A 51,179-nucleotide genomic window follows, 5' to 3' on the forward strand; every position below is an offset into this window, starting at 1 on the left:
CACGGCCTGCACCATCGCCCCGGCCTCCGGGGCGAGCCTGCTCCGGGCGGCCTCGGCCTCCCGCACCAGCACATCCCGCACCCCGTCACTGTCCAGGCCGGTGGTGTCCACCCGCTGGACGCACTCACGCGCCTGCACAGTGCCGCGCTCGGCGACCTCCAATGACCACACGTCACTGCCCGTACGTACGAGTCGGGCACGCAGCGCATCGTGGTGGTCCAGAACGGTCTGGAGCGCCGACGCGAGCCGGTCCTCGCCCAGCCCCGCAGGCAACCGCACCAGCATCGACTGGTGCGAGCCGTCGATCGGCCCGGGGCGTTCGCGGAGCCAGTGCATGATCGGTGTGAGCGGGATGTCGCCGATGCCCGCGTCCGGGTCTTCCACCACCGCGGTGTCGGCGGGCATCGCCACGCTGGCCAGGCCCGCGACAGTCTTGCGCTGGAACACATCACGCGGAGTGAACACCAGACCGGCCTTGCGGGCCCGGCTGACCAGCTGGATGGCCATGATGCTGTCGCCGCCCAGGTCGAAGAAACTGTCGTCGGCGCCGACGGCGGGCAGTCCGAGGACATCGGCGGCCAGCCCGGCGAGCAGCTTCTCTTCCGGGGTGTCCGCTGCCCGCCCGTTCACGGGCGCGTTCACGGGCGCGGGCAGCGCCTTGTGGTCGAGCTTTCCGTTGGGCGTGAGCGGCAGCGCGTCCAACGTCACGAAAGCGGCCGGAACCATGTGCTCCGGCAGGGTCGCCAGCAGCAGCTCACGCAGCCGCGCGCCCTCCGGCCGGGTCTCGGCGGCGGGCACCACGTAGCCGACCAGGCGCTTGTCGCCCGGCCGGTCCTCGCGGACGAGCACCGCGGACTGCGCGACACCCTCGCACGCGGCGAGTGCGGCCTCGATCTCGCCCAGCTCGATGCGGAAGCCCCTGATCTTGACCTGGTGGTCCGAACGGCCCAGGTACTCGAGGTTGCCGTCGTGCTGCCAGCGGGCGAGGTCGCCGGTGCGGTACATCCGCTCGCCCGGAGCCCCGTACGGGTTGGCGACGAAGCGTTCGGCGGTCAGGCCCGGACGGCCCAGGTAGCCGCGTGCCAGACCCGCGCCCGACACGTACATCTCCCCGGACACTCCGGGCGGGGTGGGGCGTAGCGCCTGGTCCAGGACGTGTACGCGCAGATCGGGGATGGCCTCGCCGATCACGCTGCCGCGGCCCGCGGCGGCGGTGGCCCGGTCCAGGGCGATGTGGCTGACGTGGACCGTGGTCTCGGTGATGCCGTACATGTTCACGAGGACCGGTGCGTCGGCCCGGTGCCGGGCGTACCACTCCTCCAGGCGCCACAGGTCAAGTGCCTCACCGCCGAAGACCACCGAGCGCAGCGCCAGGTCCGATCCCAGCCCCGGGTTGTCCTGGCCGGCGCGCATCAGCTGGTAGAAGGCGGACGGGGTCTGGTTGAGCACGGTCACCCGCTCGTCCACGAGCAGCCGCAGGAAGTCCTCCGGGGAGCGGCTGACGGTGTGCGGGACGACGACCAGGCGTCCGCCGTGCAGCAGCGGACCCCAGATCTCCCAGACGGAGAAGTCGAAGGCGTAGGAGTGGAACATCGTCCACACGTCGTCCGCGCCGAAGCCGAACCAGTGGTCGGTCGCGCCGAACAGACGCACCACGTTCTGGTGGGGGATCACCACGCCCTTGGGGCGCCCGGTCGAGCCCGAGGTGTAGATGACGTAAGCGGGGGCCAGGGGCGACAGAGGCGCGAGGCGGTCGGTGTCCGTCAGGTCGGTGCCGGACAGGCCGTCCAGCGTGTCCCTGACCTCCGGCGCGTCTAGGACCAGCAGCGCGGTGTCAGCGCCCTGCCCTGCGAGCACGTCGGCCAAGGGGCCGGTGGCCGTCTCGGCGGTGGTCAGCAGCAGGGACGGCCGGGCATCCGTGATCATGTAGGCGAGGCGGTCGGCCGGGTACGCCGGGTCCAGCGGCACGTACGCCCCGCCCGCCTTGAGCACGGCGAGCAGCGCGACGGCCATCTCCACCGAGCGGGGCAGGGCCAGCGCGACCAGCCGCTCGGGGCCGACGCCCTGCGCGACCATCAGCCGGGCCAGCCGGTTGGCCGCTTCGTTCAGCTGCGTGTACGTCAGCCGGGTGTCCTCGCAGACGACGGCGACCGCGTCCGGCGTACGGGCCGCCTGCGCCTCGAACAGCTCGCTCAGGGTGGCGGCCGGCACGTGCGGCGCCGGGGCCTGGGCCGGTGCCGCGGCGATCTGCTCGCGCTCGGCCGGGGTGAGCACGTCCACGCGGCCGAGCGGCTGGTCGGGCGCGGCCTGCGCCAGGTTCTCCAGGAAGTGCAGGAAACGCCGCTGGGCGGCGGCCAGTTCGTCGGGGGTGTAGAGGTCCGGGTTGGCGTCCACGTCGATCTGCAGGCCGCTGCCGTCGCCTCGGTCGTAGACGATGAAGGACATGTCGTCGGCCGGGCCGATGGACAGGTTGTGCGGTGTGCCGCGGTGGCCGCCGAAGCGCAGGTCGTAGGTGAACATCATGATGTTCACCTGCGGTCCGACCAGTCGCTCGTCCTCGCCGACCGCCTTCAGGTCGCGCCGCAGGTCCTCGTACCGGTACCGCTGGTGGCGCATGGCGCCGCGCATCTCTGCGGACGCGTGTCGCAGCAGCTCGGCGACGGTCATGTCGGCACGCGGGGCCAGCCGGAGCGGCAGCACGTTGGACACCATGCCGGGGGTGGTGCGCGCCTCGCGGCCCAGCCGGGTGGACACCGGCAGGCCGAGGGTGACCTCCGGCGCGCCGGTGAGCCGCTGGAGGTACGCGGCGACGGCCGCGAGCACGACCGGCGGCCAGGGGGAGCCCGCCTCGCGCGCGATGTCCCGCAGCCGCTCGACCGCCGACGCCTCCAGGTACTCGGTACGCCGCACCAGGGCGCGGGCCGTTGCCGGGTGCTGTGTGGACAGGCTCACCGGGGCGGAACGCTGGGCAAGGCGCTCCAGCCAGTAGTCGCGGTCGGTCTCGAACCGCTCCGACTCCCGGTACGCGGCATCGGCATCGACCAGGTCGCGCAGCGGCCGGAACGGGCTCGGCTCCGGCTCGGTGCCCTCGACCAGTGCGGTGTAGACGGCGGCGACGCGCTGGGCGATCAGCGCGACCGTGAAGCCGTCGACCAGCAGGTGGTGGTAGCGGTGCAGCCAGAACCAGCGGTCGGGAGCGGCCTTGAAGAGCGCGAACAGGAACAGCGGGCCCTGCGTCGGGTCGAGCGGGCGGGCGAAGTCGGCCCGCATCCACTCCTCGGCGGCTGCCTGCGGATCGGGGCGATCACTCACATCGACGTGGCACAGCTCCCACTGCGGCGCAGCCTCGATGACCTGGCGCGGCCCCGTCTCGTCCGCCACGAAGCGCGCCCGCAGGTTCTCGGCCTCCGCGACGACCTGCCGGAGTGCGGCTTCGAACAGGGAGCCGTCCACGGGGCCGTGGATCTCCAGGTACTCCCCGGTGTTGTAGACGGTGCTCTCCGGGTCGATCTGCTGAGCGAACCAAATTCCCGACTGAGCCGCGGTCAAGGGAAGCTGGAAGTCCTGGCTATGAGACATCAAGAATCACTCTCGATTGCGGTCGCTATATCTGGTTCATGACGAAGCTCTTCAGGCGCGTGCATGCCTTTGGCCGGTTGCCCGGCTCGATTGGCCCGGAGGCTCGGAGGCTCGGAGGCCCGGAGACAAAGGAATCCGGTAGCCGGGACCATGCATGGGGCGGCATGCCACCTGCGGGGAGCGGGGCGCTTCGGGCCTCGGCCCGGCGAAGAAGAAAGAGTGAGGGCGGCGCCTGGTCCGCTAGTCCGCTAGTCCGCCATCGCCTCGGCGAGGCTCTTCGGACGCATGTCCGTCCAGTTCTCATTGATGTAATCGGCACAGGCCTGCCTGCTGTCCTGGCCGTGCACGGCGCGCCAACCGTCAGGGATTTCAGCGAACGCGGGCCACAGCGAGTGCTGGTTCTCGTCGTTGACCAGGACGAAATATCTCGCGCTGTCATCCTCGAAGGGATTGGTCGCCACTTTCGGCCTTCCTTTCACTACCTGATATCCACATACCGGGCCCCGCAGAGCATCCCGAAAACCGTCGGTAGCTGGTTGAATCGGAGCGTGCGGCGGTGCGACCGTGATGATTGATAAGAGAGATCACTGACAGAAGTCAGCCGTCCGGCTGCTGAACGGATAATTCCGCTCCGCCCAGGCCCCCCTGAAGCGATGCTTTCCGTCAACGACCTGTCGGCCTCATCCTGGTAGGTACCCTAGGGAGCGCCAACCGCCGCGGACAGATCGAAGGCAACAAGTTGCCATCCGGCGATAGGTGCCATGGGAAAGTGCTGGATACGACTGCAGCAAATCTCCCCATCGATCGTGGACGCCTGTAGAACCGTATGTTCCGGAATTAGGCAGCGCTCTTCCCGCCCCTCCCCCTTCCTCCCTCGAAGAGTGCGTCGAGAGCGCCCGGTGCCGCGTGAAGACGGGCCCGATCGAGTACCCCACGGCGAGGGCCGCGCCCAGCCGACCCCTGCCTCCCGGCCGACGAGCCGCACCGGGCGCACCGGGCGCACCGGGCGCACCGGGCGCACCGGCATCCAGCCGCGGCCGCCCGTTGACGGTCAACTCCACTGAGAAACCGGCCCGGTCATACGCGCTGCGACTACGGAGCACCAGCGAGACCCGCAAGAGCAATCCCATTTCCATCACGAGGAGTTGCCCGACGAACGGGCGGATCGCTCAGGAAACGAGAGGACGGCACCGAACTGCCGACCCTCGCCGCAGCCGGATACCGCAATCCGTCCACCGCCCCCCAGGCACGGTCCTCAACCGCCGTCGAGCCTTCGGCGCGACGCTACAAACGATCCGCCCCGCGCACCTCACCCATGTCACCATCATGACAACACCGACCGCCCCCCTGCATGCTCCTGCCAGACCAAACAGAGGCAATACTGCCCCCCGCCCCGGCACGAGCGACCGCCCACCCCGTCCGACCGGAGAGCCGGCCGAGACCACCTGCCGGACGTCAATGGCGTGCTGTTCGACGCGTCCGGGACCCTGCTGCGGATTGAATCGGCGCAGAGCTGGCTTCACGGTGCGCTCGATGACCGCGGCATCGAGGCGCCCGACGAGGAAGTGCGCCTGTACGGCGAGCGGCTCGACGCAGCAGGGGCCGTACCCGGTGGCACGCCGCCCCGGGCGGTGCCGGAGCGGTTGGCTGCGGTGTGGCAGGAGCGCGACGGCAGCGAAGAGGCGCCGCGTACACCGGTCTGGCACGGCCCGGAAGGACAGCGGCGAACCTGGCGGGAGACGGTGCGGTGGGCAAACGCCGCCCCACCGAGCTGGTCCAGGCCGCGGCCGTCGGTATCGCTGCCTACTATGCGGCGAAGATCCCCACCCCGCGCACCCGCGAGATGCCGCTGGTCGTCCAGATCGACGGCACGGGAGTGGTGATGCGGCCCGAAGCCACCCGCCGGGCCGCGGCCAAGACCGCAGCGGCTGGACGGCGCGGACGACTGGCCCCCGGGGAGAAACTCCACCGCATCATCCACCCGCCCGGCGGCCGCAGCGAGCTCCGCACGCCACGGCCGGGCCCGACAGCACAGCGGAAATGGTGCACGCCTCGCTGGTCCGCCCGCCCCAGCAGGTGATCGCCGACGCCTTCGCCCAGGCCGAAGCCCGCGACCCGGGCCACCTGCGCGACTGGACCGTGCTCGTCGACGGAGCTACCCGACTTCGTGCACGTCGCCGAGTACTGCTGGACGGCCGCGCGGCCGCCGAGATGGCCGCCCAGGCAGCAGCCGAACGCCTCCCCGCCGCCCGAGCGGCTCGCTCCCGGCGCACCCGCCGTATCCGCTGAACGCAAAAGGCCCAGCTCAGACGCGGTCTGAGCTGGGCCAGGGCTGAGCCCCCTGTCGGATTCGAACCGACGACCTACGCATTACAAGTGCGTTGCTCTGGCCATCTGAGCTAAGGAGGCGCCGCGCACCGGCGAAGGCCGTGCGCAGAGGCTGCTCCACTGTACACAGAGCGCTATTCCCAGGGCCACGGGGTAATCCACGAGGTAGCCCGCAGCGTGATCCACGGGGTGAGGGGCCGGGCACTGGTGTGCGGCTTGCTACTGACATTCGGCGGGCGGCCAGGTAACGTCACGGCGAGTCCACTGGGGTGGACTACACCACTTTCCTTTACTCGGATCGTCCGGCACGTTCCTGCCGGTGAAGGGGGCCCTACCCATGGCCACTGTTTCGTTCGACAAGGCGACCCGGATCTACCCGGGTTCCGAGAAGCCCGCCGTCGACCAGCTGGAGATCGAGATCGAGGACGGCGAGTTCCTCGTCCTCGTCGGACCCTCCGGCTGTGGAAAGTCCACCTCCCTGCGGATGCTCGCGGGGCTCGAGGACGTCAACGGCGGAGCGATCCGGATCGGCGACCGCGACGTCACGCACCTGCCGCCGAAGGACCGGGACATCGCCATGGTGTTCCAGAACTACGCGCTCTACCCGCACATGACCGTCGCCGACAACATGGGCTTCGCGCTCAAGATCGCGGGCGTGCCGAAGGCGGAGATCCGGCAGAAGGTCGAGGACGCCGCGAAGATCCTGGACCTGACCGAGTACCTGGGCCGCAAGCCCAAGGCGCTCTCCGGTGGTCAGCGCCAGCGCGTCGCCATGGGCCGCGCGATCGTCCGTGAGCCGCAGGTCTTCCTCATGGACGAGCCGCTGTCGAACCTCGACGCCAAGCTCCGCGTCTCGACCCGTACGCAGATCGCGTCGCTGCAGCGCCGCCTCGGCATCACCACGGTGTACGTCACCCACGACCAGGTCGAGGCCATGACCATGGGCGACCGCGTCGCGGTGCTCAAGGACGGGCTGCTCCAGCAGGTCGACTCGCCGCGCAACATGTACGACCGCCCGGCCAACCTCTTCGTCGCCGGATTCATCGGCTCCCCCGCGATGAACCTGATCGAGGTGCCGATCACCGACGGCGGCGTGAAGTTCGGCAACTCTGTCGTCCCGGTCAGCCGCGAGGCACTGGCCGTCGCCGCCGACAAGGGCGACCGTACGGTGACGGTCGGCGTCCGCCCGGAGCACTTCGACATCGTCGAGCAGAACGGCGAGTTCGCGAAGTCGCTGAGCAAGGACACCGACGACGCACCGGCCGGAATGGCCGTCTCGGTGAACGTCGTCGAGGAGCTCGGCGCCGACGGCTTCGTGTACGGCACCGCCGAGGTCGACGGCGAGCACAAGGACCTCGTGGTCCGCGTCCACGGCCGCCGGGTGCCCGAGAAGGGCTCCCAGCTGCACGTCGTGCCGCGTGCGGGCGAGGCCCATGTCTTCGCGACGTCGACGGGTGAGCGCCTCACCGACTGACGGTCCCTGACACAGGCCAAACGGCCCCCGCACCCTTGGTGCGGGGGCCGTTTGCGCTGCCGTTGCCGAGCGCGCGGAGCCCGCGAGTCGACAAATACCCCGGCACACCGGCCATTTCGGTTTCGTACGTCAACCCACGACTCGAAAAACGCCATCGAACCGTCCCCCGACCGAGTGACTAAATGTCGCCAAATCATCACCGACCGCTACGCTCACTCGCGTACTCCTTCCCCGGCTCCCACTCCCGGCCCGACAACGCCGTCGGGCGGCGGCCGGGGCCACCCGGAATCGACACCGCGAGGAACACCCCTTGAACTCCACCGCCCGCCGTATCGGCCGCACCCTCGCTCTCGTACTCCCCGTTGTCCTGGTGCTGTCCGGAACGCTCGCCGTGACCCGAGTCGACTGGTCGGGCAACCCGCAGTCGACACTCACCGCCTCCTCCGAGGAGGTCTCCTCGCGCGCCAAGTCCCGTGCCCCACAGGACATTCTGCGCGAGAAGCTCCTCGACGAGCTGCAGGAGAAGGACCCCGGCGTCGCGCTCACCCACCTCCAGACGGAGGTCGACCGCCGACCGTCGCTCGCCGCGCACTGTGTCTCCATCGCCCGCGCGCTGGGCCGCGCCGCCGTGCAGTACTACGGTCCCACCCGTGCCCAGTCCTTCGCCCGCCCGGTGTGCGACACCGCCTTCGCCTCCGGGGTGGCGGCTCAGCAGCAGTCCTGAGCGGCGCCGCAGGGGCGTTGTGGGGCCCGTACGCGGCCCCTACGGGGCATCTGCGCGGCTTCCTGCGGGGTCCGCGCTCGGAGGCGCCGTGCGCGCCGCATAAGGTGCGGTCATGACCGGTGACCTCCCTGTACCCAACCACGCGGCAGCCACCCCGCTGTCCCACCCGACGCAGGCCGTCGTCCTGGCCGGGGGGCAGGGCTCGCGGCTGCGCCCGTACACCGACGACCGGCCCAAGCCGATGGTCGAGATCCCCGGCACGGGGACCCCGATCATCGGCCATCAGCTGTCCTGGCTCGCGGCCGAGGGCGTGACCGACGCGGTCGTCTCCTGTGGGCATCTGGCCGAGGTGCTCCAGGACTGGCTCGCGACGGCCGACCTGCCGCTGCGGGTCACCACCGTCGTCGAGAAGGAGCCGCTGGGCCGCGGCGGCGGCCTCAAGTACGCCGCCGCCCACCTGCCGCACCCGGACCAGCCCTGGTACGCCACCAACGGCGACATCTGGACCCGTTTCTCGCTGCGCGACATGGCCTCCTTCCACGCCGAGCGGGACGCCACGGCGACCCTCGCGCTGGCCCGCCCGCGCATCCCGTGGGGCGCCGTCGAGACGGACGACTTCGGCCACATCACGGACTTCATCGAGTCCCCGCCGACCTCGTACCAGATCAACGCGGGCGTCTACGTGTTCTCTCCCGCCTTCGCCTCGCTGCTGCCCGACCGCGGTGACCACGAGCGGACCACCTTCCCGCGCCTCGCCAGGGACCGCCGTCTGGCCGGGTACCCGCTGCCGCAGGGCGCGTACTGGCGGGCGATCGACACGGCGAAGGACCTGACGGAGGCCGCCAAGGAACTGGCCGCGCAGAACCGTTGAGCCACAGCTGACACCAGCGAAAAGCGAAGAAAGAGCAAGAAGAAAGAGCAAAAGGGGGCCCGGCACACGTCGCGTGTGCCGGGCCCTTCGCGCTACGGAACGCCTCAGCCGAGCAGGCCGCCCACCAGCCCCGGCTGGCCGCCCGAGCTCGTGCCACCGGAGGCGCCGTCGTCCGGACCGCCCGTGCTGGTCCCGCTGTCGGTGCTGTCGTCCGTGCCCCCGCTGGAGGTGGGCCCCGCGCTGGTCGACGGAGGCGGCGGTGGCGCCTGCTGCGGTGGCGGCTGCGGCGCCTCCTCGCCCGTCGTGCCCTGGGTCTGGCTGGGCTGGCTCTCGGTGGGCTGCTGCTCGGCCGCACCCGCCGTACTGGACTCCCTGGCCGCTTCCGGGGTCACTTGGGACGGGGTCGAGGGGCTGGTGGTGTTGCCCTGCGTGGGCCCTTGGGAGGCGGACGGGCGCAGGCTGCCAGGCTCGCTGGTCCGCGCGCCGGGCTCGCTGGGCAGCGGAGAGCCCGGCAGGACGTTACGCGGCGGCTCGCCCGGTCCCGGCACGATCACCCGCCCCGAGTCACGTACGGCACTGCCGAGCAGCGCCCCGAGCAGCAGCGTCAGACCGACGACGAGCGTGGCGATCAGGGCCCCGCGACGGAGCACCCGGCGGCGCAGCTCCCAGATCCCCGCCCGCGGTCCCAGCCTGCGCCAGGCCTCGCTGGCCAGCCGTCCGTCGGCCGAGTAGACCGGCGCCCCGGCGATGATCAGCGGGCTCCAGGCGGCGAGGTAGATGATGTCCGGCGTGTCGTAGACCGGTACGGACTTCCAGCTGACGGTGACGAGCAGCGCGGCGGACAGCAGGGCGCCCACCGAGGCGGCGAGCCGCTGCCAGAGACCGAGCACCGTGAGCACGCCGACGATGACCTGGAGGAAGGCGATGGTCAGCCCGGCGCCCACCGGGTGGGACAGGGCGAAGTCCCGCATCGGCTCGGCGAGCGTCCAAGGGTGCAGCGAGCTCAGCCACTTGACCATGGAGCCGCGCTCGCCGCCGTCGAAGTAGACGGGGTCGCAGAGCTTGCCCATGCCCGCGTAGATGGAGATGAATCCGAGGAAGACGCGCAGCGGCAGCAGCACCACGCCCAGGTTCATCCGCCGCCCGGGGTAGTACGCGTGCCGTACCGGGTCCGCGCCGCGCCTGCGGGCCACCACGGGCTCGTCGTCGTCCGCGTACGCGTCGGGCTCGTCGTACCCGTGGTCGGGTTCCGGCCTGAAGAGCCCCTCGGGGAACCCGGCGGCCGCGCCTGCGCCGGGCACCACGGGCAGGGCCCGGGTCTCGTCGCCGCTGGGGCCGCGCGGGCCGAAGACCTGCGGGGTCTCGATGGTCTGCGTGGCGTCGTCGTCGAAGCGCGGGATCAGCTGGGTCTCGTCCGCGTCGTAACCGTCCGCGTCGAACCCGTCCGCGTCGAAGGGCTCGTCATACGAGGCGCCGTGCCGTACCCCGGAGCTGCGTACGGCCTGCAGGAGACCGGTCGCCGCGAGGTCGCCCGGTTCGGACTTCCCGCTCCAGACGACCGGGGCGCGACGCCGTCCGGCCGCGGCTGCGCCCGCCACGACTCCCCCGACGGCCCCTGCCGCGCCCCCCGCCGCGGCCACGGGAATCCGGGCCGTGTGCGCCGGGACGGCGCCCGCCAGAGGTCGGGTGATACGCGGGGACCGGGGCTGCTGCGCGGCGGGGAGCTGCACGCGGAAGCTGGCGTGATTGACGATGACCTGCGCCGGGTCGCACGGAACCTTCACCATGCTCAGCGCGGGGCCGTCGTCGAATCCCGAGGGTCCCCCCGTGGGTGTGCGGGGCGTTCTGGTGTCCACACTCATCTAACCGAGTGATCTGTGTTTAGGACACTGCCTTGACCCGCTGGAATCTGTCCGGGCCGCGTCAAGGCCACCGGGGCCGTATGGGCGAACCCCGATGCCCCCGCTCAGCCGCGGTGCTCGGGTCAGCCGCGGTGCCGGGCCGCCTCGTACAGCACGACGCCCGCCGCCACACCAGCGTTGAGCGACTCGGTGCCGCCCGGCATCGGAATGCGCACCAAGTAGTCGCAGGTCTCACCGACCAGCCGGGACAGACCCTTGCCCTCACTGCCGACCACGATCACGACCGGCCCGCGCAGCGCGTCCAGTTCACCGACCTCGTGCTCGCCGTCCGCGGCGAGCCCGACCACGGCGACGCCCGCCTTCTTGTACGCCTCAAGGGCACGGGTCAGGTTGGTCGCCCGGGCCACCGGCGTACGCGCGGCGGCCCCGGCCGAGGTCTTCCAGGCGCCCGCCGTCATTCCGGCGGCACGCCGCTCCGGCACGACGACACCGTGGCCGCCGAAGGCGGACACCGAACGCACCACGGCGCCCAGGTTCCGCGGGTCGGTCACGCCGTCCAGGGCGACGATCAGCGGGTCCTCGCCCTCGTCGAAGGCGGCGGCCGCGAGGTCCTCGGGGAACGCGTACTCGTACGGCGGGACCTGCATGACCAGGCCCTGGTGGTTGAGCCCGTTGGTCATCCGGTCGAGCTCGGGGCGCGGCGCCTCCATGAGGTTGATGCCGCCGCGCTCGGCCGCGAGCTGCAGCGCCTCGCGCACCCGCTCGTCGTTGTCGATGAACTGCTGCACGTACAGCGTGTTCGCGGGTACGCCCTCGCGCAGCGCCTCGACCACCGAGTTACGCCCGACGACCAGCTCGGAGGCGCCCTTGCCGCCGCGCCGCGCGACCGGGCGGCGGGCCGCGGCCTTCTTCTGGGCGGTCGCGACGCGGTTCTTCTTGTGCTTCTTGCGCATCTCGGCGGGCGGGGTCGGGCCCTTGCCCTCAAGGCCGCGGCGGCGCTTCCCACCACTGCCGACCTGCGCGCCCTTCTTGTTGGACGTACGGCGGCTGCTGCTGCTCCCGGCCATGACCTACCTGATTCCTGTTTCTGCTGCGCTGCTGCTTCTGCTTCTTTTTGACGCTTCTGCCGCTGCTTCTGCGAATGTGCGTTACGTGTCTAGGGAAAGTGTGCCTTCCCCGTGGCCCTGGTGGCACATGGAGCGGTGGCTCAGCGCGCTCCGAGACTCCAGCGCGGCCCGTCCGGGCCGTCCTCGATGACCAGTCCTGACCTGTTCAGCTGGTCGCGGATGGCGTCCGCGGTGGCCCAGTCCTTGCGCTCCCTGGCCGCCTCGCGCTGCCGCAGCACCAGGTGTACGAGGGTGTCGACGGCGTCATGCAACGTCTGCGCCGCACCGGCCTGGGCGCTGCCGCCCTCGCCCGCCCAGTGCGGGTCCAGCGGGTCAAGCCCGAGCACACCGAGCATGGCCCGCACCTCGGCGAGGTGCTGGACGGCGGCGTCCTTGTCGTCGGCGGCGAGGGCGGAGTTCCCGTGCCGGACCGTGGTGTGCAGCACGGCGAGCGCCTGCGGGACACCCAGGTCGTCGTCCATGGCCTCGGCGAAGGCGGCCGGCACCTCGGCGGCGGGCTCGACGGCCCCGGCCTTCTCGACGACGCGCTGGACGAACCCCTCGATCCGCGCGAACGCGGACTCGGCCTCGCGCAGCGCCTCCTCGCTGTACTCGATCATCGAGCGGTAGTGCGGCGTGCCCAGGTAGTAGCGCAGGACGATCGGCCGCCAGCGCTGGACCATCTCGCTGACCAGTACGGAGTTACCCAGCGACTTGGCCATCTTCTCGCCCGCCATGGTCACCCAGGCGTTGTGCATCCAGTACCCGGCGAAGTCGTCGCCGTACGCCTTGGCCTGCGCGATCTCGTTCTCGTGATGCGGGAAGACCAGGTCGAGGCCGCCGCCGTGGATGTCGAAGGCGGCGCCCAGGTACTTGTGGGCCATCGCCGAGCACTCCAGGTGCCAGCCGGGCCGCCCACGGCCCCACGGGGTCTCCCAGCTGGGCTCGCCCGGCTTGGCGGCCTTCCACATGGCGAAGTCTCGCGGGTCGCGCTTGCCCGTCTCGCCCTCGCCCGAGGGCTGGAGCAGGTTGTCCAGCTCCTGGTTGGAGAGCTGGAGGTAGCCGTCGAAGGAGCGCACGTCGAAGTAGACGTTGCCATCGGCGGCGTAGGCGTGGCCGCGCTCGATGAGGCCGCGCATCATCTCCACCATCTCGGTGATGTGCCCCGTGGCGCGCGGCTCATAGGTGGGCGGCAGGCAGCCGAGCGCGTCGTACCCCTCGTTGAAGGCGCGCTCGTTCTCGTACCCGATCGACCACCAGGGGCGGCCCTGGTCGGCCGCCTTGGCGATGATCTTGTCGTCGATGTCGGTGACGTTCCGCACGAAGGTCACGTCATAGCCGCGGTAGGTGAACCAGCGACGCAGGATGTCGAAGTTCAGCCCCGACCTGATGTGCCCGATGTGCGGGGCTGCCTGCACCGTCGCGCCACACAGATAGATCGAGACGCAGCCCGGGACGAGCGGGGAGAAATCACGGATCTGCCGGGCGCTGGTGTCATACAGCCGAATAGTCACGCGACCAGGGTAGTGCGCTCACGGCAGTGCCCCGCGCCGCCTGTGGATAACCGTCACCCGCACGTCTGGACAACCGTCACCCGCACGTCGCCGCTCCCCGGTCAGCCGCGCACCACCAGGGCCGTGGCGATCGCCGCCAGGCCCTCCGCGCGCCCGGTGAGTCCGAGGCCGTCCGTGGTGGTCCCGGAGACCGAGACCGGCGCGCCCACGGCGGCGGAGAGCGTCTTCTGCGCCTCGTCCCGCCGCTTGCCGACCTTGGGTCGTACGCCGATCACCTGAATGGCGACGTTGCCGATCTCGAATCCCTCGGCCCGGACGATCCGCGCGGCCTCGGTGAGCAGGGCGACTCCGGACGCTCCGGCCCACTCGGGCCTGCCGGTGCCGAAGTGCGCCCCGAGGTCGCCGATTCCGGCCGCCGAGAAGAGCGCGTCGCAGGCGGCGTGTGCGGCGACATCCCCGTCGGAGTGCCCGGCGAGACCGTAGCGCTCGCCCTCCCACAACAACCCGGCGCACCACAGCTCACGGCCTTCTTCGAAGGCGTGTACGTCCGTGCCGACGCCGACCAGCGGGAGCCGCGGGGGCGGGGCCTGTGTCTCAGAAGCCGCCGGTGTCTCAGAAGCCATCGTTGGCCCTCCTGCGTGCGAGTACGGCCTCGGCGAGGGTCAGGTCCAGCGGCCGGGTGACCTTGAAGGCCTCCTCGTGCCCTGGCACGACCACGACCTGGACGCCCAGTTGCTCAACCATGCCCGCGTCGTCGGTGGCGCCCTCGCCGTTCAGGGCGACCTGCTCATGGGCGCGGACCAGGGTCTGCCGGTCGAAGCCCTGCGGGGTCTGTACGGCGCGCAGCCGGGCCCGCTCGGGCGTCGCCACGACCGGCTCGGGCGCGCCGGGAACCGTCGCGGGTTCGACCTGCTTGACGGTGTCGGCGACGGGCAGCGCGGGAACCACGGCCGGGGCTCCGCCGCGTACCGCCTCGATGACCGCGTCGACCGTGTCGACGGGCACCAGCGGGCGGGCCGCGTCATGCACCAGGACCTCGGTGATGCCGGGCGGCAGTACGTCGAGACCGGCCCGTACCGACTCCTGGCGGGTGTCGCCGCCGGGCACGACCACGTAGTCGGTGGTCTCGGGCAGCGCGTGGGCGTCGAGGAGGTTCTTGACCTCGGTGGCGCCGTCGCGCGGCGCCACCACGACGACCAGCGAGACGCCGCGGGAGTCGGCCATCGCTCGTACGGCGTGGATCAGCATGGGCAGACCGCTCAGCGCTCGCAGCGCCTTGGGGGCGCCGGGGCCGAGGCGTACTCCGCGGCCCGCCGCGGGGATGACCGCGGCGGTGGCGCGCCCGGGGGTGGGCACGGCGGCGGGCCCGGCGGTAGGCCGCTCGGAAGCGTGGGATTCGTCTGACATCTGGTGCGCGTTCAGGTTTGTGTCCTCAGCCGACGTGGGTATGGCCTGGGGGTACCCCCTGGTCGAGCGACGTCGAGGCCGTGGGGGAGTGCCGGGCGGAAGCCTTTGACCGGACCCTTCCGTGACAGCCGGTCGAGCGCCAGCGTCGGAGCCCGGCACATCAGGCAGGGTGAGTGCCAGGCCAGGCAGGGTGAGCGCAGGGCCGATGGATCAGGGCGCGGGGCCGGTAGATCAGCGTAGATCAGCAAGGTGGGTGGATGCAGATGTGCCGCAGTGCCCGGCGGCACAGCATCTTGTAGCAGAGCTGGCCAGCGGGCACCGCGGCATGTCTTCCCTAGCGACGCTAGGACGCGAGGACCTCGTCGAGCAGGGCCTCGGCCTTGTCTTCGTTGGTGTTCTCCGCGAGGGCGAGCTCGCTCACCAGAATCTGCCGCGCCTTGGCGAGCATGCGCTTCTCACCTGCGGACAGCCCGCGCTCACGCTCACGGCGCCACAGGTCACGTACGACTTCCGCGACCTTGATGACGTCGCCGGAGGCGAGCTTTTCGAGATTTGCCTTGTAGCGACGGGACCAGTTGGTGGGCTCCTCGGCATACGGTGCGCGCAGCACCTCGAAGACCCGGTCCAGCCCGTCCTGACCGACAACATCGCGCACGCCGACGAACTCCGCATTGTCCGCTGGCACACGAACAGTCAAGTCGCCCTGGGCGACCTTGAGCACCAAGTAGGTCTTGTCCACGCCTTTGATCTGACGAGTTTCGATAGCCTCGATCAGCGCGGCCCCGTGATGGGGATAGACCACGGTGTCGCCAACCTTGAACGTCATGTGACAGGTACCCCTTCCGTGGCTATCCAGGGTAACACGAGAACAGCGTCTTCTGAATGGCGTTTTCGCAGGTCAGGGCATATCTCGGGGCTTGACAACAGCAACAGGAACGTGCTGCGAAGGCTTAGTGGAGGCGGGTATTCGCAGGTGGGAGCCGCTCTCCGGGGACGCGGAAACAGGCGCGTAACCGGCCGGAGGCGTGCTCTCCATGCGGCTGAACGTCCCGGTTTGCACACTTCGACGGCAGGGGCTTCCGCTACTCCGTTCGGTTACAAGAGAGGCGTGCGAGGCGGGCGCGCGCGGCAGCCCCCAGCGAATCCGGAATTGATCATCTCGGACCCTCATAGCGATCATCGTGATGATCAATTCATCCGGCCTCCCCCGGATCACCACGCATTCCTTACCTGAAACCCGAAAGTCAATATGTGAAACCCGTACGAGGGTCCACCCGCCCACGAGCCGACCGAGGCTCCTGATCGCTGAGGGTGGGTCGGGTGCGGCCGCCCGGGGACGGCTCGGTAACCTGAGCCCGCCGAAAGACCTTTAGGGCAGCCTTACGGTCGGCCCTACCGTCCACGCTTAGGAGTTGCCGCCGCCGTGAGCCGCAGCCTTCGACGCGGCGCCATCGCCGCTACCGCCCTCGCGTTCTCGCTCGCCGCTCTCACCGGGTGCGGTGCCGGAAACAACGCGCAGACCTTGGGCGTCCAACCGGACCACGCCGCGACGTCGGTCGGGGACATCAAGATCCAGAACTCGACACTGATCACCCAGGCCGATCCCGAGACGGAGGGCCCCGCGGTCGTCGCCGTCACCCTCTTCAACGAGGGCAGCAAGGACCAGAACCTGGAAGCGATCAAGGTCGAGGGCATCGACGGGGAAGCCGACCTCAAGCCCGCCGAGGGCTCCGGGCCGATCACCGTCCCGGCCCACGGCACCGTCGTGATCGGCGGCAAGGGCAACGCGTCCGCCGTACTGGCCGACGGCAACGGCACCGTCCTCGAGGGCAACTCCCAGCCGATCACCTTCACCTTCAGCAGGACCGGCGACATCACGCTGCGTTCCGCGGTGGTCCCGGCGACCGGCCAGTACGCCGACTGGGGCCCCGAGGCCCCGAAGGCCCCGGCGTCCCCCAAGCCGACCGACACCGCCACCGCCGTCCCCGCGGACGAGGACGAGGACGAGGCCACCGACGGGACCCCCGACGAGGCCACCACCGAGGCCACGCCGGGCGCTGACGCCACGGGAGAGGCCACGGAGACTCCCGGCGCGGGCGCGACGGACGAGGCCGCCCAGGGGCCCGAGGGCGACGACGCCGCGCACTGAGAGCCGCCGAGCTCACCCCCGCAGCGCACCGGAGGGCCCCACCGCACGAAGCGGTGGGGCCCTCCGCCGTACCAGCCAAACGACCTACGGTCCCCGGCCTATGGCCTTCGGCTTCCGGCCCACGGCCTACGGCCTACGGCTCGAACTTGTACCCGAGCCCCCGCACCGTCACCAGATAGCGCGGCGCCCCCGGGTCCGGCTCGATCTTGGCCCGCAGCCGCTTCACATGGACGTCCAGGGTCTTGGTGTCACCCACGTAGTCAGCGCCCCAGACCCGGTCGATCAGCTGCATCCGGGTGAGCACCCGGCCCGCGTTGCGCAGCAGCATCTCCAGCAGGTCGAACTCCTTGAGCGGCAGGTCGACCTTCCCCCCGGAGACGGTGACGACGTGCCGGTCGACGTCCATCCGGACCGGACCCGCCTCCAGGGCGGCCGGAGAGACCTCTTCCGGTTCGCCGCGGCGGCGCAGCACCGCCCGGATGCGGGCGACCAGCTCGCGGGACGAGAAGGGCTTGGTGACATAGTCGTCAGCCCCTATCTCCAGCCCGACCACCTTGTCGATCTCACTGTCCTTGGCGGTCACCATGATGACCGGCACATTGGAGATGCCCCGCAGCTGGCGGCAGACCTCCGTGCCGGGCAGCCCTGGCAGCATCAGGTCGAGCAGGACGAGGTCGGCGCCGTTGCGCTCGAACTCGTCGAGCCCGTCGGGCCCGGTGGCCGCGATGGCGACTTCGAAACCCTCCTTACGGAGCATGTACGACAGGGCGTCACTGAAGGATTCCTCATCCTCAACGACGAGCACTCGGGTCACGGAAGGACCTCCGGGGCAGGAAGAGGCCCGCGGGTCGCGCGAGCCTGTTCGTTCGTGGTGTCGTGCGTGGTGTCGTGATCGGCGGTGTCGCCGTCACTGGGGCGGCCCTCGTCGTCGAGGCCCCCGGCTATGAGTGGCTTTCTGCGGTCGCGTACGGATCCTGCCTCAGGCAGTCGCAGCGTAAAGGTGGAGCCCTGTCCCTCGGAGCTCCACACGGTGACTTCGCCGCCGTGTGAGGCGGCGACGTGCTTGACGATCGCCAGGCCGAGGCCGGTGCCTCCGGTGGCGCGGGAGCGCGCCGGGTCGACGCGGTAGAAGCGCTCGAAGATGCGTTCCCTGTCCTTCTCCGAGATGCCGATGCCCTGGTCGGTGACCGCGATCTCGATCAGATCGCCGCCAGGGGCGTTGACCCGGCGCGCGGCTATCCCCACGCGCGTACGGGCCGGGCTGTAGTTCACGGCGTTCTCGACGAGGTTGCCCAGGGCGGCGGCGAGCTGGCCGCGGTTCCCCCAGATGCGCAGGTCGCCGACGCCTCCGGCGGCCATGGTGATCTCCTTCGTACCGGCCTGGTGTCGGCAGCGGTCCATCGCCTCGGCGACGAGTTCGTCGACGCGTACGGCCTCGGCGTCCTCCAGCGGGTCGTCGTTCTGGACGCGCGAGAGGTCGATCAGCTCCTGGACCAGGTTGGTCAGGCGGGTGGCCTCGATCTGCATACGGCCCGCGAAGCGCTCCACGGCCTCGGGGTCGTCCGAGGCGTCCATGACGGCCTCGGAGAGCAGCGAGAGGGCGCCGACGGGCGTCTTGAGCTCATGGCTGACGTTGGCGACGAAGTCGCGGCGTACCGCTTCGATACGGCGGGCCTCGGTGAGGTCCTCGACCAGCAGGAGGATCAGCCGGGAGCCCAGGGGCGCGACGCGGGCGGAGACGGCGAGCGCCTCACCGCGGCCGGTGCCGCGCCGCGGCAGGTCGAGCTCGACCTGGCGTATCTCGCCGTCCCTGCGGGTGTCACGGGCCATCTTGAGCATCGGCTCGACGGCCAGTTTCCCGCCGCGCACGAGGCCCAGCGCGTACGCGGCCGAGCTCGCCTTGACCACGGCGTCGCCCTCGTCGAGTACGACGGCCGACGAGCGGAGTACCGAGAGCACGGTGTCGACACCGGGCGGCAGTACGGCGTCGGTGTGCAGGGAGGTCCTGGTGGGGCGTTTCTGGTCGCGCTCGCTCCAGCGAAACGCCAGCATGGCGATGGCGCCGGTACACGCTCCGGCGATCGCTGCAGCTGCGGCGACCGCCGCGTTCACGTCCATGGCTCCAGGTTAGGCATGGGATAAGCCCCGGCCACAGCGATGCCTGTGTCATCTCGGACACTCGTCGCCGAGAGTTCACCATGGATACGCGGATGGTTCATTTGGGTGGTGCGACCGGCCCGGCGGGCCACAAGGGGGTGCGATCGCGGGGCATACGGGAACCGTGAGCCGTCGCCCAGAGTTCACCTCGGTGACAGAGGTGATTCATATGAGAGGCCGTTATCGGTCGCGTTGCCGCTCGAACATGGGAGCGTGGGGGTCATAGCCCCGGCACGTATCACACGTATCAGGAAAGGGACCTTCCATGCGGGACGCGTACCACGAGGAACTGGATTCGATCGGCGAGGGCCTGGTCGAGATGGCCCGGCTGGTCGGGTCGGCGATCGGGCGCGCCACGACGGCCATGCTCGACGCGGACCTGAAGCTGGCCGAGAGTGTGATCGCCGGCGACCAGAAGGTCGACGATCTGCAGCATGACCTGGAGGCCAGGGCCATCGCCCTGCTGGCCCGCCAGCAGCCGGTGGCGACGGACCTGCGCATCGTGGTCACCTCGCTGCGGATGAGCGCCGACCTGGAGCGCTCCGGCGACCTGGCCCAGCATGTCGCCAAGCTGGCCCGGCTGCGCTTCCCCGAGTCGGCCGTGCCGAACGACCTGCACGCCACCATTCTGGAGATGGGCCAGCTGGCCCAGCGCCTGATGGCGAAGTCGGCCGAGGTCATCATCACCAAGGACATCGACTTGGCGCTCCAGCTGGAGCAGGACGACGACGAGATGGACCTGCTGCACCGCACGCTCTTCAGGCACCTGATGGACGACCGCTGGAAGCACGGCATCGAGACCGCCGTCGACGTGACCCTGCTCGGGCGCTACTACGAGCGGTTCGCCGACCACGCGGTATCGGTCGCCAAGCGGGTGGTCTACCTGGTGACCGGCGAGCACGCCGACGAACTGCAGGCCGCGACGGCGGCGGCGACGGCGACGGCGCCGACCGAGGGCGCGTAACGACGGCCGCGCTCCGGGCCCTGAGCGTTCGAGCCCCGATGCGCCGTTGATGCGCCCTGCTGGGTGGGCATGCAATAGGGAAGGTCGTAAGCCAACCGTGCCTTCGAGGAGGGTCCCATGGCCGACACCCCCACGCCCGACGCCCACCAGGACAACGACCAGGTCCAAGTGATCCACCTGCCCCTGCTCGGTGCCTGCGGCTGCGGCGCGGGCTGCGGCTGCGGCTGCCAGTCGGGGGCGCCCTGCCAGTGCGGCGGCTGCTGCGGCTGAGCCAGAGCGGGCCCGCAGCACGGAATGAGCCCGCAGCGTGAAAATGCCCCCGCCCCGCGCCAAACGCGCGGGGCGGGGGCATGATCGTGGTGCCTACTTCTTCTTGCCCTGGTTCTTGACCGCCTCGATCGCGGCCTTCGCCGCGTCCGGGTCGAGGTAGGTGCCGCCCGGGTTGAGGGGCTTGAACTCGGCGTTCAGTTCGTAGGAGAGCGGGATGCCGGTGGGGATGTTCAGGCCCGCGATGTCGGCGTCGGAGATGCCGTCGAGGTGCTTGACCAGGGCGCGCAGGGAATTCCCGTGCGCGGCCACCAAGACCGTGCTGCCGGTGAGCAGGTCCGGGACGATGCCGTCGTACCAGTACGGCAGCATCCGCGTGACGACGTCCTTGAGACACTCCGTCCGCGGGCGCATCTCCGGCGGGATCGACGCGTAACGCGCGTCGTCGCTCTGCGAGAACTCCGCGCCGTCCGCGAGCGGCGGCGGCGGGGTGTCGTACGAGCGGCGCCAGAGCATGAACTGCTCCTCGCCGAACTCCGCGAGGGTCTGCGCCTTGTCCTTGCCCTGCAGCGCGCCGTAGTGCCGCTCGTTCAGGCGCCAGGAGCGGTGGACCGGAATCCAGTGGCGGTCGGCTGCCTCAAGCGCCAGGTTCGCGGTGCGGATCGCACGCTTCTGGAGCGAGGTGTGCACGACATCGGGGAGCAGGCCGACGTCCTTGAGCAGCTCACCGCCGCGGACCGCCTCCTTCTCGCCCTTCTCGTTGAGATTGACGTCCACCCAGCCGGTGAACAGGTTCTTCGCGTTCCACTCGCTCTCGCCGTGGCGGAGGAGGATCAGCTTGTACGGTGCGTCGGCCATGGCCCTGAGCCTAATCGAAAACCAGTAGTGCCCCGCCTCGGCCGCCCGTAATCTGCGTGAGCGTTGAACACCACTTACGCACGCACTTACGCGCGCACTTACGCACTCACGTACGCAGAGCCGGGGGCACCTCTTGTCGTTCGCTTCTCTCAGACGGTCCGCGCGCGAGAGCGTCTCGGGACTGCCGGGCGGGTTCTGGTGGCTCTGGCTGTCCACGCTGGTGAACCGTACGGGCGCCTTCGTGCTCACCTTCATGTCCCTGTACCTGACCCAGGAACTCGGCTACTCGGCCTGGTACGCGGGGCTCGTCATCGCGCTGCACGGGCTCGGCGGCATCGCCGGGTCGCCGCTGGGCGGGATGCTCAGCGACCGGTGGGGACGACGGCCCACGATGATCACCGCGCATCTGGGCGGTGCGGTCTGCGCCGCCGCGCTCGCGGTGGTGACCAGCGCCTGGGGCATCGCCGTCGTGGTGCTGCTGATGGGTGTGGCGATGCAGGCGGTACGGCCCGCGATCGGCGCGACCATCGCGGACCTGGTTCCGGAGGCCGACCGCAGGCGGGCCTACTCGCTGAACTACTGGGCACTCAACCTGGGCTTCGCCATCGCCGCGATGGGCGGCGGTGCCGCGATCTTCCTCGGCTACCGGACGCTGTTCGTGGCGGACGCGGTGGCGACCGTACTGTGCGCGCTGATCGTCTTCCTGCGGCTGGGTGAGACGCGGCCCGCTCCCGCCTCCACGAGCGGCGATGCCTCGGCGCGGGCCGCGGGCGAGGCGAAGGCGAAGGTGACCACGTTCTCGGTGCTGCGTGATGACAAGGCGTTCCGGACGCTGGTCCTGCTCAACCTGATGGTGTGCCTGGTCTTCACGGCTCCGTGGGTGGGGCTGCCGCTGACCATGGCCGCCAAGGGGCTTGAGCCGAGCGCGTACGGCATGGTCATCGCGGTCAACGGCGTCGTGATCGTCGCCTTCCAGCTGCTCGTCAACAAGATCACCGAGCGGCGCTCCCCGGCCGCCCTGCTCACCGTCTCCTCGCTGCTGTTCGCCCTCGGGACGGGGCTGACCGTGCTGGCGGGGACGCCACTGCTGTTCGCCGCGACCGTCGTGGTGTGGACGATCGGCGAGATGGTGCACATCCCCACCAACTCCGCCGCGACCGCCCGGCTGGCCCCGGAGCACGCGCGCGGCCGCTACCAGGGCGTGATGGGCATGTCCTGGGCGGTGGCGGGCTTTGTCGCGCCGATCCTGGCCGGGTGGGTGGTGGACGGGCCTGGTCCGGGCGCGCTGTGGCTGGGGTGCGGGGTGCTCGGGAGTGCGGCGGCGGTCGGGTACGCGGTGTTGCTGCGGCGGGCACTGGGCACGGAGGAAGGTGCGGCGGAGGGCGCGGCGGAGGCGGAGGGCGCGGCGGAGAGCGACGACGTGCCCGGGGGCGTACGAGGTGAAGCCGTGGCCGATGCCGCGTCCGAAGCCGGGACTGCGTCCGAGCCCGCGTCCGAAGCCGGGACCGAGCTCAGTTCGCGCGTGGCTGGGTGAGGTGCGCGAACGCGTCCAGGTTGCGCGTCGGCTCGCCCCGCGAGACCCGCCACTCGTACTCCTTACGGATCGCCGAGGCGAAGCCCAGCTCCAGGAGCGTGTTGAAGGAGCCGTCCGCCGCCTCCAGGACCGACCCGAGCAGCCGGTCAAGCTCCTCGGCGGTCACCGCGGACAGCGGCAGCTTGCCGGTCAGGTAGACGTCGCCGAGCTGGTCGACCGCGTATCCGACCCCGTACAGCTTGAGATTGCGCTCAAGGAGCCAGCGATGGACCCCTTCGGCGTTCTCGTCCGGGTGCCGGATCACGAAGGCGTTCAGTGACAGCGCGTGCTTGCCCACGATGAGCGAGACCGTGGTGCTCAGCTTGTGGGTGCCAGGGAGGGTGACGACGTACGAGCCGGGCTCGGGACTCTCCCACTCGACGTCCGCGTCGGCCAGGGACTGCTCGATGATCGCTGCTGCGTCAGCCATGTACCGAGCGTAGAGGACGGTGCGCTTCCTGCATGGCAGCGGTGTACACGTCGGCGGTCCCGAGCGCCGCGGTGTCCCAGCCGAAGGACTGCGCGTGCCGCGCGGCCGCCTCGCCCATCCGGTCCACCAGGTGCTCCTCGTCCACGAACCGCTCCAGGACCTGGGCGTACGCCGCCGGATCGTGCCCCGCTACGAGGAAGCCGCTGACCTCGTCGCGTACGGCCACCGGCAGGCCGCCCACGGCCGCCGCGACGACCGGCGTACCGGAGGCCTGGGCCTCGATGGCGACGAGTCCGAAGGACTCGTTGTAGGACGGCATCACCAGCACGGACGCGGCGCGGAACCAGTCCGCGAGCTGGTTCTGCCCGACCGGCGGCCTAAAGCTCACGACATCCGCGATACCCAGTCGGCAGGCCAGCTTCTGCAGGCCCTCCGGCTTGGCGAGGCCGCTGCCGCTGGGGCCGCCGACCACCGGCACCACCAGGTTGGCGCGCAGCTCGGGACGGCGCTGTAGGAGTACGGCGACGGCGCGCAGCAGGACGTCGGGGGCCTTCAGGGGCTGTATGCGGCCCGCGAAGAGCGGGATCAGCGCGTCCTGCGGCAGGCCGAGGCGCTGCCGGGCGGCCTGGCGGCCGTCGGCGGGGCGGAAGCGGTCGAGGTTGACGCCGGGGTGGACGACGGCGACCTTCGCGGGGTCGGCGTCGTAGTGGAGCACGAGTTCGTCGGACTCCTCGTCGGTGTTGGCGATGAGCCGGTCGGCGGCCCGTACGACCTGCGTCTCGCCGATCACGCGGGCGGCGGGCTCGGGAGTGTCGCCCGCGGCCAGCGCGGCGTTCTTGACCTTGGCCATGGTGTGCATGGCGTGCACGAGGGGGACGCCCCAGCGTTCGGCCGCGAGCCAGCCGACGTGGCCGCTCAGCCAGTAGTGGGAGTGCACCAGGTCGTAGTAGCCGGGGTGGTGGCCGGCCCAGGTCTGCATCACGCCGTGCGTGAAGGCGCACAGCTGGGCGGGCAGCTCCTCCTTGGAGAGGCCTTCGTAGGGGCCCGCGTCGACATGGCGTACGAGGACGCCGGGGGCGAGTTCGACCTTGGGGGGCAGGCCGCCCGTGGTGGCCCGGGTGAAGATCTCGACTTCGACGTTGATCGCGGCGAGGCGCTTGGCGAGTTCGACGATGTAGACGTTCATGCCGCCCGCGTCGCCGGTGCCCGGCTGGTGCAGCGGCGAGGTGTGCACACTGAGCATGGCCACCCGGCGGGGGCGGCGCGGGCCGGGGAAGCGGAGTCTCGCGGCCGCGCTGGAACCGAGACGTTCACCGAGCCGGGTCACATACTGGCTCACTGTGGCGGTCCTCCTAGGGCGGGCGGTTCGGCTGCGGGCGGGCCACTGCGGGGTGGGGCGAGGACGGGCTGGGTCGAGGCGGGCTGGCGGCACCTTCCGACGGGGGGAACAGCGGAGAGCTCTCGCTCATTTCCATTTTGCCAAAGCATTACCCGCACCTTCTCAACCGTCCCGCAGGCGCCCCTCACGGTGGGCGGCCGCGAGGCCCGGCGATACTGGACGCATGGCCCGCACCCCGTCCCGTCCGGTAGGGACCGTCACCCGCGGGACCACGAACCCCAACCGGCTGCGCCGCATGGACCGCTGGATCGCCGCCGTGCACGGCCCTGCCCTGCGCGCGGCTACGCGGGGCGGGGCCGAGCCGGGCGGGGACGAGCCGGGCGGGGACGAGCCGGGCGGGGCCGAACGGGAGGCCGCGCCCGTCGCCGTGGACCTGGGGTACGGCGCCGCCCCCTGGACCGCGGTCGAGCTGCTGCACCGGCTGCGGACCGCCGCCCCGGCCATCGAGGTCGTCGGCATCGAGATCGACCCGGCGCGGGTGGCGGCGGCAGCCCCGTACGAGACAGACGGCCTGACCTTTGTGCACGGCGGCTTCGAACTGCCGCTGCCCGGGGCGCGACGCCCCGCGCTGATCCGCGCGGCCAATGTGCTGCGCCAGTACGACGAGGAGCAGGTCGCCGGGGTCTGGGAGCGGCTGCGGGGCCGGCTGGCTCCCGGTGGGCTGCTGGTCGAGGGCACCTGCGACGAGATCGGGCGGCGTCATGTGTGGGTGGCGCTGGGCCCCGAGGGGCCTCGTACGGTGACCTTCGCGACCCGGCTGGGCTCGCTTGAGCGGCCGTCGGACCTGGCGGAACGGCTGCCGAAGGCGCTGATCCACCGCAATGTGCCGGGTGAGCCGGTGCACGCGTTTCTGCGCGACTTCGACCGCGCCTGGGCGGCGGCGGCCCCGTACGCGGCGTATGGCGCGCGGCAGCGCTGGATCAGGTCGGTCCAGGATCTGGCGGCCCGCTGGCCGGTGGTGGACCGGCCGGGGCGGTGGCGGCAGGGCGAGGTGACGGTGGCGTGGGAGGCGCTGGCGCCGCGCGGGGGCGCTGGGGGTGCCACGGGGTGATCGCCACCCACACGAGTGAAGTCGGGTGGCCTGGGGGGTGCTAGGGAACGCCGGGTGACGGTCGTTCGTCTGAAGGGGCAGGCGGGGTAACGAGGTTCGACAGTCGCACACACATCTGTCGTATCGCGCACGGACATGGCACCATCCGGAGGCGCCAAGGTTACTGACGAGCAATCAGTTATTGGGGGGCGTAGGCATGATCGGCAAGCGAAGCTCAGGCATGGCCATGTCGAGCATGGCCCTTACCGCGCTGATCTGCGCGGTAACCCTCTTGGCCACGCCAGCGCCGTCCCATGCGCGGCCTGCGACGCCCCCCGCTGCGCCCCCCGCGGAGCCAACACCCGTCTCTCCCCGCAGCCTTGAGGACGTCCGCAAGGACATCAACCGGCTGTATCGCGAGGCCGCCCTCGCCACCGAGGCGTACAACGCCGCGGAGGAGAAGGCGAAGAAGCAGTCGAAGGACATAGTGAAGCTGGCCCACGCCGTGGTGCGGGGCCAGGAGAAGCTGGACCGGCTCAAGGCGCGGGCGGGCGCGGCGGCCCGCGCGCAGTACCGCGGCGGCGGCATGCCAGCCGAGGCGCAGCTGATGCTCAGCGACGACCCGCAGCAGTTCCTGCGGGGCGCCAGGCAGGTCCGGCAGGGGCAGCACGCGACCGTGGGGGTGCTCGCCGAGCTGACCAGGACGCAGGACGACCTGAAGACCTACTCCGCGGACGCGTCCAGCCACTGGAAGAAACTCGACGGGCTGAGCAAGAAGAAGGCGGCCGCAGCGAAGGAGATAAAGAAGAAGATCGCGGCGGCCGAAAAGCTGGAGTCGCGGCTCAAGAAGGAGGAGCGGGAGCGGCTGCGCAAGCTGGAGGAGCAGGCCGCGCGCGAGCGCCAGAAGGCCTGGCTGGCTTCCGGCGCGCTCCATGGGGGCGGCGGGAGCGGAAGCGGCGCGACCGGCCAAGGCAAGAAGGCGATCCAGTACGCCACCGCGCAGATAGGGAAGCCGTATGAGTGGGGCGCCGAGGGGCCCGGCTCGTACGACTGCTCGGGGCTGACCTCGCAGGCCTGGGCGGCGGCCGGGCAGGGCATCCCGCGGACCTCCCAGGAGCAGTGGAAGCGGCTGCCGAGGGTCGACGTCGCGGAGATGCGACCGGGCGACCTGATCATCTACTGGAAGGACGCCAGCCACGTCGGGATGTACCTAGGCGACGGGGCGATGGTGCACTCACCGCGACCGGGGCGGCACGTCACGAAGGCGGGCGCGGGATCGATGCCGATACTCGGGGTCGTACGCCCAGGCGGGTGAAGCGCGGCGCTGGCCGAATCGGGCGACGGGCGGGACGAGGCGGGACGAGGCGGGACGGGCCCGACGGGCGGGGACAGGCAAACCTCAGGGTGGGGCGCGTCACAGTGACGCAGCACACCAGCGAGAGCGGCCGGGCGTGATGTTCGTCATCCCCTCGGGAGCCCGATACAACCCGGTCCCGCCCAAATGCGGCGCTCGGTGCGGCATATGACACCGGATCTTCGCGGCATGCCATTCCACTGCGGCGCCCGCTAGCGCTATGGTCCCCGTCGGGTGGTCCGCCGCACGCGTTCCACCGCGCCCTCGGGGGGAGGGAAGGAACCCAACCATGCCCGTGCCCATACCGCGGCAGCGAGCGCTTCAGGCCGTGGAAGGTGGTCAGGCGCATCCGATGGGCGTCGACAACGACGCCAGTCTGACCCTGCTGGTGATCGAGGACGATCCGGCGGGGGCGCTGAGCGTGCCCGCACTGCTCGACACCGCGGGCAAGCCCATCCGCATCCGTACCGCCCGCAACCTCACCGAGGCCGAGCGGCTGCTCACCGACGACGTGCACTGCATCCTGCTGGACCTCGCGCTGCCCGCACCCAGCGCGTCGGCCATCCCCTCCACCACGCCCGCCGACCCCACCGCCCTGCACGTCACCGACGAGCTGGTCACCCTGAAGCACGTACTGCGGCTCGCGCCCCGCCACGCCGTGCTCGCGCTCACCGCGTCCGGTGACGCCGAGCGGGCCGTGGAGGCCGTACGGGTCGGCGCGCAGGACTACCTGCTCAGGGAGGAACTGGACGCCCGGCTGCTCAGCCGCGCCATCCGGTACGCCGTGGAGCGCAAGCGCGCCGACCGCGCGCAGAGCCAGCTCACCGAGTCCCGGCTGCGCGCACAGGAGAACGCCCGCCTGGAGCGCGGCCTGCTGCCCACCCCGCTCCTAGAGGGCTCCTCGCTGCGCTTCGCGGCCCGCTACCGGCCAGGGCGTTCCCGCGCCCTGTTGGGCGGCGACTTCTACGACACCGTGCGCACCCCCGACGGCACGGTGCACGCCATGATCGGCGACGTCTGCGGACACGGCCCCGACGAGGCCGCGCTCGGCGTCGAACTGCGCATCGCCTGGCGCGCGTTGACCCTCGCCGGGATGTGCGGGGACGAGCTGCTCTCGACGCTCCAGCAGGTCCTGGAGCACGAGCGCCCGGACGACGAGATCTTCGCGACGCTCTGCATGATCGACATCGCCCCCGACGGCCGCCGGGCCGGGCTCTGGCTGGCCGGACACCCCTCGCCCCTGGTCGCCCGCCAGGGCCGCCTCGCCGAGCTGCTCCCGTACGACAACGGCGGCCCGGCACTGGGCCTGCTGCCGCACGCCCGCTGGTCCCGCCAGCAGGTCGACCTCGGCGCCGCCTGGAGCCTGATGCTCTACACGGACGGGCTGGTCGAGGGCCGCATCGGACAGGGAAACCAGCGACTCGGCCAGGAGGGCATGGTCGAAGTGATCCGCCGCCAGATCGAGACCGGCCTGCGGGGTGAGGAACTGCTCGAAGCCGCCGTCAACGAGGTCAGGGACCTCAACGGCGGCGAGCTGACAGACGACGTGGCCGTACTACTCCTCGACCGCGGGGGCAAGCCCTAGGGGCCTGACGGTCCTACCGTCCGCCGTTGTACGGACCGTAAGGGCCGTCGCTGCTGGAGCCGCGCCGCGGCCCACCGCTCCCGCCGGTGACCTCCCGCAGCGCGGGCCGTACGTCGACGAAGAAGACGATCGTCGCGATCAGCCCGGCGATCTGCAGGAACAGGAACGGAACCACCAGATTCACCGCGACCGTGACGCCCAGGATGATCACCCAGAACATCTTGGTCTGCTTGTTGGCCGCGCGATAGGCGTCCTCACGGGCCATCGCCGCCATGACCAGCGCCACCACGGCGAGCACGAGCATGGCGGTAAAGATCAGCCACAACAAGTTGCCGAAGCCCTGAGTCAGCACAATGCCACCACCCGAGTCGAGTCCACCTACGCATTCACCGTACCCGGAGAACGGCCGAAGCACGCGGATGGTGCCCCGGCCGGACGCTCCCCCGGGCAGTCACCCGGCCGTCACTTGGCCGACGACGCCGAGGACGTGGACGCCGTGGACTTCTTCGCCGTAGTCGCCTTCTTGGCGGCGGTCTTCTTGGTCGTGGCCTTCGCGGCAGTCCCCTCACTCTCCGAGGCACCACCCCTCTCCGAGGCACCAGCGGGCTCCGAAGCGCCAGCGGGCTTCGCGGCGCCAGCCTCAGCGGCCCCCAGCTCCCCCGTCCCCTTCTTCTCCTCAGCGTCCGCGTCGGCGGCCTCGCCACGCCAGGTCCGCACGGCGCCCTCACCGCGCTCGGCGACCTTGTCGTACGTCTCACGCGCCTTGACCACGCCCTCAGCGGCGATCCCGACGCCCCGCAGCGCGACGTCCTGAACGGCGTCACCGATCTTCTTCAGATCGGTGTCCAGCACGCCGACGAACCCGGTGACCTTCGTCTGCACGAGCTCCTGCGCCTCCTTGGCGCGAGCGGCCGCCTTCTGCTGAACGTCCTTGGGGTCGGTGTTGCGTACGGTCTCGAACCACCCCGGCGCCTCGGTACCCAGCTGCTCGATCAGACCGGGCACCTTCAGCGCCTGCTCATAGGCGATGTCGGCGGTCCCGGCGACGAAGTAGAGGGGCTTGGCGTCGGCGGCCTTACGGATGTCCTCGGCAATAGCCATGGGTTGGTCCTCCTGGACTCAACGGAAATCAAGCTGATGGGGGTCGGTCTGCACCACTGTCGTCGTCGGCCGTGCGGGGCCCGGCATCGGCGGTGTCCTCAGCGAACGACGTCACCACGGTCGAGGTGACGTCGGTCCCGTTCTCCTTGCGAAACGACTCGTAGATCTGCAGCAGCACCTGCTTCTGCCGCTCATTAATCGTGGGATCGGCGAGCACCGCGGCCCGCGTCTCCACCTCGTCCCGCTCACGCTCGTCGAGAATCCCCGCCTGGACGTACAGCGTCTCGGCGGAGATCCGCAGCGCCTTGGCGAGCTGCTGCAGAATCTCCGCGCTCGGCTTACGCAGGCCGCGCTCGATCTGGCTCAGATACGGGTTGGACACCCCGGCGGCATCGGCAAGCTGCCGCAACGACAGCTGCGCGTTGCGCCGCTGCTCACGGAGATACTCGCCGAGGTTGCCGACGTTGAGTGATGCCATACCCCGATGCTGCCCCACCCGCGCTAACTTTTGCAAGCAGGTGCTTGCAAAAGTGTTCCGCGCCACTGATCACGATCCATCCAGCAGGGGCGCGGGCTTGCGCAGCAGCCACTGCCCGAACGTCCGGCGCGGGGACCGCACCACGACGCGACCGTAGGTTTTCTGGCCGACCAGCTCCACTCGAAGGGTGGTTGGCGTGTCAGGATTCATCGGATTCGTCGTATTCATCGGATTCTGACAGTGCTTGACCTTGCTGTGCACCAGCTGCAGACCATCCGTGTCGACCACGACGCCCGGCCTCGTGATCAGCGTCAGGGTCTTCCCCGTCACGGCCACGTCGATCCGCAAGTTGTCGTGCGTGATCACGGCGTCAGTGAAGTCGAGCGTCACCTCGCAGAACGTCACCTCGAGCTCCAGCCTCCGCGGCACCACCCAGCGGCCCGCGCGCTCGACCGCGCCGCTGTGGATCTGTTCGATCCGGACGACGTCCTTGACCTCTGCTCTGGTCACGGCACCCGTAGCCGATACGGGCGGCAGGTCAGCGGTGAGTACGGCCAGTTCGCTCAGCGTCCGCGCCGCCAGGGCGGCCTCCAGTCGCTCGTCCAGCTCGTCCGCGGCCAGCAGACCATCCCCCGCCGCGATGCGCAGCACATCCACCACGCGGTCCCGGTCCGTATGAGAGGCCCGTAACTCGGGCGATGAGCCGGAGCCGAAGCGCTTCCCGGTGGGCGAGATCTCTCCCGACATGCTTCCGTCCTGGTCCTGTCGAACGCCTCCGCGCGACGCGGACAGCGACGCGGCTGACACGCTAACGCTATGTCGCGGCATAGATCCTGACCAGGCCCCGTCACGCGTCGGGCGCCACCGGCGTGATGTGGCTCAGTACGCAAAGCCAGCGGCCGTCGCGCCGCACGAACACGTCGGTCGTCCACTCGTCCGCGTCGTAGCGCGCGCCCTGGTAATGGGCCGTGTTCGTCGCGCGTGCGGTGACGACCGCCGTATCGCCGTAGACGCGCACCCTGGGGCGTGTCACCGGGGCCATCGCCGAGTGGGTCAGCTCCCCGGATTCGACGAGGCGGAGGAACTGCTCCTTCGAGGCGACGCCCGACTCGGAAACGATCACCCACTCGTCGGCCATGAAGCTGGCGATACGGACGGGGTCATTGGCGACGATCGCAGCGGCCCAGTCCGTGACGAGGCTCGTGAACCGAGCGTCAGGGGCGGCGTCGCCGGACGTCCGTGAGTCTGCCCGCGGGGCCGCCTGCGGGTTGGAATGAGGGCTTTTGCTCATGCGTCGACCCTAAGCACGTCAGGGCCATACGGGCGCGCGGCGACCATTGTCGCAGCGCTGTTATATTAGCGCTGTGACATCTTCTGATCCCACGGCGCTGCCTGATCCCTGGCAGTCGCTGCACGCGTTGCTGTCCGCCATGGACGCCGAGGTCGAACAGGTCTACGTCGCGCGGGGCATCGAGGGGGTACGGCCGCGGTTCGCCTATCCGATGATCAGGCTCGCCCACACCGGGCCGCTGACCATCCGCCAGCTCGCGAAGTCCCTGGACCGCTCGCACTCCGCGATCAGCCAGACCATCGCCGCCATGCGCAAGGAGGGCCTGGTCAGCTCCGAGCCCGGGCCCGACGCCCGCACCCGGCGGATCGACCTGACCGAGCGCGGCCGGGCGTTGGTGCCGTTCCTGGAGGCCGAGTGGCGCGCCACCCATACGACGGTCGCCGAGCTGGACGCCGAGATCCCGTACCCACTGACCACCGTCGTCGAGGACCTGCGGCGGGCGCTGGAACGTCGCTCGATGCGCGAGCGCGTCCTCGGCCACCTCGGCAAGCCGCCGCGATGAGCAAGCCAGCTCAGTGAGAGGGCGGCGGCCGCACGTCTGGTTCCTCAACACCCGACCCCTGCGCAGCAACCGGTCGTTCCGCGATCTGTGGATCGGTACCTCCGCCTCCCAACTCGGCGGACTCATAGCCAGCATGGCGGTGCTGGCCCAGGTCTGGGACCTGACCGGCAGCCCACTCGCCACCGGCGCCATCGGGATCGCCACCGGCCTGCCGATGCTGCTGTTCGGGCTGCTCGGCGGGACTTTGGCCGACGCTGTCGACCGGCGCGCGGTGGTACGGGCCACCACCGTCGGCCAACTGCTGGCCGCCACAGGGCTGTGCGCCCAGGCTCTGGCGAGCAACCGGAGCGTGCCGCTGCTGCTCGCCCTGGTCGCCACGGCGACCGCCTGCGGTGCGCTGGGCGCACCAGCCCGGCGCACCCTGCCGGTTCGGCTGCTGCCGACTGACCAGGTCGCGGCCGGGCTCGCGCTCACCAACATCTCCTTCCAGGCGGCGATGCTGGCCGGGCCCGCGCTGGCCGGGGTGATCATCGCCCGTTGGAACTTCGCCGCCGCCTACGGCGCGCAGGCCGTCCTGGTCGCGGTCTCGCTGCTCGCGGTGATCCGCCTCCCCGCCGTACGACCCGGGGGCGAGGGCGGTCCCGAACCCAAGGGCGAGGGCGGGCGCGGGGGCAAGGGCTCGGGCGCGGCGAGTGGCAGGTGCCGGGCGGAGCGTGGCGGCTGGCGGGTCGTTCTGCGTCGTCCGACGCTGTGGGGTTCGATGACCACCGACCTGTCCGCGACGCTGCTCGCCATGCCGGTCGCCCTCTTCCCCCTGGTCAACGAGGCCCGCTTCGGCGGCGATCCGCGGACCCTCGGCCTGTTCCTCTCGGCCGTCGCGGTGGGCGGGATCGCGGCCGGCCTGCTGTCCGGCACGGTGACACGCTGGCGCCGAGGGGGAGTTGTCCAGCTGACCGCGGCCGCCGTCTGGGGCCTGGCGCTGGCCGGGTTCGGCCTGGCCGGGCCGCTCTGGCTGGCGCTCGGCTGCCTGGTCGTGGCCGGTGCCGCCGACACCGTGTCGGTGGTCACCCGCGGTGCCCTGGTCCAGTGGGAGACCCCGGACGCGTACCGGGGGCGGGTTTCCTCCGTGGAGCACGTCATCGGCGTCGCGGGGCCCGAGCTCGGCAATTTCCGTGGCGGCCTGCTGGCGTCGGCTACGTCCGCCTCCTTCTCCCTGGTCGCCGGTGGGCTGTCCGCCGTGGTGGCGATCGGCGCCGTAGCAGCCGCCAACACCCCTCTCCGCGCCTACCGCACGCCGTACCGGCGCGACGACGACGCGTGAGTCGCCAAACCCGCGTAACCCGCGCAAGTCGCGCAAGTCGCGCAAGCCAGATCACCGGGCGTGGCGCCGTGGGATGGTGGACGCATGGCGTTGGAAGATCTCGTCCGGCTGCGTCGGGCCCGTGACCGGATGGACCGCGAGTACGCGGAACCCCTCGACGTGCCCGCGCTGGCGCGTACCGCGCTCATGTCGCCGGGCCATTTCTCCCGTAGCTTCCGCGCCGCCTTCGGCGAGACCCCGTACAGCTACCTGATGACACGCCGGATCGAGCGGGCCAAGGCCCTGCTGCGGCGCGGTGACCTGTCGGTGACGGACGTCTGCTTCGCCGTCGGCTGTACCTCGCTGGGGTCGTTCAGCACGCGGTTCGCCGAGCTCGTCGGCGAGAGCCCCAGCGCCTACCGGGCCCGCCGCCATGACGAGGGCGCCGCCATCCCGGCCTGCGTCGCCAAGATCCACACGCGACCGGTCAGGAATCGAGAAGAAAAAGCCGGTCCCCGCCCGTAGCGTGAAACGCATGGACATCAAGCTGTCACAGTGCTTCATCGCCGTGGACGACCACGACCAGGCGCTCGCCTTCTACCGGGACGCGCTCGGCCTGGAGGTACGGAACGACGTCAGCTTCGAGGGAATGCGCTGGGTGACGGTCGGCGCGCCCTCGCAGCCCGATGTGGAGATCGTCCTCGAACCGCCGCTCGCGGACCCGAACGCCTCCCCCGCCGACAAGGAGGCGATGGCGGAACTGCTGGCGAAGGGCTTGCTGCGCGGGGTCATCCTCAGGACCGACGACTGCGACGCCACCTTCGAGCGCGTCCGCGCCGCGGGCGGCGAGGTGCTGCAGGAGCCGATGGACCAGCCGTACGGCGTCCGCGACTGCGCCTTCCGCGACCCCGCCGGAAACATGCTGCGGATCAACCAGCCACGCACCCAGTGAGTCCTGACCCCAGAGGAGCCGTAGGCCCCAGAGGCCTCAGCGGCCCCATAGGCACCGTAGGCCCCCCAGAAGCTCTGCCGCGCCGCACAGAGGGAGAAACAATCAGTATGGCCACGAGGACGGGCGGCACGCAGTCGCCTTCGCAGCACGCCGCTTCGCAGCACCCCGCCGACAGCCACGACCTGATCCGCGTGCACGGCGCGCGCGAGAACAACCTCAAGGACGTCAGCGTCGAACTCCCCAAGCGTCGGCTGACGGTGTTCACCGGCGTCTCCGGCTCCGGCAAGAGCTCGCTGGTCTTCGACACGATCGCCGCGGAATCCCAGCGGATGATCAACGAGACCTACAGCAGCTTCGTCCAGGGCTTCATGCCGACGCTGGCGCGGCCCGAGGTCGACGTACTCGACGGGCTGACCACCGCGATCACCGTCGACCAGCAGCGGATGGGGTCCGACCCCCGCTCCACGGTCGGCACGGCCACCGACGCCAACGCGATGCTGCGCATCCTCTTCAGCCGACTCGGGAAGCCGTACGTCGGCGGGCCCGGCGCGTTCTCCTTCAACGTCGCCTCGGTCAGTGCGAGCGGTGGGATCACCGTCGACCGCGGTGGCGACAAGACCAAGACCGAAAAGGTGACCTTCAGCCGCACCGGCGGCATGTGTACGCACTGCGAAGGCCGGGGCAGCGTCTCCGACATCGACCTCGCCCAGCTCTTCGACGACTCCAAGTCGCTCGCCGATGACCCCTTCACCATCCCCACCTACACCGGGGACGGCTGGGTGGTACGGGTCATCACCGAGTCGGGCTTCTTCGACCGGGACAAGCCGATCCGCGACTACACCAAGAAGGAACGGCACGACTTCCTCTACCGCGAGCCGACCAAGGTGAAGATCAACGGCGTCAACCTCACCTACGAGGGGCTGATCCCGAAGATCCAGAAGACGTTCCTCTCCAAGGACCGCGAGTCGATGCAGCCGCACATCCGGGCCTTCGTGGACCGCGCGGTCACCTTCGCCACCTGCCCCGACTGTGACGGCACCCGGCTCAGCGAGGCCGCCAGGTCATCCAAGATCAAGAAGATCAGCATCGCCGACGCCTGCGCGATGGAGATCAGGGACCTGGCCGAATGGGTCCGCGGACTCAAGGAACCGTCGGTGGCTCCGCTGCTCACCGCGCTACAGGGGGCGCTCGACTCGTTCGTGGAGATCGGCCTCGGCTACCTCTCGCTCGACCGGGCGTCCGGCACGCTGTCCGGCGGCGAGGCGCAGCGCGTCAAGATGATCCGCCACCTCGGCTCCTCGCTCACCGACGTCACGTACGTGTTCGACGAACCCACCATCGGCCTGCACCCGCACGACATCCAGCGGATGAACAACCTGCTGCTGCGCCTGCGGGACAAGGGCAACACGGTCCTCGTCGTGGAGCACAAGCCGGAGGCCATCGCGATCGCCGACCATGTCGTCGACCTCGGGCCAGGCGCCGGTACGGCGGGCGGCACCGTCTGCTTCGAGGGCACCGTCGAGGAGCTGCGGGCCAGCGGCACCGTCACCGGGCGTCATCTCGACGACCGGGCCACCCTCAAGGAGACGGTACGCAAGCCCACCGGCGCCCTGGAGATCCGCGGCGCGACGGCGAACAACCTGCGGTCCGTGGACGTCGACATCCCGCTCGGAGTGCTGTGCGTCGTCACCGGCGTCGCCGGGTCCGGCAAGAGCTCGCTCGTACACGGGTCGGTGCCGGGGCAGTTGGCCAAGGGCGAGGAGGTCGTCTCGATCGACCAGAGCGCGATCCGCGGCTCCCGGCGGAGCAACCCGGCCACGTACACCGGGCTGCTCGACCCGATCCGTAAGGCGTTCGCGAAGGCCAACGGCGTGAAGCCCGCGCTGTTCAGCGCCAACTCCGAAGGCGCCTGCCCCACCTGCAAGGGCGCCGGTGTCATCTACACCGACCTGGCGATGATGGCCGGGGTCGCCACCCCCTGTGAGGAGTGCGAGGGGAAGCGGTTCGAGGCATCGGTACTCGACCACCACTTCGGCGGTCGCGACATCAGCGAGGTGCTCGCCATGTCGGTGGCCGAGGCCGAGGAGTTCTTCGGCGCGGGCGAGGCGCGCACCCCGGCGGCCCACAAGATCCTGCAGCGGCTCGCGGACGTCGGGCTCGGCTATCTGAGCCTTGGCCAGCCGCTCACCACCCTGTCCGGCGGCGAGCGGCAGCGACTCAAGCTGGCCACCCACATGTCCGAGAAGGGCGGCGTCTACGTCCTCGACGAACCGACCACCGGCCTGCACCTCGCCGACGTCGAGCAACTGCTCGGCCTGCTCGACCGGTTGGTCGACTCCGGCAAGTCGGTCATCGTCATCGAGCACCACCAGGCGGTCATGGCGCACGCCGACTGGATCATCGACCTCGGCCCCGGCGCGGGCCACGACGGCGGCCAGATCGTCTTCGAAGGCACCCCCGCCGATCTCGTCGCCGACGGCTCCACCCTCACGGGCGAGCACCTCGCGGCGTACGTGGGCGGCTGAGGGGTACCGCCGATAGCCACTTTTTTGTGGGTACTTGTCGGGGGCGCGGAGCTAGGTGAAAGTGGTTCCAGGTGAGCAGGGCAGGGCGCTGAAGACAGGTACCCACATGCTATTGATGGTGCGTCAGGAGATGAGTTGAGGGTGTCCGAGTCGGTCCAGGCGGCGGTGGCCCCAGTGGGCGAGAGGGCCCAGCGCGTCGGCGAGGTCGCGGCCGAACTCGGTCAGGGAATACTCGGTCTTCAACGGTAGCGAGTCATAGACCTCACGGTGCACCAGCCCGTCGGCCGCCATCTCGCGGAGCGCCTGGGTCAGCACCTTCTCGCTGAGGCCCGGCAGTTGCCGACGGAGTTCGCCGGGGCGCTGCGGGCCCGATTCCAGCAGCCACAGCAGGTTGGTCTTCCACTTGCCGTCGATCACGGCGATCGCGGCGGTCACTCCACAGACCTCCGGATCCTGAGCACGGCTGCGCGTCATGTTCGCCCCCTTCATAGCTATTCAGCCTTATTATCCAGGAGTTGAGAGAGCATGTCCTCACGTACGGAACAGCAAGAACAGCACGGACAGGGCGGACAGGGCGGACAGCAAGCGTCCTCCGTCACCGTGCTCGGTCTGGGGCCGATGGGCCGCGCGCTGACCACCGCGTTCCTCGAAGCCGGGCTACGGACCACAGTGTGGAACCGAACGCCGGGCCGGGACAAGGAGTTGGTCGAGCGGGGCGCGATCAGCGCCCCCTCACCCGAGGCGGCCGTCGCGGCGAGCGAGCTGACCGTCGTGTGCGTGGTGAACTACGACGCCTCGGACGCTGTCCTGAGGCGCGCCGAGGTAGCCAAGGCACTCAAGGGCCGTACGGTCGTGAACCTGACCGCCGACGCCCCGGACCGCTCCCGGTCCACCGCCGACTGGGCGGCCGACCACGGGGTGCGCTACCTGGACGGCGCGATCATGACGCCAACCGACAGCATCGGCACCCCGGACGCGGTGTTCCTGCACAGCGGCCCGCTGGAGCTCTACCGCGAGCACCAGCCCGTACTGGACGCGCTGGGCGGCACCCACACCCACCTCGGTGAGGACCCCGGCCGGGCCGCCTCGTACGAGATCGCGCTGCTCGACATCTTCTGGACATCGATGGCGGGCTACGCGCACGCGCTGGCGGTGGCGAAGGCGGAGGGCATCACCGCGAAGGAGCTGGCACCTTTCGCGCAGGGCATCGGCGCGATCCTCCCGCCGATCTTCGAGGACTACGCGGCGAAGCTGGACGCGGGCGACTTCTCCGGCGACGACAACCCGATCACCTCGGCGGTGTCATCCATGCACCACATCGTCCACACCTCCGAGGCGCACGGTATCGACGCGAGCCTGATGCGCGCGGCGGAGGGAATGGCCCGCCGCACGGTCGGACGGGGCCACGGCGCGGATGGGTTCGTCCGCATCGCGGAGATCCTGGGCGACCGCGGCTGACCGCCTCGCACAGAAGGCAGTTGACCTCAACCTTGCTTCATGTTTGAGACTCCCCTCATACCGATCACGACCACGCACCACCACGCACCACCATGAGGGGATACGTCATGCGCGTAGCACAGGTATCGAAGTTCGGCGGTCCGGAAGTACTGGTGACGGCCGACGTAGCGGAGCCGGTTGTGGCCCCCGGTGAGGTGCTCATCGACGTGGCCTTTGTCGACACGATCTTCGTGGAAACGCAGGTCAGGAACGGCTGGGGCGGGGAGTTCTTCCCCGTCGAGCTGCCGTACGTGACCGGCAGCGGGGTCGCCGGGACGGTGCGCGAGGTCGGGGCGGGGGTCGATCCCGGGTGGGTCGGGCGTCGGGTCGCGTCGTCCGACGGGTTCACCGGGGGCTCGGCCGAGCGCGTCGTCCGTGCCGCCGACACGCTGACGGCGGTGCCGGACGGACTGTCACCGCGCGACGCGGCCGCCCTGGTCACGGACAGCATCACCGCGCTCGGGCTCATCGAGCTGACCGCCGTCAAGCCCGGCGAGCGGGTGCTGATCCTGGGCGCGTCCGGCGGCATGGGCACCCTCGCCGTACAGCTGGCGCACGCCCGGGGCGCGCGGGTCGTGGCCGTTGCGCGTGGGGAGCGGAAGCGGGCGCTGGTAAGGGAGTTGGGCGCCGACGCCACGGTCGACGGCGCGGACGCGGACTGGCCAGAGCGGGCCCGCGAGGCGCTCGGCGCGTCCGGGGCGGACGTCGTCCTGGACGGCGTGGGCGGCGCCTTCGGCGCTCGGGCCCTCCCGCTGGTCGCCGACGGCGGGCGGCTCTCCCTGCACGGCGCCCCCACCGGCGACTTCGCGGACATCGACGCGGCGGAGGCCGAGCGCCGGGGCATCACCGTGTACGGCATCGGCGACATGCGGTTCGCGCCCGAGGAGCAGCAGCGGCTACGGGCTGCCGCGTACGAGGAGGCGGCCGCGGGCCACCTGCGCCCGGTCATCGGCGAGGTATTCCCCCTAGAGCGGGCGGCCAAGGCCCACGCCGCCATCGAGGCCCGCACCCTGGTCGGCAAGGTGCTGCTTGAGCCGTGATGGCGAGGGAGGGGAGGGGAGAGGAGGGTTTGGGGCACCAACTGCGCCGATGTACCGGCCAGGTCGTGTCCCAAACCCTCCCCTTACTCCCGCCGCTCTACCAGGGCCTCGACGCCGTCCAGCAGCGTGGTGAGGCCGAAGTCGAAATCCGCGTCGGGGGTGCGCGTCTCCGGGTCCTCTGATTGCTCCATGGCCCCAGAGTCCAGCAGGCGGGTGACGGCGGGGAAGTTGTCCGCATCGGGGGCGGTGAGTGCCCGGAGGGTGCGGACGTAGCGGCGCATCGACTCGTCCGGCGCGATGCCGCGCGCACTCATCGCCGCGTCCAGATCAGCCATCAGCACGGCCTCGCTCCGGACGAAACCACCGATCAGGCTGAGCACGCCCAGCTTCTCGTCCTCGGTCAGGCCGGTGCCCTCCAGCGCCGCGAGACCCTGCTCCATCCAGGCCACATTGTTGGGCCCGAGCGGCGGACCCTGGATGGGGATGCGCAACGTCCACAGGTTCCGGTGCGCGACCTCGCGCTGCGCGCGCGTCCACCGCGCGACGCGCTCGCGCCAAGGGGTTCCGGGGGGCGGCGGCTCCGGGGGGCGGCCGATCGCCCGTTCCTGCATCAGGACGTACAACTCGTCCTTGGCGGCCACATAGCGGTACAGCGACATGGTCGAGACGCCCAGTTCCCTGGCCACGCGCCCCATGGACACCGCGCCGAGCCCCTCGGCCGCCGCGAGGTCGACCGCCGCGCTCACGATCCGGTCCAGGCTGAGGCCGGGCTTCGGTCCCTTCGCGGGGCGTTCCCGCAGGCCCCAGGCCAGGGCGAGGCTCTCGGGCAGCCCGGAGTCACCCGTCACGCCGCCGTCGTCCGCCTCCGCCATCTACGCCTCCTCGCCGCGCCACTTGACGCACATCCTAGTTCTGCGTAACCCTTACACCATAACGCGTATGACATACGCAGTACGCGGCGCGTCCAGAGAGGGGCACCCCCGTGGCCGACCACCCCGACCATCCCGCGATCGAGGCCACTGGCCTCACCAAGTCCTATCGAGACGTTCAGGTACTCAGCGACCTGAACCTGACCGTCCCGCGCGGCGCCGTGCACGCCCTCCTCGGGCCCAACGGCGCGGGCAAGACCACCGCCGTACGCATCCTGGCGACCCTCACCGACCCCGACGCCGGGACCGCGCGCGTGGCCGGGCACGACATCAGCGCCGCCCGCGCCCAGGTCCGCCGCGCGATCAGCCTCACCGGCCAGTTCGCGGCCATCGACGAGTTGCAGACCGGCGCCGAGAACCTCCGCATGATGGCGCGGCTGGCCCGCCTCAGCCGCCCGGCGGCCCGCGCCCGCGCCGCCGAGCTGCTGGCCCGCTTCGACCTCGCCGACGCGGCCGATCGCATGGCCCACACGTACTCCGGAGGCATGCGGCGTCGCCTGGACCTGGCCGCGTCGCTGGTCGGCGACCCCGAGGTGCTCTTCCTCGACGAGCCGACGACCGGTCTGGACCCGCGCAGTCGCCAGGAGTTGTGGAGCGTCGTACGGGAGCTCGCGGCCCGGGGCACGACGGTCTTCCTCACCACCCAGTACCTGGAGGAGGCCGACCAGTTGGCCGACCGGATCGCGCTGCTCGACGGCGGGAAGCTCGTCGCCGAAGGCACCTCCGACGAGCTGAAACGACGCGTCGCGGGCCACCGTCTGGACCTCGTACTCGCCGACTCCGCGGCCTACACGCGACTGCTGCCGCACGCCGTCCACCGCTCTCCCGAGACCCGCACCCTCGGCATCCCGACCGACGGCAGCGCGGCCCATGTCCGGGCCCTGCTGGACGAGTTGGACCCCGACCGCACCGCGATCGAGAGCTTCACCCTCCACACGGCCACGCTCGACGACGTGTTCCTCGCGCTGACGCGTGACGGCAGCACGCACTCCAAGGACCAAGACCAAAACCAAAACCAAGACCAAGACCAAGACCAAGACGAAAACCAGGACCAGGACCAGGACCACGCCCATGTCTGACGTACTGACCCTGACCGGCCGCTCCCTGCGCATCAGCCGCCGTCAGATCGACGCGCTCATCACGTCACTGGCACTCCCGGTCCTCCTGCTGCTGATCTTCGTCTACTTCTTCGGCGGAGCCATCCAGACCGACACCGCGAGCTACGTCACCTACGTCGTCCCCGGCGTGCTCCTGCTCTGCGCCGGATTCGGCTCGTCGACCACCGCCATCGCCGTCACCGACGACCTCAAGGGCGGCATCATCGACCGCTTCCGCTCCCTCGACGTCGGCGGTGCGCCGATCCTGGCGGGCCATGTCCTCGCCTCCGCCGCCCGCAATCTCGCCGCCACCACCCTGGTGTTCGGCATCGCCTTCGCGATCGGCTTCCGTCCGGCGGCCACCGCGGCGGGCTGGCTCGCGGCGGCCGCGGTCCTGCTCGCCTTCATCCTGGCCCTCTCCTGGCTCTCCGCGACGGTCGGCCTGCTCGCCAAGACGTCGGAAGCGGCGGGCGGCTTCACCTTCTTCGTCAGCTTCCTGCCCTACCCGAGCAGCGCGTTCGTCCCCATCGACACCATGCCCGGCTGGCTTCAGGGCTTCGCCCGCCACCAGCCCGTCACCCACGTCATCGAGTCCCTGCGCGGGCTCCTCCTGGGCGAGCCGGTGGGCGCCACGCCGTGGATCGCGCTGGCGTGGTGCGCGGGAATCCTGGTGGTCTCGGTGGTGGCCGCGGGAGTGCTGTTCCGGAAGCGGACGGCCTAGGACCTGTCCGGTGGACCTGCCCGGTGGACCTCAGAAGGCGGCGTGGGGCACCCGCGACGACGCTCTACTGCACGGCAACCTCAATCCGTGGCGCCGGTCAGGTGGTTGACACGGCCCACCAGGACTCGAACCAGCGCTGTTTGCTCTCCACGAAGGCCGATCCCTGCGAGCTCGGATCGGCCTCTCGGATGAAGTGGGTGAGCGTGGACCCCACTCCGAGCAGGTCCCAGATCTCCAGCTCTTCCCCGCTGTCCAGCCGGATGCGGCGCTCGACTGGCTCGTACGAGCCATACAGCGCCTGGGTGTTGTTGAGCAGATAGAGCTTGGACATCGGAAACACCGGAAGATGGCGAATCTCCACCTCGACAGAGGGCACGAGGCCGTCCGTCTGCAGCTGCAGCTGCAGCTGCAGCAGAGCAGAGCGCAACAACGCCGTGTGGCGGAGCATGATGGTCCGCAGCCGTTCCAGCACACACGGGTCGGCCGGTTCCACCTTGGAACGCGGGTAAGGCAGGTCCGACGTCTCCGACGGCAGCAACATACGGACCTTGATCCGCTGCGGAACGGTCTCGCTGGTGTACATCTTCTCCGCCAGCAGGCCGATGTGGAGGGACAGGGATTCACCGGTCAGGCATCAAGGCGCGGAATCCCACCCGCAGCTCGATCGGGGCAGTGGTCCTGACGCTGACGGTGACCGGACCCGCCACCTGACCCTTCAGGGTCATCAGCTCTGGACTGATCGTGCTCCACAAGGCGTTGAACCAGCCGGGCCTGCTCCATGAACAGGAAGGGGTGCCGCGCGGCCCGGCCACCGGAGGCCGTGGAGGGCGACGTACGCCTCAGAACACGTCCGGGCACCAAGGCCGCCGCGCCGTACGGAACAACGCCTCAGCCGTGGCGGCAGCACCCGGCCGCTCCTCCCGTACCCGCCCCAGCGACGCGAGCCGCACCGCCGACGCGTCCCCCAGCCAGAGCGCGCCCAATTCGCCGACGTCGAGGGACAGTTCGGCGGACCGCGTGGTGGGCACGCAGGTCGCGCCGTCCGGGCCAGCGTCCAGCTGGAACCGGCCGCCCGCGAGGCCGTGCCGGTCGGCCACCTCCAGGACCAGCCCGCCCGACTGTTCGTACGTACGCGCCTCAAGTGCCCGTACGACATCCAGCGGCCGCACCCACAGCCAGTCCGCGTGGGCGACGATCCGCGCGGCGCGTGGGTCGGGCAGGAGGTGGGGCAGCAGGTCGTCGGGGGCGCGGTTGCCGCTGCGTACCTTCAGCACCCAGTCGATCGAGCAGAGGTAGTGCCACAGGGCGCGCTCGGCGGCCGGGGACACCGCGATCAGCTGGGCCACCGTCGCCGTGTTGAGCGGCTGGGCGTCGTCCCACTTCTGGTCCGAGCGGTAGACGACCAGGCCGTCGATCTCGCCGGACGGCGCGCGGTACACCGCGTAGTGCGGCTCCTCCCAGGGCAGGCCCTGGTGCTGGATCTGGCCGGTGTTCACCCGCCACCAGCGCTCGTCCCGGTCGACCACGCCCGGCTGTCGGGCCCGTAGGCGTTCGTGCAGCTCGGGCCCCACTTTGCGGACGTCGGCGGCGTCGACCAGGTCGATCCGGCCGCCGCCGTCCTCGGGACCGGGACCGGACCAGCGGCGGTCGAGACCCGTCCGGGGAACGTCCACCTCCCACTCGACGGTATGGGTGGCGGGGCCGAAGCCGTAGCGGCCGTAGATCGGGTACTCGGCCGCGATCAGGGAGGCCAGGACGTCGCCGCGGTCCTTGGCGGCCGTGAGGTCGGCGGCCATCATGCGCGTCAGCAGGCCACGACGGCGGTGGGTCGGCGAGACGGTGACGTTGGTGACCGCGTCGGTCCGCACCGGGGTGCCGCCGACGGCGGTGAGCTCCTGCGGGACGGACCGGAAGGTGGCGACGCAGCGGCCCGCGTCGAAGGCGCCCTGGGTGCGGTCCAGGTCCGTACTCGCTCGGCGGTCCGCGAGCTGTTCGTCGGAGACGACGGGAGAGCGGAGGAAGCCGGTGTTCAGGGCGCGGGTCCAGTCGTGGACCTCGGCGTCGGTGATCGTACGGACATCAATGGCCATCACTCCACGCTATGCGGCGGACGTACGACACCGCATCCGGATTTCGGGGGCCAGGCTCCACCCCTCCGAAACCCCGTCCCGTCCCCTCCGGAACCCCGCCCCGCCCCCGCCCGCCACGGGGGCCACCGGTGCCGTCAGAACGTCGCCCGTATCTCGCCCACCGGCTCACCGCCGCCCAGCAGCGGCGCCGCGCCGATCCGCTCCCGTACCGGCCCTTCGACCCCCAGCAGGGTCAGCGCTCGCGCCAGTACCGGCCCGAGCGCCCGCCCCGCGCCGTCGTCGATCTTGAACGCGAGGGCCCGTCCGGACGGCAGCGCGACCGCCTGTACCGCCTCCGCGCCCATCTTCGACAGCGCCCCCGGCACCTCCCGCATCAGCCAGGTGTCCGGGCGCCGGGTGCCCGCCACATACTCGGGGTGGGCCCGCATCGCGTCCGCGACCCGGCGCTCGGCGGAGCCGGGAGCGGCGAGGACGAAGTGCCGGAAGGCACGGGCGAGACCGGTGAGGCTGATCGCCATCAGCGGGGCCCCACAGCCGTCCGTACCGGTCGCGGCGACCGACTCCCCCGAGGCCTCCTCGACGACCTCGCGGACGAGGCGCTGGAGGGGGTGCGCGGGGTCCAGGTAGTCCGCCGTGGACCAGCCCGCCCGCTCACACGCCGCGAGCATCGCCGCGTGCTTGCCGGAGCAGTTCATGGTGACCCGCTCGCGCACCGACCCGGCCGCCAGGTACGCCTCGGCCTCGACCGCGTCCAGCGGCAGGTCCGCCGGGCACCGCAGGGCCGCCTCGGTCAGCCCGAACTCGGCCAGCATCTTCCGTACGAGGTCCAGGTGGAAGCCCTCGCCGGAGTGACTCGCCGCGGCCAGCGCGAGGCGCTCGCCGGACAGGTCGAGGCCCGAGCGCAGCAGCGCGGCGGCCTGCATGGGCTTGTTCGACGAACGGGGGAAGACCGGGGCGCGCACCTCGCCGATGGCCAGCTCCACACTGCCGTCGGGCGCTAGCAGCACCAGCGACCCGCGATGGTGGCCCTCGACGAAGCCGGAGCGTACGACCTCGGCGAGGACCGGGGATATCGCGGCAGGCACGGCGGCGGCAGGGGTGACGGCGGGCACGGCGGCAGGCACGGCGGCGGCAGGGGTGGCGGTCATCGTGGGCCTTCCGGACTTGACCGACCCACCCCCTGCGGAACCGGGGTGGCCGGTGAGTCAGGAGAGCAGGTCGTCTACTTGCGCTTCGCCTTCACGGTACCTGCGCGCGATCTCGGTGCTGCAATCGTCCGCGACCCGCTGGAGTTCCTGACGGCGCCGGGAGACCTGCTGCTCGTAGCGGACCAGCCGCCCTATACCGGTGTGCAGCTCGTCATCCGTACGGGCGTCCAGGTCGGAGAGCTCGACCTCGGCGAGCATCTCGGACGCCAGCCCGCCGTACTCCTCGCTGTGCGGGGTGCCGAGCGTCACATGGCGGGCGGACGAGCGGTGCCGCGACGGAGTGTCGGCGAGGATCTCCGAGAGGCGGCCGACGACGGCGCCAGCGGACACCGCGGAGCCGGACGCGGCGGACATGGGCCCGGCCCCGGACCTCGCCCCGGACCCGGACCCGTTCAGCGGGGCCGCCACCAGGCCGTCGCCGCCGCGCCGCGCCAGCTCGGCCCGCAGGATGTCGATCCGCCCCTGGAGCAGCCGCCGTACGTAGCTGAGGTCAGCTTCGTCCTGCTGCGAGGTGCGGCGCAGCGTCCGGAGCTCGGCCAGCCGCAGTACGCCCAGGTCGTGCTCCGGCACGGCGGGCAGCGGGGGCGCCACAGGACCGCCGCTGCCGGAGCGCTGGGCGGGCGGGCGTGGTGGCGAGGCAACCGCGGGCTGCCCGGTGCTGCTCGGAGTGCTGCTCATGGTGGAACCGTCCCCTCGACCGGTGCGGCACACCGCGCGGGTGTGTCGCGTGGGTGCATCGTGTCACCCCGGATGCCTGAGATGTGGCGGAGTGCACCCGAACGGCCCGGAAAGGCCCATGGCATTACCTGGCGGATGATGCCTTCGGGCTATCCCACGGCGATGTCAGTGACACACGGCATCATGGCCGCTATGCGAGCAGTGGTACAGCGTGTGGACGGCGCGAGCGTCGTCGTGGACGGCGAGACGGTCGGCGAGATCAAGGGCGAGGGGCTGTGCGCCCTGGTGGGGGTGACGCATGAGGACACCAAGGAGAAGGCGGCGCAGCTGGCCAGAAAGCTCTGGTCGGTCCGCATGCTGGGCGACGAGAAGTCGTGCAGCGACATCGACGCCCCGCTCCTGGTGATCAGCCAGTTCACGCTGTACGGCGACGCCCGCAAGGGCCGCCGCCCGACGTGGAACGCGGCGGCGCCGGGCGACGTCGCCGAGCCCCTGGTCGACGAGGTGGTGGCCCAGCTCCGGGCGCTGGGCGCGACGGTGGCGACGGGCCGCTTCGGCGCGCAGATGCGGGTGTCGCTGACGAACGACGGCCCGTTCACGGTGCTCCTGGAAATATGAGCGGGCCGGGCGGGTTGCGGGGCCGGTCGCCGGGCCGGACTGAGGCTCGCCCCTACGCCCCTACCCCCTAAGCCCCTGCAGCCCTACGGCTCGACCACGACCTCCTGGGCCGCCGCCGTGGTCTCCGCGAGCAGCTCCGCGTCCATCGGCACATTGCGCTTGACCAGGGCCAACGCGATCGGCCCCAGCTCATGGTGGCGGGCTGAAGTCGTCACGAACCCCAGCTTGCGCCCGTCCGGACCGTCCGCTGCCAGCCGGATCTCAGCGCCAGGCCCGGGCAGGTGCACCTCGCTCCCGTCCAGGTGCAGGAAGACCAGTCGGCGCGGCGGCTTGCCCAGGTTGTGGACCCGGGCGACCGTTTCCTGGCCCCGGTAGCAGCCCTTCTGCAGATGGACCGCGGAGCCGATCCAGCCCAGCTCGTGCGGGATCGTCCGGTGGTCGGTCTCGAAGCCGAGCCGCGGCCGGTGGGCCTCCACGCGCAGGGCCTCGTAGGCGAGGATGCCGATGGCCGGACCGTTGGCCTCCGCGTACGCCTCAAGCCCGGCGCGCGGCAGGAAGAGGTCACGGCCGTGCGCGGTCTCCCGTACGGTGGCGCCGTCCGGCACCGGGGCGATCGACCCGGCCGGAAGGTACACGACCGCGAACTCGTCGGTCCGGTCGGCGACTTCCACCCGGTAGAAGAACTTCATCGACTCCAGGTACGCGATCAGCGCGTCCTGGGTGCCGGGCTCGACATGCGCCCAGGTGGTCTCGCCGTCGTCGACGAGATAGAGAGCGTGCTCGATATGACCGTGCGCGGACAGAATCAACGCCTCGGTCGCCTGCCCGGCGGGCAGCTCGCTGACGTGCTGGGTGAGCAGCAGATGCAGCCAGCTGAGCCGGTCGGAGCCGGTGACGGTGACCACGCCGCGGTGCGAGAGATCAACAAATCCGCTGCCGTCGGCGAGGGTCCGCTGTTCCCGGAACAGCTCGCCGTAGTGCGCGGCTACGCCCTCGTCCGGCCCCTCCGCGGGAACCGCACCGGGCAGGGCCAGCAGGGGGCTGCTCTTCGTATGACGCTGCATATCCACTCACCCTACGACCCGATGGGCGCCTTTTTTATTTCCCCCTGCCGGTCCCGTGCCCGGCGCCCTGCTTGGCGGCCTGCTCGGCCTCCTGCTTGGCGCCCTTCTCGACGCCCTGCTCGGCCTCCCGCTTGGCGGAGCAGGCCGCGCACCGGCCGAAGATGGCGAAGTGCTTCATATCGGTCTCGAACCCGAAGGTGCCGCGCAGCTTGGCGATGAACTCGTCGGCGACCTCGACGTCGGCCTCGATCACGTTCGTACAGTCCCGGCACACCAGGTGGATGTGATGGTGGCGGTCCGCGAGGTGGTACGTGGGGGCGCCGTGCCCGAGGTGGGCGTGGCTGACCAGACCGAGCTCCTCCAGGAGCTCAAGCGTCCGGTAGACGGTGGAGATATTGACCCCGGAGGCGGTCTTGCGCACCTCGCCGAGGATGTCGTCCGGGGTCGCGTGCTCCAGGGCGTCGACGGCTTCGAGCACCAGCTGCCGCTGAGGCGTCAGCCGGTAGCCGCGCTGCCGCAGATCGCTCTTCCAGTCGATGCTCTCCACGTACGTCAGTCTAGAGGGCACCGGAGACAATCCGCTGGGCCGCGCATGGCGCATCAGGGTCGGTAGACCTTCGTGCAGAGCAGCGTGCGCTTGTTGTTCACCAGCCAGGCCCGGTACCGCGTCTGGTCGCCTGAGACGCGGCGGCAGTTGCTCACGCTCGCACCCGCCGGGGCCCGGTAGACACCGGTGATATGCATGATCCGGTCGTACCCGACCGGGACCCGCTGGCTGCGGCAGTTCACGCCGGTGAGCGCGCCGAGCCGGATCCTGTCGCCCGACTGCTTGCCGAGCAGGCAGAAGCCCACCCGGTAGATGCGGGTGAGGCAGAGCTTTCTGACCTGGCCGCTGGTGCGGTAGCTCCAGGAGCCCTCGCCGATGCCGTTGGGGCAGCTTGTCGCGCGGGTTCTGGTGACGCGGACGTACGCGTTGGTGCTGCCGCACGGCACCGCGCGGGGCGGGACGCTGGCGCTCCACCTTATGGCCGTGCCGCCGCGGCCGGTGTCGTACACCGGGAGGCAGGAGCCCGCCCTGACGTTCCTGAAGGCGATCTCGGTGGGGTCTGGTCTTGGGGGCGTGGTCCGGGGCCGGGTCCGGGTCCGGGTGGGTGTCGGAGTGGGCGTCGTGGTCCGAGGTCGGGTCCGAGTGGATGTGGGCGTGGGCCTGGGGGTGGGTGTGAGGGCGGGGCTGTCACGGTCGCGGCCGATCGAGGTGCCACCCGAGCTGGCTACAGAACCGCCGGTGGTGAGCCCACTGGACGCCCCGCTCCTCGACACCCCGCTCGTCGACGCGCCGCTGGTGGAGTTGCCGCTGGTGGAGTTACTGCCCGTATTGCCCCCGTCCCAGGGCTGCCAGATGAATACCGCGATCGCGATCAACACGGCCACCACCCAGGAACCACCTCCGCTGGATGAGGACTTGGCGGGCGGCTGGAGCGGTGGAGTGTGGGAGGGCGGCGGCGCCGGGGGCTGGGCTTTCGGCTTTGAGGGCTTTGGCTTTGGGGGCTTTGACTTTGGCTGAGCCTGCGGGCGCGAAGGGCCTCCGGAGGCCGGGCCTCCCGGTTTCTGCCCCAGCGCCCGCCCCTCCGCCTCGTACGCCTTGATCAGCGCCGTCCAGTCGCGAGGCAGCCACCGCTGCTCGCCACGCGACCCGGAGCCCGACCCGGTCGGCGGTTTGAGCCCCTCAAGACAGCGCCGCAGTACGTCGTCGGGCTCGGGCCGCTCGGTGGGTGCGGCCGCCAGACAGGGCCGAAGCAGTCGGTCCAACTCCGGTGGCAGCCCGCTCAGATCGAGCTCACAACGCTGGACCAGGTTCAGCAGGCGAAGGCTGTCGGCGGTGTCCGCGTAGGGCGGGCGGCCCGTGGCGAGGAAGAAGAGGGTCGCGGCCAGCGAGTACACGTCGGACGCCATGGTGGACTGCTCGCCGCGCGCCTGCTCAGGGGAGGTGAAGGCGATGGTGCCGAGTGTCAGGGTCGTACGCGTGATGTCGTACGCGTGGGAGATGCCGAAGTCGATGACACGGGGCCCGGCCAGCGGCAGCAGAACGTTCTGGGGTTTGACGTCACGGTGGATGATGCCCTTTTCGTGTAGGGCCACCAAGGCCCGCGCGATCCCCGCCCCCATCCAGCGCACGGCCGGTACCGGCAGCCGCCCACCCCTGCGGACCAGCTCGGACAGGGCAGGGGCCGGTATGTACTCGATGGCCATCCAGGGTCTGTCGTCATCCGGATCAGCGTCGAGAACGCGGGCCGTGTAGGCGCTGTCGACCCTCCGGGCCAGCTCCACCTCGCGGGCGAAGCGGCGCCGGTCAGTGTCGCTGACCGGACCGTCGGCGAGCAGGGTCTTGACCGCGACGGGCGCGCCGCCGTTGCCCAGGGGCCGGGCGAGGTAGATCCGCCCCATGCCTCCCGAGGAGAGCCGCCCGATGAGGCGGTAGCGGCCGAGCCTGCGTGGGTCCTCGTCGTTGTTGAGCGGCTTCACTTCAATCAGGCCCATGCCGCGCCCCTCCCACCAGCCCGCCCGCCCCAGTGACGCCACGTCAAATGGTGGCACAGAGAGCCGAGTTCGACTGCCGCTTCGCCCCACCCAGAAGCCCCCACGACCTCCGCCCGCGCCAGCCCTGCCTCCCGCGAGCAACCCCCACATATGAAAGGTGCCGACCCCGCACCAGAACGGGCTTGAGGCTGAGGCTGAGGCTGAGGTGAACGGGTCAACGCCGAGGTCACCCAGTGTCCGCGAGGGTGCGGGGATGGCCGCCCTCTTGTCTCGATGGTCGCGGGGCCGGGCCGGCCGTCAAGGGCGCTCCCTACGGTCGCGTCGGCTGCGCCGATTCCGCTGTCGCTCCACCCTTGACACCCGTCCCGTCCCCGCTATGCAGGCTGTGGGAGGGCGGCTCAGGGGAGGCGGCGGGCAGCGCTTCGGGAGGGGCGAGCGTTTCGCTGCCGGGTGCGGACCGGTTGTTGGGGCGCATGAGGGGGGCGGGGTGGTCCGACACCGGCTCAGCGGCTGCGGCAGGTGGGGGTGACCGGTGCGCACGAGCGGGATGGGTGGTCCAACACCGGCTCAGCGACTGCGGCAGGTGGGAGTGGCCGGTGCGCACGAAGGGGTGGGGTGGTTCGACACCGGCTCAGCGACCGCAGGCTGTGGGGGCTTCGGGTGTGCACGAAGGGCTGGGTGCGTGCTCGCCCCGGCTCGGCGTCTGCGGGTCGTGGGTGATCCGAGCGCACCAAGGCCGGGTGGGAGTGTGGTGCCGGCTCGGCGGCTGCGGCATGGTGGGGGTGACCGGGCGCGCGAGCGGCGCGTGGGAGTGGCGCCCGGCCTGGCGGCCACCGGCCGGTGGGGCGGGAGGGTACGT

General features: G+C 70.8%; 47 protein-coding genes, 1 tRNA gene and 1 pseudogene. 21 read left to right on the forward strand and 28 right to left on the reverse strand.

The genetic code is table 11. The features are described from left to right. Positions 1 to 3,579, reverse strand: a 3,579-nt coding sequence (locus GCN81_RS28520; RefSeq protein WP_156727437.1) for a non-ribosomal peptide synthetase, incomplete at its 3' end; no start/stop codon positions are given. A 248-nt stretch (positions 3,580 to 3,827) separates the two neighbouring features. Beyond that, positions 3,828 to 4,040 carry an MbtH family protein gene (locus tag GCN81_RS28525; protein ID WP_156727438.1) on the reverse strand — a complete coding sequence of 71 codons (213 nt, stop codon included), beginning with the start codon at positions 4,038 to 4,040 and terminating at the stop codon, positions 3,828 to 3,830. 1,079 nt (positions 4,041 to 5,119) lie between these two features. Here GCN81_RS28525 and GCN81_RS28530 point away from each other — a divergent pair. Next, positions 5,120 to 5,832, forward strand: a pseudogene (locus tag GCN81_RS28530) (ISKra4 family transposase); the annotation flags it as partial. 82 nt (positions 5,833 to 5,914) lie between these two features. On the opposite strand, the gene GCN81_RS28535 reads toward GCN81_RS28530, so the two are convergent. Further along, positions 5,915 to 5,988, reverse strand: a tRNA-Thr gene (locus GCN81_RS28535). Between the two features lie 256 nt (positions 5,989 to 6,244). Between GCN81_RS28535 and GCN81_RS28540 the strand changes: the two genes are divergently transcribed. From GCN81_RS28540 to GCN81_RS28550, 3 genes are all read left to right on the forward strand, one after another. After that, positions 6,245 to 7,381: an ABC transporter ATP-binding protein gene (locus tag GCN81_RS28540; RefSeq protein WP_156727439.1), complete on the forward strand. Its 1,137-nt coding sequence runs from the start codon at positions 6,245 to 6,247 to the stop codon at positions 7,379 to 7,381. Between the two features lie 310 nt (positions 7,382 to 7,691). After that, positions 7,692 to 8,105 (forward strand): hypothetical protein, encoded by a 414-nt coding sequence (locus GCN81_RS28545; RefSeq protein WP_156727440.1) that lies wholly within the window; start codon positions 7,692 to 7,694, stop codon positions 8,103 to 8,105. Between the two features lie 112 nt (positions 8,106 to 8,217). Beyond that, the gene (locus GCN81_RS28550) at positions 8,218 to 8,976 is read left to right on the forward strand and encodes a nucleotidyltransferase family protein (RefSeq protein WP_156727441.1); all 759 of its coding nucleotides are present in this window, start codon (positions 8,218 to 8,220) and stop codon (positions 8,974 to 8,976) included. Between the two features lie 104 nt (positions 8,977 to 9,080). On the opposite strand, the gene GCN81_RS28555 is transcribed toward GCN81_RS28550, so the two are convergent. The 6 genes from GCN81_RS28555 to GCN81_RS28580 form a co-directional block, all read right to left on the reverse strand. Next, a complete protein-coding gene (locus GCN81_RS28555) occupies positions 9,081 to 10,838 on the reverse strand; it encodes a DoxX family protein (protein ID WP_231627046.1) in 1,758 nt (585 codons plus the stop codon). A gap of 122 nt (positions 10,839 to 10,960) precedes the next feature. Continuing rightward, positions 10,961 to 11,905 carry a 23S rRNA (guanosine(2251)-2'-O)-methyltransferase RlmB gene (gene rlmB, locus GCN81_RS28560; protein ID WP_156727442.1) on the reverse strand — a complete coding sequence of 315 codons (945 nt, stop codon included), beginning with the start codon at positions 11,903 to 11,905 and terminating at the stop codon, positions 10,961 to 10,963. 140 nt (positions 11,906 to 12,045) lie between these two features. Then, complete coding sequence (cysS, locus tag GCN81_RS28565; RefSeq protein ID WP_156727443.1) at positions 12,046 to 13,458, reverse strand: cysteine--tRNA ligase; 1,413 nt, start codon at positions 13,456 to 13,458, stop codon at positions 12,046 to 12,048. 101 nt (positions 13,459 to 13,559) lie between these two features. After that, positions 13,560 to 14,081, reverse strand: coding sequence for a 2-C-methyl-D-erythritol 2,4-cyclodiphosphate synthase (gene ispF, locus GCN81_RS28570; protein WP_156727444.1), 522 nt, complete (start codon positions 14,079 to 14,081; stop codon positions 13,560 to 13,562). Beyond that, positions 14,071 to 14,865, reverse strand: coding sequence for a 2-C-methyl-D-erythritol 4-phosphate cytidylyltransferase (ispD, locus tag GCN81_RS28575; RefSeq protein ID WP_156727445.1), 795 nt, complete (start codon positions 14,863 to 14,865; stop codon positions 14,071 to 14,073). The genes ispF and ispD overlap by 11 nt, the downstream gene beginning before the upstream one ends. Positions 14,866 to 15,208: 343 nt before the next feature. Further along, positions 15,209 to 15,691: a CarD family transcriptional regulator gene (locus GCN81_RS28580; RefSeq protein WP_003953493.1), complete on the reverse strand. Its 483-nt coding sequence runs from the start codon at positions 15,689 to 15,691 to the stop codon at positions 15,209 to 15,211. Positions 15,692 to 16,288: 597 nt separating this feature from the next. Between GCN81_RS28580 and GCN81_RS28590 the strand changes: the two genes are divergently transcribed. Beyond that, complete coding sequence (locus GCN81_RS28590) at positions 16,289 to 17,014, forward strand: copper chaperone PCu(A)C (protein ID WP_156727446.1); 726 nt, start codon at positions 16,289 to 16,291, stop codon at positions 17,012 to 17,014. 133 nt (positions 17,015 to 17,147) lie between these two features. On the opposite strand, the gene GCN81_RS28595 is transcribed toward GCN81_RS28590, so the two are convergent. Next, complete coding sequence (locus tag GCN81_RS28595) at positions 17,148 to 17,828, reverse strand: response regulator transcription factor (protein WP_156727447.1); 681 nt, start codon at positions 17,826 to 17,828, stop codon at positions 17,148 to 17,150. Continuing rightward, positions 17,825 to 19,132: a sensor histidine kinase gene (locus GCN81_RS28600; RefSeq protein ID WP_231627047.1), complete on the reverse strand. Its 1,308-nt coding sequence runs from the start codon at positions 19,130 to 19,132 to the stop codon at positions 17,825 to 17,827. Before GCN81_RS28600 ends, GCN81_RS28595 begins: the two co-directional genes overlap by 4 nt. A gap of 304 nt (positions 19,133 to 19,436) precedes the next feature. Here GCN81_RS28600 and phoU point away from each other — a divergent pair, with 304 nt between their 5' ends. After that, positions 19,437 to 20,135: a phosphate signaling complex protein PhoU gene (gene phoU, locus GCN81_RS28605; RefSeq protein ID WP_156727448.1), complete on the forward strand. Its 699-nt coding sequence runs from the start codon at positions 19,437 to 19,439 to the stop codon at positions 20,133 to 20,135. 117 nt (positions 20,136 to 20,252) lie between these two features. Further along, complete coding sequence (locus GCN81_RS32065) at positions 20,253 to 20,405, forward strand: hypothetical protein (RefSeq protein ID WP_197287820.1); 153 nt, start codon at positions 20,253 to 20,255, stop codon at positions 20,403 to 20,405. 93 nt (positions 20,406 to 20,498) lie between these two features. Here the strand turns inward: GCN81_RS32065 and GCN81_RS28610 are convergent, their stop codons facing one another. Beyond that, the gene (locus tag GCN81_RS28610) at positions 20,499 to 21,260 is read right to left on the reverse strand and encodes a phosphoglyceromutase (RefSeq protein WP_156727449.1); all 762 of its coding nucleotides are present in this window, start codon (positions 21,258 to 21,260) and stop codon (positions 20,499 to 20,501) included. Positions 21,261 to 21,393: 133 nt separating this feature from the next. Between GCN81_RS28610 and GCN81_RS28615 the strand changes: the two genes are divergently transcribed. Then, on the forward strand, positions 21,394 to 22,794 hold the full coding sequence (locus GCN81_RS28615; protein ID WP_156727450.1) for an MDR family MFS transporter: 1,401 nt from the start codon (positions 21,394 to 21,396) through the stop codon (positions 22,792 to 22,794). On the opposite strand, the gene GCN81_RS28620 is transcribed toward GCN81_RS28615, so the two are convergent. Then, complete coding sequence (locus GCN81_RS28620) at positions 22,772 to 23,263, reverse strand: type III secretion system chaperone family protein (protein ID WP_156727451.1); 492 nt, start codon at positions 23,261 to 23,263, stop codon at positions 22,772 to 22,774. The genes GCN81_RS28615 and GCN81_RS28620 overlap by 23 nt on opposite strands. Further along, the gene (gene mshA / locus GCN81_RS28625) at positions 23,256 to 24,602 is read right to left on the reverse strand and encodes a D-inositol-3-phosphate glycosyltransferase (protein WP_156727452.1); all 1,347 of its coding nucleotides are present in this window, start codon (positions 24,600 to 24,602) and stop codon (positions 23,256 to 23,258) included. Before mshA ends, GCN81_RS28620 begins: the two co-directional genes overlap by 8 nt. Before the next feature lie 223 nt (positions 24,603 to 24,825). On the opposite strand from mshA, the gene GCN81_RS28630 reads away from it, so the two are divergent. From GCN81_RS28630 to GCN81_RS28640, 3 genes are all read left to right on the forward strand, one after another. After that, positions 24,826 to 25,713 (forward strand): class I SAM-dependent methyltransferase, encoded by an 888-nt coding sequence (locus GCN81_RS28630; protein ID WP_156727453.1) that lies wholly within the window; start codon positions 24,826 to 24,828, stop codon positions 25,711 to 25,713. A gap of 196 nt (positions 25,714 to 25,909) precedes the next feature. Then, a complete protein-coding gene (locus GCN81_RS28635) occupies positions 25,910 to 27,007 on the forward strand; it encodes a C40 family peptidase (RefSeq protein ID WP_231627049.1) in 1,098 nt (365 codons plus the stop codon). Positions 27,008 to 27,335: 328 nt separating this feature from the next. Further along, entirely contained in the window at positions 27,336 to 28,631 is a 1,296-nt protein-coding gene (locus GCN81_RS28640) for a PP2C family protein-serine/threonine phosphatase (RefSeq protein WP_156727454.1), read from the forward strand. Between the two features lie 13 nt (positions 28,632 to 28,644). Here the strand turns inward: GCN81_RS28640 and GCN81_RS28645 are convergent, their stop codons facing one another. The 5 genes from GCN81_RS28645 to GCN81_RS28665 form a co-directional block, all read right to left on the reverse strand. Beyond that, on the reverse strand, positions 28,645 to 28,983 hold the full coding sequence (locus GCN81_RS28645; RefSeq protein ID WP_156727455.1) for a DUF2516 family protein: 339 nt from the start codon (positions 28,981 to 28,983) through the stop codon (positions 28,645 to 28,647). Between the two features lie 110 nt (positions 28,984 to 29,093). Continuing rightward, positions 29,094 to 29,732 (reverse strand): hypothetical protein, encoded by a 639-nt coding sequence (locus GCN81_RS28650; RefSeq protein ID WP_156727456.1) that lies wholly within the window; start codon positions 29,730 to 29,732, stop codon positions 29,094 to 29,096. Between the two features lie 28 nt (positions 29,733 to 29,760). Further along, positions 29,761 to 30,210 (reverse strand): helix-turn-helix domain-containing protein, encoded by a 450-nt coding sequence (locus GCN81_RS28655; protein WP_156727457.1) that lies wholly within the window; start codon positions 30,208 to 30,210, stop codon positions 29,761 to 29,763. A 69-nt stretch (positions 30,211 to 30,279) separates the two neighbouring features. Next, positions 30,280 to 30,957, reverse strand: a complete 678-nt coding sequence (locus GCN81_RS28660) for a DUF1707 SHOCT-like domain-containing protein (protein ID WP_156727458.1) — start codon at positions 30,955 to 30,957, stop codon at positions 30,280 to 30,282. A gap of 100 nt (positions 30,958 to 31,057) precedes the next feature. Beyond that, positions 31,058 to 31,501 (reverse strand): nuclear transport factor 2 family protein, encoded by a 444-nt coding sequence (locus GCN81_RS28665; protein ID WP_156727459.1) that lies wholly within the window; start codon positions 31,499 to 31,501, stop codon positions 31,058 to 31,060. 73 nt (positions 31,502 to 31,574) lie between these two features. Here GCN81_RS28665 and GCN81_RS28670 point away from each other — a divergent pair, with 73 nt between their 5' ends. From GCN81_RS28670 to GCN81_RS28690, 5 genes are all read left to right on the forward strand, one after another. Next, positions 31,575 to 32,063 carry a MarR family winged helix-turn-helix transcriptional regulator gene (locus GCN81_RS28670; protein ID WP_156727460.1) on the forward strand — a complete coding sequence of 163 codons (489 nt, stop codon included), beginning with the start codon at positions 31,575 to 31,577 and terminating at the stop codon, positions 32,061 to 32,063. Between the two features lie 13 nt (positions 32,064 to 32,076). Continuing rightward, positions 32,077 to 33,384, forward strand: coding sequence for an MFS transporter (locus GCN81_RS28675; RefSeq protein ID WP_156727461.1), 1,308 nt, complete (start codon positions 32,077 to 32,079; stop codon positions 33,382 to 33,384). A gap of 84 nt (positions 33,385 to 33,468) precedes the next feature. After that, on the forward strand, positions 33,469 to 33,888 hold the full coding sequence (locus GCN81_RS28680; protein WP_156727462.1) for a helix-turn-helix domain-containing protein: 420 nt from the start codon (positions 33,469 to 33,471) through the stop codon (positions 33,886 to 33,888). 10 nt (positions 33,889 to 33,898) lie between these two features. Continuing rightward, positions 33,899 to 34,315, forward strand: a complete 417-nt coding sequence (locus tag GCN81_RS28685; protein ID WP_197287821.1) for a VOC family protein — start codon at positions 33,899 to 33,901, stop codon at positions 34,313 to 34,315. Between the two features lie 101 nt (positions 34,316 to 34,416). Then, positions 34,417 to 36,840, forward strand: coding sequence for an ATP-binding cassette domain-containing protein (locus GCN81_RS28690; RefSeq protein ID WP_156727966.1), 2,424 nt, complete (start codon positions 34,417 to 34,419; stop codon positions 36,838 to 36,840). A 123-nt stretch (positions 36,841 to 36,963) separates the two neighbouring features. On the opposite strand, the gene GCN81_RS28695 is transcribed toward GCN81_RS28690, so the two are convergent. Further along, positions 36,964 to 37,314: a winged helix-turn-helix transcriptional regulator gene (locus GCN81_RS28695; RefSeq protein WP_156727463.1), complete on the reverse strand. Its 351-nt coding sequence runs from the start codon at positions 37,312 to 37,314 to the stop codon at positions 36,964 to 36,966. Positions 37,315 to 37,365: 51 nt separating this feature from the next. Between GCN81_RS28695 and GCN81_RS28700 the strand changes: the two genes are divergently transcribed. Together GCN81_RS28700 and GCN81_RS28705 are read left to right on the forward strand one after the other, a co-directional pair. Then, complete coding sequence (locus tag GCN81_RS28700; protein WP_156727464.1) at positions 37,366 to 38,298, forward strand: NAD(P)-dependent oxidoreductase; 933 nt, start codon at positions 37,366 to 37,368, stop codon at positions 38,296 to 38,298. A 107-nt stretch (positions 38,299 to 38,405) separates the two neighbouring features. Beyond that, the gene (locus tag GCN81_RS28705; RefSeq protein ID WP_156727465.1) at positions 38,406 to 39,377 is read left to right on the forward strand and encodes a zinc-binding dehydrogenase; all 972 of its coding nucleotides are present in this window, start codon (positions 38,406 to 38,408) and stop codon (positions 39,375 to 39,377) included. 83 nt (positions 39,378 to 39,460) lie between these two features. Here GCN81_RS28705 and GCN81_RS28710 read toward each other — a convergent pair whose 3' ends face one another. After that, entirely contained in the window at positions 39,461 to 40,249 is a 789-nt protein-coding gene (locus GCN81_RS28710; RefSeq protein ID WP_156727466.1) for a TetR/AcrR family transcriptional regulator, read from the reverse strand. A 110-nt stretch (positions 40,250 to 40,359) separates the two neighbouring features. Between GCN81_RS28710 and GCN81_RS28715 the strand changes: the two genes are divergently transcribed. Next, positions 40,360 to 41,385, forward strand: coding sequence for an ABC transporter ATP-binding protein (locus tag GCN81_RS28715; RefSeq protein ID WP_156727467.1), 1,026 nt, complete (start codon positions 40,360 to 40,362; stop codon positions 41,383 to 41,385). Next, complete coding sequence (locus GCN81_RS28720) at positions 41,378 to 42,124, forward strand: ABC transporter permease (protein ID WP_156727468.1); 747 nt, start codon at positions 41,378 to 41,380, stop codon at positions 42,122 to 42,124. The genes GCN81_RS28715 and GCN81_RS28720 overlap by 8 nt, the downstream gene beginning before the upstream one ends. Positions 42,125 to 42,221: 97 nt before the next feature. Here GCN81_RS28720 and GCN81_RS28725 read toward each other — a convergent pair whose 3' ends face one another. From GCN81_RS28725 to GCN81_RS28740, 4 genes are all read right to left on the reverse strand, one after another. Then, the gene (locus GCN81_RS28725; protein WP_156727469.1) at positions 42,222 to 42,707 is read right to left on the reverse strand and encodes a hypothetical protein; all 486 of its coding nucleotides are present in this window, start codon (positions 42,705 to 42,707) and stop codon (positions 42,222 to 42,224) included. 256 nt (positions 42,708 to 42,963) lie between these two features. After that, a complete protein-coding gene (locus GCN81_RS28730; RefSeq protein ID WP_156727470.1) occupies positions 42,964 to 44,214 on the reverse strand; it encodes a GNAT family N-acetyltransferase in 1,251 nt (416 codons plus the stop codon). A gap of 134 nt (positions 44,215 to 44,348) precedes the next feature. Then, the gene (locus GCN81_RS28735; protein WP_156727471.1) at positions 44,349 to 45,362 is read right to left on the reverse strand and encodes an asparaginase; all 1,014 of its coding nucleotides are present in this window, start codon (positions 45,360 to 45,362) and stop codon (positions 44,349 to 44,351) included. Positions 45,363 to 45,419: 57 nt separating this feature from the next. Continuing rightward, positions 45,420 to 46,100, reverse strand: coding sequence for an RsiG family protein (locus tag GCN81_RS28740; protein WP_156727472.1), 681 nt, complete (start codon positions 46,098 to 46,100; stop codon positions 45,420 to 45,422). 192 nt (positions 46,101 to 46,292) lie between these two features. Between GCN81_RS28740 and dtd the strand changes: the two genes are divergently transcribed. Next, positions 46,293 to 46,718 (forward strand): D-aminoacyl-tRNA deacylase, encoded by a 426-nt coding sequence (gene dtd / locus GCN81_RS28745; RefSeq protein WP_156727473.1) that lies wholly within the window; start codon positions 46,293 to 46,295, stop codon positions 46,716 to 46,718. An 83-nt stretch (positions 46,719 to 46,801) separates the two neighbouring features. On the opposite strand, the gene ygfZ is transcribed toward dtd, so the two are convergent. Genes ygfZ through GCN81_RS32070 form a run of 3 tightly spaced genes read right to left on the reverse strand, consistent with a single transcriptional unit; the run spans position 46,802 to position 50,320 of the window. After that, positions 46,802 to 47,782, reverse strand: a complete 981-nt coding sequence (gene ygfZ, locus GCN81_RS28750; RefSeq protein WP_156727474.1) for a CAF17-like 4Fe-4S cluster assembly/insertion protein YgfZ — start codon at positions 47,780 to 47,782, stop codon at positions 46,802 to 46,804. A gap of 34 nt (positions 47,783 to 47,816) precedes the next feature. Continuing rightward, a complete protein-coding gene (locus GCN81_RS28755) occupies positions 47,817 to 48,383 on the reverse strand; it encodes a Fur family transcriptional regulator (RefSeq protein WP_407698029.1) in 567 nt (188 codons plus the stop codon). Then, the gene (locus GCN81_RS32070; RefSeq protein WP_197287822.1) at positions 48,383 to 50,320 is read right to left on the reverse strand and encodes a serine/threonine-protein kinase; all 1,938 of its coding nucleotides are present in this window, start codon (positions 50,318 to 50,320) and stop codon (positions 48,383 to 48,385) included. Before GCN81_RS32070 ends, GCN81_RS28755 begins: the two co-directional genes overlap by 1 nt. Between the last annotated feature and the right edge of the window lie 859 nt (positions 50,321 to 51,179).

It is taken from the genome of Streptomyces apocyni, assembly GCF_009739465.1.
Classification (GTDB): Bacteria; Actinomycetota; Actinomycetes; order Streptomycetales; family Streptomycetaceae; genus Streptomyces; species Streptomyces apocyni.

What these genes read in the sequence shown, in the direction of transcription:
- GCN81_RS28540 (WP_156727439.1), top strand. Translation starts at nt 6,245, where the DNA reads ATGGCCACTGTTTCGTTCGACAAGGCGACCCGGATCTACCCGGGTTCC.
- GCN81_RS28550 (WP_156727441.1), top strand. Translation starts at nt 8,218, where the DNA reads ATGACCGGTGACCTCCCTGTACCCAACCACGCGGCAGCCACCCCGCTG.
- GCN81_RS28555 (WP_231627046.1), bottom strand. Translation starts at nt 10,838, where the DNA reads ATGAGTGTGGACACCAGAACGCCCCGCACACCCACGGGGGGACCCTCG.
- rlmB (WP_156727442.1), bottom strand. Translation starts at nt 11,905, where the DNA reads ATGGCCGGGAGCAGCAGCAGCCGCCGTACGTCCAACAAGAAGGGCGCG.
- ispF (WP_156727444.1), bottom strand. Translation starts at nt 14,081, where the DNA reads ATGGCTTCTGAGACACCGGCGGCTTCTGAGACACAGGCCCCGCCCCCG.
- ispD (WP_156727445.1), bottom strand. Translation starts at nt 14,865, where the DNA reads ATGTCAGACGAATCCCACGCTTCCGAGCGGCCTACCGCCGGGCCCGCC.
- GCN81_RS28580 (WP_003953493.1), bottom strand. Translation starts at nt 15,691, where the DNA reads ATGACGTTCAAGGTTGGCGACACCGTGGTCTATCCCCATCACGGGGCC.
- GCN81_RS28600 (WP_231627047.1), bottom strand. Translation starts at nt 19,132, where the DNA reads ATGGACGTGAACGCGGCGGTCGCCGCAGCTGCAGCGATCGCCGGAGCG.
- phoU (WP_156727448.1), top strand. Translation starts at nt 19,437, where the DNA reads ATGCGGGACGCGTACCACGAGGAACTGGATTCGATCGGCGAGGGCCTG.
- GCN81_RS32065 (WP_197287820.1), top strand. Translation starts at nt 20,253, where the DNA reads ATGGCCGACACCCCCACGCCCGACGCCCACCAGGACAACGACCAGGTC.
- GCN81_RS28610 (WP_156727449.1), bottom strand. Translation starts at nt 21,260, where the DNA reads ATGGCCGACGCACCGTACAAGCTGATCCTCCTCCGCCACGGCGAGAGC.
- GCN81_RS28620 (WP_156727451.1), bottom strand. Translation starts at nt 23,263, where the DNA reads ATGGCTGACGCAGCAGCGATCATCGAGCAGTCCCTGGCCGACGCGGAC.
- GCN81_RS28630 (WP_156727453.1), top strand. Translation starts at nt 24,826, where the DNA reads ATGGCCCGCACCCCGTCCCGTCCGGTAGGGACCGTCACCCGCGGGACC.
- GCN81_RS28635 (WP_231627049.1), top strand. Translation starts at nt 25,910, where the DNA reads ATGATCGGCAAGCGAAGCTCAGGCATGGCCATGTCGAGCATGGCCCTT.
- GCN81_RS28640 (WP_156727454.1), top strand. Translation starts at nt 27,336, where the DNA reads ATGCCCGTGCCCATACCGCGGCAGCGAGCGCTTCAGGCCGTGGAAGGT.
- GCN81_RS28650 (WP_156727456.1), bottom strand. Translation starts at nt 29,732, where the DNA reads ATGGCTATTGCCGAGGACATCCGTAAGGCCGCCGACGCCAAGCCCCTC.
- GCN81_RS28655 (WP_156727457.1), bottom strand. Translation starts at nt 30,210, where the DNA reads ATGGCATCACTCAACGTCGGCAACCTCGGCGAGTATCTCCGTGAGCAG.
- GCN81_RS28660 (WP_156727458.1), bottom strand. Translation starts at nt 30,957, where the DNA reads ATGTCGGGAGAGATCTCGCCCACCGGGAAGCGCTTCGGCTCCGGCTCA.
- GCN81_RS28665 (WP_156727459.1), bottom strand. Translation starts at nt 31,501, where the DNA reads ATGAGCAAAAGCCCTCATTCCAACCCGCAGGCGGCCCCGCGGGCAGAC.
- GCN81_RS28680 (WP_156727462.1), top strand. Translation starts at nt 33,469, where the DNA reads ATGGCGTTGGAAGATCTCGTCCGGCTGCGTCGGGCCCGTGACCGGATG.
- GCN81_RS28685 (WP_197287821.1), top strand. Translation starts at nt 33,899, where the DNA reads ATGGACATCAAGCTGTCACAGTGCTTCATCGCCGTGGACGACCACGAC.
- GCN81_RS28695 (WP_156727463.1), bottom strand. Translation starts at nt 37,314, where the DNA reads ATGACGCGCAGCCGTGCTCAGGATCCGGAGGTCTGTGGAGTGACCGCC.
- GCN81_RS28700 (WP_156727464.1), top strand. Translation starts at nt 37,366, where the DNA reads ATGTCCTCACGTACGGAACAGCAAGAACAGCACGGACAGGGCGGACAG.
- GCN81_RS28705 (WP_156727465.1), top strand. Translation starts at nt 38,406, where the DNA reads ATGCGCGTAGCACAGGTATCGAAGTTCGGCGGTCCGGAAGTACTGGTG.
- GCN81_RS28710 (WP_156727466.1), bottom strand. Translation starts at nt 40,249, where the DNA reads ATGGCGGAGGCGGACGACGGCGGCGTGACGGGTGACTCCGGGCTGCCC.
- GCN81_RS28720 (WP_156727468.1), top strand. Translation starts at nt 41,378, where the DNA reads ATGTCTGACGTACTGACCCTGACCGGCCGCTCCCTGCGCATCAGCCGC.
- GCN81_RS28725 (WP_156727469.1), bottom strand. Translation starts at nt 42,707, where the DNA reads ATGTACACCAGCGAGACCGTTCCGCAGCGGATCAAGGTCCGTATGTTG.
- GCN81_RS28730 (WP_156727470.1), bottom strand. Translation starts at nt 44,214, where the DNA reads ATGGCCATTGATGTCCGTACGATCACCGACGCCGAGGTCCACGACTGG.
- GCN81_RS28735 (WP_156727471.1), bottom strand. Translation starts at nt 45,362, where the DNA reads ATGACCGCCACCCCTGCCGCCGCCGTGCCTGCCGCCGTGCCCGCCGTC.
- GCN81_RS28740 (WP_156727472.1), bottom strand. Translation starts at nt 46,100, where the DNA reads ATGAGCAGCACTCCGAGCAGCACCGGGCAGCCCGCGGTTGCCTCGCCA.
- dtd (WP_156727473.1), top strand. Translation starts at nt 46,293, where the DNA reads ATGCGAGCAGTGGTACAGCGTGTGGACGGCGCGAGCGTCGTCGTGGAC.
- ygfZ (WP_156727474.1), bottom strand. Translation starts at nt 47,782, where the DNA reads ATGCAGCGTCATACGAAGAGCAGCCCCCTGCTGGCCCTGCCCGGTGCG.
- GCN81_RS28755 (WP_407698029.1), bottom strand. Translation starts at nt 48,383, where the DNA reads ATGCGCCATGCGCGGCCCAGCGGATTGTCTCCGGTGCCCTCTAGACTG.
- GCN81_RS32070 (WP_197287822.1), bottom strand. Translation starts at nt 50,320, where the DNA reads ATGGGCCTGATTGAAGTGAAGCCGCTCAACAACGACGAGGACCCACGC.